The 55928-nt window shown below is 69.9% G+C and carries 52 protein-coding genes, 1 tRNA gene and 3 pseudogenes (1 of these 56 running past the window's edge); 29 read left to right on the plus strand and 27 right to left on the minus strand.

The window, feature by feature from the left end; all coding sequences use genetic code 11:
* The 4 genes and pseudogenes from cpsB to ASF41_RS05090 all read right to left on the minus strand — a co-directional run.
* Positions 1 to 513: pseudogene (gene cpsB / locus ASF41_RS25910) on the minus strand (mannose-1-phosphate guanylyltransferase/mannose-6-phosphate isomerase); the annotation flags it as partial.
* Position 514: 1 nt separating this feature from the next.
* Positions 515 to 1366 (minus strand): annotated as a pseudogene (locus ASF41_RS25915) (mannose-1-phosphate guanylyltransferase); the annotation flags it as partial.
* Positions 1367 to 1585: 219 nt separating this feature from the next.
* A complete protein-coding gene (locus ASF41_RS05085) occupies positions 1586 to 1873 on the minus strand; it encodes a hypothetical protein (RefSeq protein WP_056378659.1) in 288 nt (95 codons plus the stop codon).
* Between the two features lie 143 nt (positions 1874 to 2016).
* The gene (locus ASF41_RS05090; protein WP_156394074.1) at positions 2017 to 2244 is read right to left on the minus strand and encodes a hypothetical protein; all 228 of its coding nucleotides are present in this window, start codon (positions 2242 to 2244) and stop codon (positions 2017 to 2019) included.
* 302 nt (positions 2245 to 2546) lie between these two features.
* Here ASF41_RS05090 and ASF41_RS26415 point away from each other — a divergent pair.
* Positions 2547 to 2734 (plus strand): annotated as a pseudogene (locus tag ASF41_RS26415) (PQQ-dependent dehydrogenase, methanol/ethanol family); the annotation flags it as partial.
* 80 nt (positions 2735 to 2814) lie between these two features.
* Here ASF41_RS26415 and ASF41_RS05095 read toward each other — a convergent pair.
* Positions 2815 to 3915, minus strand: coding sequence for a catalase family protein (locus tag ASF41_RS05095; RefSeq protein ID WP_056491410.1), 1101 nt, complete (start codon positions 3913 to 3915; stop codon positions 2815 to 2817).
* Positions 3916 to 4176: 261 nt separating this feature from the next.
* On the opposite strand from ASF41_RS05095, the gene ASF41_RS05100 reads away from it, so the two are divergent.
* Positions 4177 to 4458 (plus strand): hypothetical protein, encoded by a 282-nt coding sequence (locus tag ASF41_RS05100; protein ID WP_056491412.1) that lies wholly within the window; start codon positions 4177 to 4179, stop codon positions 4456 to 4458.
* Positions 4459 to 4481: 23 nt separating this feature from the next.
* On the opposite strand, the gene ASF41_RS05105 is transcribed toward ASF41_RS05100, so the two are convergent.
* Positions 4482 to 5474, minus strand: a complete 993-nt coding sequence (locus ASF41_RS05105) for a catalase family peroxidase (protein WP_056491414.1) — start codon at positions 5472 to 5474, stop codon at positions 4482 to 4484.
* A 269-nt stretch (positions 5475 to 5743) separates the two neighbouring features.
* Here ASF41_RS05105 and ASF41_RS05110 point away from each other — a divergent pair, with 269 nt between their 5' ends.
* Positions 5744 to 6763, plus strand: coding sequence for an NAD(P)-dependent alcohol dehydrogenase (locus ASF41_RS05110; RefSeq protein WP_056491416.1), 1020 nt, complete (start codon positions 5744 to 5746; stop codon positions 6761 to 6763).
* Between the two features lie 16 nt (positions 6764 to 6779).
* Here the strand turns inward: ASF41_RS05110 and ASF41_RS05115 are convergent, their stop codons facing one another.
* From ASF41_RS05115 to ASF41_RS05130, 4 genes are all read right to left on the minus strand, one after another.
* Complete coding sequence (locus ASF41_RS05115) at positions 6780 to 7178, minus strand: MAPEG family protein (protein WP_056491419.1); 399 nt, start codon at positions 7176 to 7178, stop codon at positions 6780 to 6782.
* 73 nt (positions 7179 to 7251) lie between these two features.
* Complete coding sequence (locus tag ASF41_RS05120; RefSeq protein ID WP_056378668.1) at positions 7252 to 7758, minus strand: cupin domain-containing protein; 507 nt, start codon at positions 7756 to 7758, stop codon at positions 7252 to 7254.
* A gap of 58 nt (positions 7759 to 7816) precedes the next feature.
* Complete coding sequence (locus ASF41_RS05125) at positions 7817 to 8893, minus strand: catalase family protein (RefSeq protein WP_056491421.1); 1077 nt, start codon at positions 8891 to 8893, stop codon at positions 7817 to 7819.
* A 296-nt stretch (positions 8894 to 9189) separates the two neighbouring features.
* Positions 9190 to 9747 carry a hypothetical protein gene (locus ASF41_RS05130; protein ID WP_056491422.1) on the minus strand — a complete coding sequence of 186 codons (558 nt, stop codon included), beginning with the start codon at positions 9745 to 9747 and terminating at the stop codon, positions 9190 to 9192.
* Between the two features lie 286 nt (positions 9748 to 10033).
* Between ASF41_RS05130 and ASF41_RS05135 the strand changes: the two genes are divergently transcribed.
* On the plus strand, positions 10034 to 11104 hold the full coding sequence (locus ASF41_RS05135; protein ID WP_056491424.1) for a substrate-binding domain-containing protein: 1071 nt from the start codon (positions 10034 to 10036) through the stop codon (positions 11102 to 11104).
* On the opposite strand, the gene ASF41_RS05140 is transcribed toward ASF41_RS05135, so the two are convergent.
* The 5 genes from ASF41_RS05140 to ASF41_RS05160 all read right to left on the minus strand — a co-directional run bounded on the left by ASF41_RS05140 (position 11101) and on the right by ASF41_RS05160 (position 15611).
* Positions 11101 to 11877, minus strand: a complete 777-nt coding sequence (locus tag ASF41_RS05140; protein WP_056491528.1) for an ABC transporter ATP-binding protein — start codon at positions 11875 to 11877, stop codon at positions 11101 to 11103. The genes ASF41_RS05135 and ASF41_RS05140 overlap by 4 nt on opposite strands.
* The gene (locus tag ASF41_RS05145; RefSeq protein WP_244479570.1) at positions 11874 to 12851 is read right to left on the minus strand and encodes an iron ABC transporter permease; all 978 of its coding nucleotides are present in this window, start codon (positions 12849 to 12851) and stop codon (positions 11874 to 11876) included. Before ASF41_RS05145 ends, ASF41_RS05140 begins: the two co-directional genes overlap by 4 nt.
* A gap of 80 nt (positions 12852 to 12931) precedes the next feature.
* Positions 12932 to 13945: an ABC transporter substrate-binding protein gene (locus tag ASF41_RS05150; protein WP_156653208.1), complete on the minus strand. Its 1014-nt coding sequence runs from the start codon at positions 13943 to 13945 to the stop codon at positions 12932 to 12934.
* A gap of 206 nt (positions 13946 to 14151) precedes the next feature.
* The gene (locus ASF41_RS05155; protein ID WP_056272363.1) at positions 14152 to 14520 is read right to left on the minus strand and encodes an HU family DNA-binding protein; all 369 of its coding nucleotides are present in this window, start codon (positions 14518 to 14520) and stop codon (positions 14152 to 14154) included.
* A gap of 134 nt (positions 14521 to 14654) precedes the next feature.
* Positions 14655 to 15611, minus strand: a complete 957-nt coding sequence (locus ASF41_RS05160; RefSeq protein WP_056491429.1) for a LysR family transcriptional regulator — start codon at positions 15609 to 15611, stop codon at positions 14655 to 14657.
* Positions 15612 to 16003: 392 nt separating this feature from the next.
* On the opposite strand from ASF41_RS05160, the gene ASF41_RS05165 reads away from it, so the two are divergent.
* The 5 genes from ASF41_RS05165 to ASF41_RS05180 are packed head-to-tail and all read left to right on the plus strand — an operon-like array spanning position 16004 to position 18503.
* Positions 16004 to 16375: an antibiotic biosynthesis monooxygenase gene (locus tag ASF41_RS05165; protein ID WP_244479564.1), complete on the plus strand. Its 372-nt coding sequence runs from the start codon at positions 16004 to 16006 to the stop codon at positions 16373 to 16375.
* On the plus strand, positions 16372 to 16803 hold the full coding sequence (locus ASF41_RS24620) for a hypothetical protein (protein WP_156653204.1): 432 nt from the start codon (positions 16372 to 16374) through the stop codon (positions 16801 to 16803). Before ASF41_RS05165 ends, ASF41_RS24620 begins: the two co-directional genes overlap by 4 nt.
* A gap of 43 nt (positions 16804 to 16846) precedes the next feature.
* Positions 16847 to 17488 (plus strand): nitrile hydratase subunit alpha, encoded by a 642-nt coding sequence (nthA, locus tag ASF41_RS05170; RefSeq protein ID WP_056491430.1) that lies wholly within the window; start codon positions 16847 to 16849, stop codon positions 17486 to 17488.
* The gene (nthB, locus tag ASF41_RS05175; RefSeq protein WP_056491433.1) at positions 17485 to 18162 is read left to right on the plus strand and encodes a nitrile hydratase subunit beta; all 678 of its coding nucleotides are present in this window, start codon (positions 17485 to 17487) and stop codon (positions 18160 to 18162) included. The genes nthA and nthB overlap by 4 nt, the downstream gene beginning before the upstream one ends.
* A complete protein-coding gene (locus tag ASF41_RS05180) occupies positions 18159 to 18503 on the plus strand; it encodes a nitrile hydratase accessory protein (protein ID WP_056378685.1) in 345 nt (114 codons plus the stop codon). Before nthB ends, ASF41_RS05180 begins: the two co-directional genes overlap by 4 nt.
* A 237-nt stretch (positions 18504 to 18740) precedes the next feature.
* Here ASF41_RS05180 and ASF41_RS05185 read toward each other — a convergent pair.
* The 5 genes from ASF41_RS05185 to ASF41_RS05205 form a co-directional block, all read right to left on the minus strand.
* Positions 18741 to 18832: transfer RNA gene (locus ASF41_RS05185), tRNA-Ser, on the minus strand.
* 171 nt (positions 18833 to 19003) lie between these two features.
* Positions 19004 to 20545 (minus strand): class I adenylate-forming enzyme family protein, encoded by a 1542-nt coding sequence (locus ASF41_RS05190; protein ID WP_056491435.1) that lies wholly within the window; start codon positions 20543 to 20545, stop codon positions 19004 to 19006.
* 104 nt (positions 20546 to 20649) lie between these two features.
* Positions 20650 to 22023 carry a methyl-accepting chemotaxis protein gene (locus ASF41_RS05195; protein ID WP_056212848.1) on the minus strand — a complete coding sequence of 458 codons (1374 nt, stop codon included), beginning with the start codon at positions 22021 to 22023 and terminating at the stop codon, positions 20650 to 20652.
* Between the two features lie 577 nt (positions 22024 to 22600).
* Positions 22601 to 24838 carry a sensor histidine kinase gene (locus ASF41_RS05200; protein ID WP_082504061.1) on the minus strand — a complete coding sequence of 746 codons (2238 nt, stop codon included), beginning with the start codon at positions 24836 to 24838 and terminating at the stop codon, positions 22601 to 22603.
* A complete protein-coding gene (locus ASF41_RS05205) occupies positions 24835 to 25152 on the minus strand; it encodes a SelT/SelW/SelH family protein (protein WP_056212846.1) in 318 nt (105 codons plus the stop codon). Before ASF41_RS05205 ends, ASF41_RS05200 begins: the two co-directional genes overlap by 4 nt.
* Positions 25153 to 25371: 219 nt before the next feature.
* Here ASF41_RS05205 and ASF41_RS05210 point away from each other — a divergent pair, with 219 nt between their 5' ends.
* The 10 genes from ASF41_RS05210 (at position 25372) to gor (ending at position 37924) form a co-directional block, all read left to right on the plus strand.
* Positions 25372 to 26010: a LemA family protein gene (locus ASF41_RS05210; RefSeq protein WP_056212844.1), complete on the plus strand. Its 639-nt coding sequence runs from the start codon at positions 25372 to 25374 to the stop codon at positions 26008 to 26010.
* 6 nt (positions 26011 to 26016) lie between these two features.
* A complete protein-coding gene (locus ASF41_RS05215; RefSeq protein ID WP_056491438.1) occupies positions 26017 to 26826 on the plus strand; it encodes a YgcG family protein in 810 nt (269 codons plus the stop codon).
* Positions 26816 to 27448, plus strand: coding sequence for a TPM domain-containing protein (locus tag ASF41_RS05220; RefSeq protein WP_056491440.1), 633 nt, complete (start codon positions 26816 to 26818; stop codon positions 27446 to 27448). Before ASF41_RS05215 ends, ASF41_RS05220 begins: the two co-directional genes overlap by 11 nt.
* 158 nt (positions 27449 to 27606) lie before the next feature.
* Positions 27607 to 29673, plus strand: a complete 2067-nt coding sequence (locus ASF41_RS05225; RefSeq protein WP_056212837.1) for a carbon starvation CstA family protein — start codon at positions 27607 to 27609, stop codon at positions 29671 to 29673.
* Between the two features lie 5 nt (positions 29674 to 29678).
* Positions 29679 to 29903 (plus strand): YbdD/YjiX family protein, encoded by a 225-nt coding sequence (locus ASF41_RS05230; protein ID WP_056212834.1) that lies wholly within the window; start codon positions 29679 to 29681, stop codon positions 29901 to 29903.
* Positions 29904 to 30270: 367 nt separating this feature from the next.
* Positions 30271 to 33495: an efflux RND transporter permease subunit gene (locus ASF41_RS05235; protein ID WP_056491442.1), complete on the plus strand. Its 3225-nt coding sequence runs from the start codon at positions 30271 to 30273 to the stop codon at positions 33493 to 33495.
* Between the two features lie 64 nt (positions 33496 to 33559).
* Entirely contained in the window at positions 33560 to 34834 is a 1275-nt protein-coding gene (locus ASF41_RS05240) for an efflux RND transporter periplasmic adaptor subunit (RefSeq protein ID WP_056491443.1), read from the plus strand.
* 85 nt (positions 34835 to 34919) lie between these two features.
* The gene (locus ASF41_RS05245) at positions 34920 to 36101 is read left to right on the plus strand and encodes an MFS transporter (protein WP_056491445.1); all 1182 of its coding nucleotides are present in this window, start codon (positions 34920 to 34922) and stop codon (positions 36099 to 36101) included.
* Positions 36102 to 36208: 107 nt separating this feature from the next.
* A complete protein-coding gene (gene rpmG, locus ASF41_RS05250) occupies positions 36209 to 36376 on the plus strand; it encodes a 50S ribosomal protein L33 (RefSeq protein ID WP_018044575.1) in 168 nt (55 codons plus the stop codon).
* A gap of 150 nt (positions 36377 to 36526) precedes the next feature.
* Entirely contained in the window at positions 36527 to 37924 is a 1398-nt protein-coding gene (gene gor, locus ASF41_RS05255) for a glutathione-disulfide reductase (RefSeq protein ID WP_056491447.1), read from the plus strand.
* A 65-nt stretch (positions 37925 to 37989) separates the two neighbouring features.
* Here the strand turns inward: gor and ASF41_RS05260 are convergent, their stop codons facing one another.
* From ASF41_RS05260 to galE, 3 genes are all read right to left on the minus strand, one after another.
* Entirely contained in the window at positions 37990 to 39393 is a 1404-nt protein-coding gene (locus tag ASF41_RS05260; RefSeq protein ID WP_056491449.1) for an SGNH family hydrolase, read from the minus strand.
* A gap of 72 nt (positions 39394 to 39465) precedes the next feature.
* On the minus strand, positions 39466 to 40650 hold the full coding sequence (locus ASF41_RS05265) for a lytic murein transglycosylase (RefSeq protein WP_082504062.1): 1185 nt from the start codon (positions 40648 to 40650) through the stop codon (positions 39466 to 39468).
* A 29-nt stretch (positions 40651 to 40679) separates the two neighbouring features.
* Positions 40680 to 41669, minus strand: a complete 990-nt coding sequence (gene galE / locus ASF41_RS05270) for a UDP-glucose 4-epimerase GalE (protein ID WP_056378701.1) — start codon at positions 41667 to 41669, stop codon at positions 40680 to 40682.
* Positions 41670 to 41837: 168 nt separating this feature from the next.
* On the opposite strand from galE, the gene galU reads away from it, so the two are divergent.
* Positions 41838 to 42704 (plus strand): UTP--glucose-1-phosphate uridylyltransferase GalU, encoded by an 867-nt coding sequence (gene galU, locus ASF41_RS05275; RefSeq protein WP_056272316.1) that lies wholly within the window; start codon positions 41838 to 41840, stop codon positions 42702 to 42704.
* Positions 42705 to 43193: 489 nt separating this feature from the next.
* Here the strand turns inward: galU and ASF41_RS05280 are convergent, their stop codons facing one another.
* On the minus strand, positions 43194 to 43409 hold the full coding sequence (locus tag ASF41_RS05280; protein ID WP_055953370.1) for a hypothetical protein: 216 nt from the start codon (positions 43407 to 43409) through the stop codon (positions 43194 to 43196).
* Positions 43410 to 43845: 436 nt separating this feature from the next.
* On the opposite strand from ASF41_RS05280, the gene ASF41_RS05285 reads away from it, so the two are divergent.
* From ASF41_RS05285 to ASF41_RS05295, 3 genes are all read left to right on the plus strand, one after another.
* Complete coding sequence (locus tag ASF41_RS05285; RefSeq protein WP_056491451.1) at positions 43846 to 45003, plus strand: S1C family serine protease; 1158 nt, start codon at positions 43846 to 43848, stop codon at positions 45001 to 45003.
* A 65-nt stretch (positions 45004 to 45068) separates the two neighbouring features.
* The gene (locus ASF41_RS05290; RefSeq protein WP_056491453.1) at positions 45069 to 45323 is read left to right on the plus strand and encodes a hypothetical protein; all 255 of its coding nucleotides are present in this window, start codon (positions 45069 to 45071) and stop codon (positions 45321 to 45323) included.
* Positions 45320 to 45997: a DnaJ domain-containing protein gene (locus ASF41_RS05295; protein WP_056212815.1), complete on the plus strand. Its 678-nt coding sequence runs from the start codon at positions 45320 to 45322 to the stop codon at positions 45995 to 45997. The genes ASF41_RS05290 and ASF41_RS05295 overlap by 4 nt, the downstream gene beginning before the upstream one ends.
* Positions 45998 to 46126: 129 nt before the next feature.
* Here ASF41_RS05295 and ASF41_RS05300 read toward each other — a convergent pair whose 3' ends face one another.
* Entirely contained in the window at positions 46127 to 47614 is a 1488-nt protein-coding gene (locus ASF41_RS05300; RefSeq protein ID WP_056491455.1) for a D-alanyl-D-alanine carboxypeptidase, read from the minus strand.
* A 299-nt stretch (positions 47615 to 47913) separates the two neighbouring features.
* On the opposite strand from ASF41_RS05300, the gene ASF41_RS05305 reads away from it, so the two are divergent.
* The 4 genes from ASF41_RS05305 to ASF41_RS05320 all read left to right on the plus strand — a co-directional run bounded on the left by ASF41_RS05305 (position 47914) and on the right by ASF41_RS05320 (position 52093).
* Complete coding sequence (locus ASF41_RS05305; RefSeq protein WP_082504064.1) at positions 47914 to 48363, plus strand: phasin family protein; 450 nt, start codon at positions 47914 to 47916, stop codon at positions 48361 to 48363.
* Positions 48364 to 48665: 302 nt separating this feature from the next.
* On the plus strand, positions 48666 to 49094 hold the full coding sequence (gene clpS / locus ASF41_RS05310) for an ATP-dependent Clp protease adapter ClpS (protein ID WP_244479566.1): 429 nt from the start codon (positions 48666 to 48668) through the stop codon (positions 49092 to 49094).
* Positions 49095 to 49117: 23 nt separating this feature from the next.
* Positions 49118 to 51589, plus strand: coding sequence for an ATP-dependent Clp protease ATP-binding subunit ClpA (clpA, locus tag ASF41_RS05315; protein ID WP_056212811.1), 2472 nt, complete (start codon positions 49118 to 49120; stop codon positions 51587 to 51589).
* Positions 51590 to 51829: 240 nt separating this feature from the next.
* Entirely contained in the window at positions 51830 to 52093 is a 264-nt protein-coding gene (locus ASF41_RS05320; protein ID WP_056212809.1) for a hypothetical protein, read from the plus strand.
* Between the two features lie 112 nt (positions 52094 to 52205).
* Here the strand turns inward: ASF41_RS05320 and egtD are convergent, their stop codons facing one another.
* Both egtD and egtB read right to left on the minus strand, forming a co-directional pair.
* The gene (gene egtD, locus ASF41_RS05325; protein ID WP_056378713.1) at positions 52206 to 53180 is read right to left on the minus strand and encodes an L-histidine N(alpha)-methyltransferase; all 975 of its coding nucleotides are present in this window, start codon (positions 53178 to 53180) and stop codon (positions 52206 to 52208) included.
* A gap of 43 nt (positions 53181 to 53223) precedes the next feature.
* Complete coding sequence (gene egtB, locus ASF41_RS05330) at positions 53224 to 54495, minus strand: ergothioneine biosynthesis protein EgtB (protein ID WP_056491536.1); 1272 nt, start codon at positions 54493 to 54495, stop codon at positions 53224 to 53226.
* Between the two features lie 213 nt (positions 54496 to 54708).
* Between egtB and murI the strand changes: the two genes are divergently transcribed.
* A complete protein-coding gene (gene murI, locus ASF41_RS05335) occupies positions 54709 to 55587 on the plus strand; it encodes a glutamate racemase (RefSeq protein WP_056491457.1) in 879 nt (292 codons plus the stop codon).
* A 207-nt stretch (positions 55588 to 55794) separates the two neighbouring features.
* A protein-coding gene (gene rpsD / locus ASF41_RS05340; RefSeq protein WP_055953400.1) for a 30S ribosomal protein S4 crosses the window boundary here: on the plus strand, positions 55795 to 55928 show its 5' portion. It continues 484 nt past the right edge of the window; only the first 134 of its 618 coding nucleotides appear in the window; its start codon is at positions 55795 to 55797; its stop codon lies beyond the right edge, outside the window.

Below are 55928 nucleotides of genomic sequence, written 5' to 3' on the forward strand. Positions count from 1 at the left end.
TCTCCAGGTGCTCGGGGGCGAGGCGATCCACCCGACCCAGTGCTCGGCCCGGTGGAARTGCTTYTGCAGCGACAGCCGCCCGCCCGGCGTTACCATGATCCGCTTGACCTGGAAGCGCTCGCCCAGGTCGATCCGCTGGTACCAGCCCCAGGGCCGGTACATCCGCCGATGGGCGTCCGCCTCCGGGTRGCCCTGCGCGCGCAGGCGTGTGACGAGATCCTTCACCTCGCCCGATCGCGCCTTCGAGGTCACCAGCACGGCGTCGGGCGTCGTGACCACGACGACGTCGTCGAGCCCCACCACCGTCGTCAGGTGCTCGCCCTCGCTGTGGATCAGGCTGCCATGGGTGTCGATGGTCTCGACCCGGCCCCGGACGGCGTTGCCGTCGGCATCGTGCGCCAGCACCGCCCAGACCGCGTCCCAGGTGCCGACATCCGACCACGCGAAAGACACCGGACGGACGCCGGCATGCCGGGTCCGCTCCATCACGGCGTAGTCGATGGAGGTCTTGGGNCGCGTCCCAGGTGCCGACATCCGACCACGCGAAAGACACCGGACGGACGCCGGCATGCCGGGTCCGCTCCATCACGGCGTAGTCGATGGAGGTCTTGGGCGCCCGGCCGAAGGCCTCCGCGTCGAGGCGCACGAAGTCGAGGTCGGTCACGGCCGCATCGAGGGCCGCCCGGGTGGCCGCCAGGATCTCCGGGGCGTAGGCTTCGAGCTCGGCCAGCATCACGTCGGCGCGGAACAGGAAGTAGCCCGAGTTCCAGAGGGCGCCCTCCTCGATCAGCCGTAGGGCGCCGGCGTGATCTGGCTTCTCCACGAAGCGCTCGACCGCGTGGTTGCCCGCTCCGCCCGAAAGGGCGGCACCGACGCGGATGTAGCCGTAGCCGGTGGCGGGGGCGGTCGGCGTGATCCCGAGGGTCATGATCGCCCCGGCCCGGGCGCCGACCGCGGCGGCCCGGGCGGCGGCCACGAAGGCGGGGGTATCGCCGATGACGTGGTCGGCGGCCATGATCAGCACGACGCTCTCGGGGTCGCGCCGGGCCGCGTGCAGGGTGGCGACCGCCACCGCTGCGGCCGAGTCGCGCCGCTCGGGCTCGAGGATGATGTCGGCTTGGATGCCCGCCTGCTGGAGCTGCTCGGCGACGATGAAGCGCGCGTCGCTGCTGGTCAGCACGGTGGGGCGGGCGAACACGCCGGTATCGACCAGGCGCTGGGCGGTGGCCTGGAAGGTCGAGGTCTTGGGGTCCACGAGCGGCGTGAACTGCTTGGGCATGCTCTCGCGCGAGGCCGGCCAGAGCCGCGTGCCCGAACCGCCGCAGAGAATGATCGGATGGATCAAAGCGTCGGCAGACTCGGACATTCTCGCGTTCGCCTTGTCGGGAGCTAAGCGCATCGAGCCGGCCGCCCCGCCGCAATCCGCATTCCAACCTGATCGTCACCTAACAGGTTATACCACCCCCCGCCAGTCCGGACGCGCCGGCGACGATGGCCACCTATCCGGTAACCTTAAGGCAGACCTGGCTTTTTTGCTGTGGGGCGGACGCAAGCTAAAGCGTTGCGGAGACCCGGAAGCCGGGCTTCAGCGTCGCGGCTTCACCGGCTTGCGGGTCGCCGGCTGCGGTCGCCCGATCGGCTTGCGGGGCGTCTGCGCGGCCAGGGCCGCGCGTGCGATGTCCTGAGGACGCGGCGCTCCGCTCGCGATCCGCTTCAGGGCTTCCGCCATCTCTTCGATCATCTGGGCCGATTCACCCTCCAGGGTCTCCTCGGCCCTGATCCCGTTCAGTTCCGGGGCGATCTCCTCGGCCGCCTCACGCAATTCATCGACGAGTTCGGCGGGCGACCAGCGGGGGTAGGACGTTTGCGGCATGTCGCATCATGCCAGGGCGCCCTGGCTCCGACAACGGCCGACGCTGCCGGTCGGGTGTCGAAATCGCGTAGGTCGCCCGCCGATCGGCGACCGAACACCCCGCTGCAGCGGCGGCTGGACGCGGTCTCTGCCTGCCATGGACCTCAGCGGCCGCCCGGTCCCCCATTGGCGCTGCCGTTGGGGAAGGCTTGCTCCGGCCGGCTCGCATTGCCCCCCGCGGCTGAGTTCGTAGTCACGGTATCGGCGCCCGTGGCCCCGTACGAGATGACCAGGTCGCGGCTGTTGCCGGTGGTGTTGGGCTGGTTCTGGATAATGACGCCGCGACGGTCGTGCGGTGCCAGTACCCCCTGCGCCTGCACGGATGACGTCATTACGATCGCGAGCGCACCCGCGCTCAACAAGGGAGCGGACATCTTCATGGGAAAACCCCGAGGGTTAGGTCTGACGCGTCAACCTTCATGGGCAGGTGGCTGTTCCTGTGACGAAGCCGCGCCCCCGGGCGGGGATCCATGCAGTCCGATCGCTTTCCCGCCCGGCGTGGGCGCACGCCGTACGCCGTACGCTGGCACGGTTCGGAGGCGGCAAGACGTCTGAGAACAACCGACCACAGAGCCGATCCGCGCATTCCGTTCAGCCAACGGCGGCGTCCGGAAGCGCCGAGATGAAATCCGATGGGACCGGCCTCGTCTCCGCGCCGATCACCGGGGAGCCGGATGGCGAGCGGGGGGTCGGCATCACGGCGGGCTGGGGCTGGGCGGGGCGGTTCCGCTCTGGGGCGGCGAGGTGGCAAAACTCACCCCCGGCATCACCCAGGGCGGCAGCGTCCGGGCCTCCACGCTGCCGAAGACCATCGTCGCGCGTCGAACGATCGGATTTCGGGCGGGGAAGGCCTGCGCCCGCACCACGAGGCGGGCCGCCGGCCGGCGGCCCGAACGCCAACCTCAGTCCGGGATCTCGGCTGCGCGCGTCGGCTCGCGCTGCGGATTGCCGTTCTGTCGCTGCCGGAAGGCGTAGAGAGCGGGATAGGTCCGCAGGCGGGCCCGCATCAGTGAACCCAGCGGGCGGTGCGCCGCCAGACTGTGTCCGGGGCGAAACGACATCACGTCGTTCATGAAGGTCCTGCGCGCCGCGCCCATGGCCTCCTGCCGGGGGAGCACGAGGCGGGCCACCGGCCGATACGGGGCCTCCGCCTCCGGCCACGGCACGGAGGCATCCTCCACCGGCATCGTCGCGAGATCCGTACAGAGCTGAACCCGGATCTCGAAGGCGGCCTCCTGCTCATGGAAATACGCCACGGTGGCGTCCCGGAAGACGTCCGGATTGCGGGTATCCAACGGGTCCCGGCTCAAGCCGTCCTGCCCGGACGAAACCGGTACGGCGACGATCTTGGCGATGTAGTCGCCGTAGCGCAGGGCGGCCTGCGAATAGTAGCAGTCGGCCAGCGGATGGCGGGCCGAGTGGCCGAAGAAATCCAGGAGGGGACTGTCGCCGCCGGTCACGGCCTTCACCATACTGTTGAGGGCGCCTGCCGCCGCCGACACGGCCGCCTTCATCCCGTCTGGCACGCTTCCACCCGCGCCGGCCTCCAATCCCTTCATGGCACCGAGAAAGCTCGCGGCCGTGCCGTTGGGGAAGACCGGCCCCGTGGCGAGGACGAAATCCTGCGTGTCGGCGTCATGGTCCGGCAGTGTCTCGCCCTCCACACCGAACACCTTGATCGCCATGCCGCGGTGGGTGTGCACCTTGTCCGGCAGGTGTTCGCCCGGCCCCTGGGCGAGACGAACGGCAACCTCGTAGCCGCCCGGTTTCGCGAAGACGCCCTGACGCAACTCCGGTGGGAGATCGTCGCGCACCTGCAGCGTGCCCTTCAGGAAGGCCGACGCCTTGGCATGGGATGCCCGGACCGCACGGTGTTCGCGCGCCTGGACCTTCTCGCTCGCGTGAGTCATCGCCGCGATGATCTTGGCGATCGTCGCGTCCTCGTCAGGCGCCCTCACTTCGATGCTGTCGCTGTAGCGCAGGGGTGGGCGGGTCTCGGCCATACCGAAGTCCTATCTGGGTGCGTGTCCAAGCGAACCTCGGCGCTCGGCCCGGGTTTCCGGCCGTGACGCCGGGCCCGCCTCACAATCGCGGCACCCGATGTCTCCGGCACCCGCGGAAGGTCCGACGATGTCGAGCAGCCTGCCGGACGGGACCCCGACGCGGGGCCGGTCATGTCTTCCCGAGGAATCCCGGGAACACCCGAGGAGGCGCTGCGCTTCTCAGGTCGGAACGGTCCGACGGACGACGGAGGCTTCGAAGTCATGCCCAGGCACGCCCCCCTCATCGCAGGCGCGATCCTGATCGGCCTCGCGGGCTCCGCAGCGGCCGCGGACGGTTCGGGCAAGGCGGGTGAAAGGCCCCGGTCGGGGTCGGACGCCCCGGCGGGCTCCGAGACGACGAGCGTCGGAGCCGGCGGGCTGACCGGCTCCGGGGCGATCGAGGAGGGCAGCCACCGCGCCGGCCCAGATGCAGCCTCGAACAAGGAGCCCACGTCGTCGCGGCCCGGCGCCCCAGGGGCGCCGGCCGCCGGAACCACCCGATAGCGGGGATCCGGCGGCGAACGAGCCTACTGGCTCCGGCGTCCGAACGAGACGGCGTAGGCCTGGACCCGCGCGTCGATCAGGGGATCGTCCGAGACCTCGACGCCGTCCGTCAGCGCGTTCGGCATGAACAGCAGCGCCTTCTCGGCCTCTGCGCTGTCGGGCACGACCTTGGAGACGGTGAGGACGCCCAGGTCGACGATTCTCCGGTCCTCGGGCCAGGGCTTGGTGGCATCGTTGGTCGGGTCGCCCGGCCCGGCGAGCTGCGCCTGAACGGTGAAGCGCGCCGGCTCCTTCGCGATGCGAGGACCGATCTCCGCCATCAGGTAATCCGGTTCGCGCTTGGCCGCGTCCTCGGGCGAGAGGATGTCCTCGCCCTGAACCGGCACGAAGCGGAAGCGGAACGGTTGGCGCTTGCCGTCCTTGTCGACGAAGACGAAGGCGTTCACGCCGTTATAGGTCTGTCGCGCCAGGCTCGACGGGGTCTTGGCCGTGCCGCCGGCCGTGGCTGCGGCCGGATGGGCGGCGGTGAACCGCTCGAGCGCGGTCGGGTGCGCCGCGTCCGGGCCGCTGTCGGCGACGGCCTGGAGCAGGTCGCGGAACGCCTCGCCGGTCGCGACCGGGAAGTACTTGAGCGCGTTCAGGACGACGTCCATCTCCGAGCCGTCCACGAGCTTGAACTTCAGCGACATCCCGTGCGGGTTGGCGTTCTTCGAGCCGTCGGGGATCGTCGGCACGCCGGTCGCATCCGAGAACCGGATCGTCACCGGGACGGGCGGCCCCTGGAACAGCGACGCCTTGCTGATCCCCGCGGCCTCGGCCGAAGGGGTGAAGCTGCCTTCCGCCACCACGCCCTTGGCATGGTTGGCGCGCTTGCCCGGATGCGACCCGAACAGCTTGTTCATGACGTTGATGGTCTGCTCGGCTGTCGTCGCCTCCTCGGCGAAGACCGGCGTTACCGTGACGACAGCAAAGGCGACACCGGCCGCGAGGGTGTACTTGATGCTCGATGGACGCATGACGATCCTCAGGGGAGCGTCGACGCTGGACGCGTCGACCGGCTGGGCTTGGAGTCGTTCTTAAGCGCGAACGACGACGGTCGACAATGCCGGGATTGCTACGCGATCCGGACCCGGCCGGCCCATCACCATCGCGTCACGAAGACATGGTCTCGACAGGGGCCGAGCCCGCTGCCACCATCGGATTCCGGCCCGGGACCTCCGCCCTTGCGTGGATCCCGCCCCCTGCAGGGCCGGTTCATCGCGCCGGCGAGACGAACAGGTTCAGAATGCGTGTATCGGCCTCCCGCGCGGTGATCGTTCAACCCGGTGGCGGCTTCGACGCCGTCGGCTTCGGCGAGCGACCGGTTCCGGAACCCGGCCCCGGCAAGATCACCGTCCGCCTGCGGGCAAGTTCTCTCAACTATCACGACTACGCCGTGGTGAGCGGCATGTGGGGCCCGAGCGAACCGCGCGTGCCGATGTCGGATGGGGCCGGTGAGGTCGAAGCCGTGGGTCCGGGGGTCGACGCCTTCGCGGTCGGCGACCGCGTGGTCAGCACCTTCTTTCCGACCTGGACGGAAGGCAGCCCCCAGGTCGAGGGATTCGCGACCGTGCCGGGCGACGGTATCGACGGGTATGCCCGCGAGCGCGTCACGGCCTCCGCGATGGCGTTCACCCACGCGCCGCGGGGATGGGACCATGCCGAGGCGGCGACCCTGACGACGGCCGCGCTCACGGCCTGGCGGGCCCTGCACGGGGATGCGGGCCTGAAGAGCGGCGACGTCGTCCTGGTTCAGGGCACCGGAGGCGTCTCGCTCTTCGCCCTGCAATTCGCCAAGGCCGCCGGCGCCACCGTGGTCGCCACCTCGTCGAGCGCGGAGAAGCTCGAGCGCCTGCGCGCCCTGGGGGCGGACCACGTCCTGAATTACCGGTCCGACACCAGCTGGGGTGAAACGGCCCGACGCCTGACCGACGGGCGCGGAGTCGACCACGTCCTCGACATCGGGGGTCCGGCGACCCTGGAGCAGTCGATGGCCGCCGTGCGGGTGGGCGGGCACATCTCGGTGATCGGCATCCTGACCGGTGTCGCCGGCCCACTCCCCCTGGTGCCGGCCCTGCTTCGGCAGATCCGCCTCCAGGGCGTGCTCGTCGGCAGTCGACGCCAGCAGATCGAGATGGTCCGGGGCATCGAGGCCTGCGGGCTGCGTCCGATCGTCGACCGCCGCTATCCCCTGGCGGATCTCGTCGCGGCGTTCCGGCACCAGGAAAGCAACCGGCACTTCGGCAAGATCTGTATCGAGATCTGATCCGCCGCCGCGCGCCTCAGCCGACCCGGAACAGGAGGGCGACGGCCGCCACGGCTATGACCGCGAAGGTCGCGAGGATCCCGCCCCCGCGGCAGGCGAATTGGCGTGGCGAATTCTTCGGGGCGAACATCCCGAACGGGTGCAGCACCCGCGCCACCAGCAAAGCGATCAGGAGGCTGCGGACCAGGGTCGGGCTCCCCCCGCCCGCTTCCAGCAGAGCGACGAGGATCAGCGCCAGCGGCACGTACTCCCCGAAATTGCCCTGCGTGCGGATGCGCTTCTCCAGGTCCGGATTCCCACCGTCCCCATGCAGGACGTCCGCCGACAGGCGGCCCGCAACGACCCAGGACGAGAGGCCGACATAGAGAAGGGCGAACGCGGCCGCGTAGAAAGCCGTGAGGGCAGGATAGATCACGGGGTCACTCCGGTAGGGCGGATCTCGATGGCGTGCGCGGACAGGGTCGACGGCAGGACGTTTGAATCCAAGCTCAGCGGGGACCCTGGGCGGTGCGGCTCGGATCGTCGGCCGGGTCGATGTAGTTCAGACCGAAGGGGCCGGTCCCGTTGACCTGCAGTTCCACGGGCTCGCTCGTAGTCCAAAGGGCGTGCGGCATGTCCTGCGGCAGGTAGACGAAGCCGCCGGCGCGCAGCGGTTTGCCGGCGCTCTTGTCCAGCGTCGCACCGTGCTGATGGTAGATGGAGCCGGCCAGGATGGTCAGCGTTTCGGCCTGCGCATGCGTGTGCGGGGCGATCACGGTCTCGGCGGGAAACTTGATGCGAAGTACGAAGGGCCCGGGCTTGGCCGGATCACCCGCCACCCGGCTGATCTGCGTGCCCTTGGGCAGGTTCGCCGGACCGGCCTCGTAGACCACGCTGGCCGCGTCCGGAACGGTGACGCTGCCATGCTCCGCGTGGTCGCCCGCCGCCGCGACGGCCGTGCCCGCAACGGGGATCACCAGCAATGCGGCGGCGAGGGTTCGTGCGAGCGGGCTCATGGATGTCCTTGCTGCGAGAAGCGGGAGGAGGCGGTCTTGGGAAGACACCGGCCAATCCTCAGTGCCTGGCGCCGGGCTCATGGATGGGACATCCATTGAAGCGCTGGCGAAACTCGGCCGAGTGCTTGTAGGGGGCGTTGCGGGCGCGATTGATGTTGCCAAGGGGCTGATGGGCGGCGAGGCCCGTCCAGATGCTGAAGCGCATCCCTTCGTCGACCGCCTGGACGCGCGACGGATCCCAGCTGTCCTGCGGCCGGACGGTGATCAGCCCGACGCGCTGGAACGGAGCTTCCACCTCGTCCCACTCCACCGTCGGATCCTCGACGGGCTGGCGCGCGAGGTCGCGGCAGAGCTGGACGCGGAACTCCCAGACGCCCTCGATGCCGCGCATCTCGGACTGCACCGTCTCGCGGATCGCATTGGGACGACCGGACGCGTCGATCTCGTTCCCGGTCAGCGCGGTGAGCGCCGGGGCAACCGGAGCGACCGAGAACTTGGCGATGTAGTCGCCGTACCGGAACGGCGTGACGCTGTAGTAGGTCTCGCCGAGCGGGTCGACGTTGGGTGCGCCGCCGAGGGACGCCAGCGTCGTGCTCTCGACGCCCACGGCCTGAAGCGCCTTGTTGACGCCCCGCAGCACCGTCGAGGCCGCGACCTTCAGGCCCTCGGCCCGGTCGGTGGTGCCGGCCAACAGCTTCAGGCTGCCGAGAAACTTCTGGGCGCTCGGGGCCTGGAAGACCTTGCCGTTGACCATGATGAAGTTCTGGGTGGCGCCGTCGGCGCCGGCCAGGCGCTCGCCCTCGACGTCAAGCACCTTCAGCGCGAGACCCCGCGGCAGCGAGACGGCGTCGGGGAGGATATCGCCCGCGTTGGTGGACAGGCGCATGAAGACCTTGTGCGTCCCGGGGCGGGCGAACAGGCCCTGGGCGAGTTCTGCGGGCAGGGCGTCATCGATGCGGAGCTCGCCCTCCAGGATGCCGTGCGACTTCGCATGCACCGAACGCACCGCATGTCCGGAATCCTCGGCCACGGTCTGCAGGATCTTGTCGAAGGTCTGGTTGAGCTGCGCGATGGTCTCGTTCTCATCGGACGTCACCGTCTCAACATCGGGACTGTAGCGAACGGGGGCTTGCAAGGTCAGGAACTCCGGTCGGGATCGGTTTGCAGATGAACGGACCGATCCGGTCTCCGTTCCGGGTTGGTCCCCTTCAACGCTCCGTGAACGCGCCGCCGAGGCGGCGTCAGGCGCCGATCCCGCCGGTCTCACGCGGGATGGCGGTCGTCCCAGAACCCGAACCGCCCGCGGAAGCCGGATTCCTCCGGTTCGCGGTCTCGCGGAGGCTTCGGGGGAGACAGGCCCGGTCCAAATCGAGCGATCGCCGTTCTCGATCCCGGCTGCGGGTCCGACCCGGACGTCGTCCTGCCTCCGGCTCAGCGCGGCGCGTGGATGTCCTCACGGCTGCGGAGGAGACCGGGCGGAAGCCCGGGTCGCAGGTCGGCGGCCATCGCCCATTCCCAGAGTGCGCGGTCCAGATCCTGAAGGGTGACGCCGAAGCTTCGGGAGAGGTCACGGCAGAACGCGAGGTAGCGGAGATAGAGGTCGAGCGGCAGAAACGCCTTCGCACCGATCTCGAGCGGTCCGCAGCCGAGGGCCTTGAGGCCCCGAGGGTCGATGACGGCGTAATGGTCCGGACGGATCGCGGCCAGGATCGCCGACGCAACGGGTACGGCCACGCCGGAGAGACCGGTGAGGACCGACACGGCCACCCGCGGGGTCGTGGCGAGCAGCGCCGTCCGCAGGGCGTCGGCGACCTCCTCGTCGCTGTTCCTCTGTTGACGACTCCGGCCACGGTCGCTGACCTTCCAGGTCAGGATCGGGGCGAGGTTCTCACGCGTGCAGGCGCCGTGCCGGATGCGCGCGCCGGCGGCGAGGGCCGCCCGCTCCTTCGCGTCGATCCGATAGGCTGCCGCGAGGCGTGAAATCTCCAAGGGTGAGAATTGCAGGCGGAGCGGTCTTGCGGCGTCGCGCTCCGGGCGCGACCGTCCGACGGCACGCGTCGCTCGGAGGGCGAGGGCCAAGATCAGGTCTACGATCTGGAGGACACGGCGTCGCGGCGCCAAAGGGCCACCTCGCGAGCGGCTGAAACCGCCACGAGGGCAGCACCTGTCGGAGTTTCGTGGTCGCGCCTCATGCCATCGAATCCCGTCATCCGCGGCAGCCCTGAGCGCGGGCACCCGTCGCAAATACGTAGAAAGATGTTACGATCGACGCAATATGATGCACGCATCCGATAATTCACCTCTCGCCATCGACCTCGCCCTGGGCGGCACGATCACCGTCGGGTCGCACCGCATCTCGGTCGCCGAGGCCGTCACGGTGCTCGACGCGATCGCGGAGACGGGTTCCGTCCAGGGCATCGCGACCGCGCTCGGCCTCTCCTACCGGGCGGCCTGGGAGCGTCTTCGTGCCCTCGAAGCCGGCCTCGGGCACCAGCTCGTGCAGAAGACGCGCGGGCACGGCAGCGCGCTGACGCCCACGGGTGTGCTGCTGCGCGAGTCCCTGGGAGCGGCCGCGGCCAGTCTCGCGGCGCCGATGGCCCGGGAAGCACGCGCCATCGGTGCCCGCCTCGCGCCGGTCCTGACCGGGGCCCCGCGCCCCGTCACGCTGGTCGCCAGCCACGACCTGCTCATCATGGACGTCGCCGCGACCTGGCCGAAGCTCGCCCTGGCGATCGCCGGCAGCGAGGATGCCGTGGCGCGCCTGACCGAGGCCCGTGCCGATGCGGCCGGATTCCACTGCGGTGCCGTCGACTGGCCGACGGCTGGTCCCGCCTTCGCGGACCTCGCGGCCGATCCTGGGTTCCGGGTCAGGATCCTATTCGAGCGCGAGCAGGGATTGATGCTCGCGGCCGGCAATCCCCTCGGCATCCGCGGCGTGGACGACCTCGCCGCCGGAAATGCCCGGTACGTCAATCGCCAGAAGGGGTCGGGCACCCGGGTGTGGTTCGATCGCCTCCTGGCCCAGCACGACATTCCGGCCGACCGGATCCGGGGCTACGCCACCGAGGAATTCACCCATCAGGCGGTCGCCGCCGTGATTGCCTACGGCGCGGCCGATGCCGGGCTCGGTGCGCGGGCGGCGGCCGACCGGTTCGGACTCGATTTTCTCTCCGTGGGCTGGGAGCGCTACTACCTCGCGACCGCCCAATCCCGGATCGACGCGACCTTCGACGCCCTCGCGGAGGCCCTGGCCGAGCGCGCGTGCCGGACATCCGGCTATCGTCCGCCCGAGACCGTGCGGGGCATCGGGCAAGGGACTGCCGTTCCCGGGGCGCCGCTTCCCTAATCCGGCAGGATCGGCGCGCAGACGGCATGTCCATGGCCCGGCAGTGCGACCACCGCCACGGCGACGCCGTAGATCCGCGCCAGGGTCTCGGGCGTGATCGTCGCGGCCGGAGTCCCGAGGGCGAGGAGTCGGCCCTCGTGCAGCAGGGCCACCCGGTCGGCGCACAGGAAGGCGTGGTCCGGGTCGTGCGTCGAGAGGACGACCGCGATACCCGATCGCGACAGGCGCCGGATCTGGCCGAGCACCCGGGCCTGGTTGCCGAAATCGAGGCTGGCGGTGGGCTCGTCCATCACGACGATCCGGGGTTCGCCGGCGAGCGCGCGGGCGATCAGCACCATCTGGCGCTCCCCGCCGCTGATCTCGGTGTAGATTCGTTCCGCGAGGTGCCCGATCTCCAGGGTTTCGAGAACTCGCTCGGCCACGGCGTGGTCGGCCGGGCCGGGGCTCGCGAAGGCGCCGAGCCGGCTCGCGCGCCCCATCAGGACGACGTCGCGCACCCGGAACAGAAAGAACCCGCCCTGCGCCTGGGGGACGTAGCCGAGGCTCGCCGCCAGCCGGCGCCGGGACCAGCGGCCGATCTCCTCCCCGTCGAGGCGGATGCGGCCGCCGAGGGGCGGGAGCAGGCCCAGGAGCGTCTTGAACAGCGTGGTCTTGCCGCCGCCATTCGGGCCGAGCAGGCACAGCACCTCGCCGGGTTCCACGGTGAGGGCGAGGCCGGCGCCGATGCGACGGCGCCCGTAGCCGAAGGCGAGATCCTCGACGCTGAGCATCAGGCCCAGCCCCGCCGGCCGCTGGCCAGGAGCCAGAGGAAGAACGGCGCGCCGATGAGCGCGGTCAGGATGCCGAGCGGCACCTCGATGGGGGCGATGGTGCGGGCCACGAGGTCGACGGCGAGCAGGTAGCCCGCGCCGAGAACCAGGGAAGCCGGCAGCAGGTGGCGGAAATCCGGGCCCACCAGGAGCCGGGCCACGTGCGGCACCAGGAGGCCGATCCAGCCGATCACCCCCGTCACCGACACCGAGGCGGCGGTGACCAGGGTCGCGGCGGCGATCAGGACCGGGCGCAGGACCCAGGTCTCGATCCCGAGGGCGCGGGCTTCCTCCTCGCCGAGGCTCATCAAGTTCATGCGCCAGCGCAGCAGCACCAGGGGCGCGAGACCGAGGCCGATCGCCGGCAGGATCGCACCGACATCCCCCGACGTCACCGAAGCGAGGCTGCCGAGGAGCCAGTAGGTGATGGCCGGCAACTGGTTGTAGGGATCCGCCAGGACCTTCAGGAGCGCGATGGCCGAGCCCAGCACGGCCCCGATGGCGACGCCGGCCAGGACCAGCGTCAGCACCGGATCCTGACCGCGCACCGCCGCGCCCACCGCGTAGACGGCGGCGACCGCGGCGAGGCCGCCCCCGAAGGCGAGCCCCTGGATCGCCGCCACGGGCAGGGACAGGAAGATGCCGAGCACCGCCCCGAGGCTCGCCCCCGCCGAGACCCCGAGAATGTCCGGCGAGACCAGGGGATTCCGGAACAGGCCCTGGTAGGTCGCCCCGGCCGCCGCGAGACTCGCCCCCACCACCAGGGCGGCGAGGACACGGGGCAGGCGGACCTGGAGGATGACGGTCTGCATTGCCGGGTCGGCCCGCGCGGGCAGGCCGACGAGCCGGGCCCCCAGGATCTCGACCACGTCGCCGAGGGGAACGGCGAAGCGGCCGGTGGCCAGCGCCAGCACCACCAGGGCGAGGAGCCCCAGCATCGGCGCCAGGACGGGCCAGATCCGCGCCCATCGCCGGCGTTCCGCCTTCTCCGGCAGGGCGAGGGCCTCCGTCTCCGGCGTCATGGCTTCGGACCGGGCGCGGCGCCCGAGAGCAGCGCCGCCACCTGCCCGTCCTCGAGATCCACATGGTAGAAGCGCCGGTAGAAGTCCCGCGTCGCCGCCTCCAGGCCGGTCGGGAACAGGTCCGGGTAGAGCACCTGCGCCAGCCAGCGGATGCCGATCAGGCGATTGGCACCGGGCGGTGCATCGAACCAGCCGAAGGGCAGGGCCGGCACCGGGTAGACCCGGCCCGCGCGCACGGCCCGGAGGCCGGACCAGAGCGGGTCTTGCGCGATCCCACGCCGGAAGCCGGCATCCTGGGTGAGGATCACGTCCGGGTCCCAGGCCAGCACCTGTTCCGGCGAGACGGTGGCGATCCCGCCGGGGCCGGCCGCCGCCGCGACGTTCCGGGCTCCGACCACGCCGAGGAGCTCGACGTTGATCGACCCGCCGAGACCGGTCTCGAGCCCCTTCGGACCGCGGGCGTAGTAGACCCGCGGGCGCCGCGCCTCCGGCACCGTCGCGATCACCCGGGCCACATCCGCCACCGCGGCCTCGGCCGCGCCCGCCAGGTCCGCCGCCGCCGCGTCCAGGCCCAGCAGGGCGCCGAGGCGCCGATAGCTCTCCGCGGTCTTCTCGAAATGCCCGTCGAGGAGCACGTAGGGAATCCCGGTCTGTGCCTGGACCCGGTCGGCGAGGGACGCGTAGGTCGGCGCCGTGCTGCCGACATCGAGGATGAGATCGGGCTTGAGGCCGAGGACCGCCTCGACGTTCGCGGTCCCGCCGCGCCCGGTCAGGCGCCCCGTGACGGGCAGGACGCGGGTCGCGGGAGCGAGAAAGGGCTTCTCCTCCGGGGTCGGGCTGCGGATCCAGCCGACCATCCGGTCCGGCGCCAGGGTGTAGAGCAGGACGGAGGCCGGCGGGCCGGCCGCCAGGATTCGGGCGGGGCGCTCGGGCACCGCGACGGTCCGGCCGGCGGCATCGGTGAAGGGCCGTGCGTCGAGGGGGCCGCCGAGACCGAGCCCCGCCAGCAAGGGAACGAGGCGAAGGGTGGCGTGACGCGCGCGGCGCAGACCGCCATGCGGACGTGGAAACGGTGCCGTGTTCACAGGAGAACGATCCCCAGACGAGCGGGTGTCCGCGTCAGTGTAGTGGGTCCGGCAGCCGGCGCCTACGGACGGGATGTCCGGGCCGGTGCGGGCCGCAGAGCGCCGATGCGGCGCAGACGGGACGACAGGCGCTACGCCGCACGGGATCGCTCGGCGTTGCAGGAGGGCAGGAACGACAAGGTCACGACCGGGCCTCTCGTCCGCAGGGGAATCGGTGCCGCGGACCCACGCAGCTGCGCCGCGATCGTCCGGCTCGCCCGGAACGAGACGATGCGCTTCTCGCCCACCAGGACCGGCGCGCCGGACGCCAGGTTTCGCCCCGGGCGCGGCGCCCGGGCGACGGCCGAGAAGACGCCGAGCCCCCGCAATTCGACCCGGTCGTCCGCAGCCAGGGCTTCGGCGATCCGTGCCAGGATGGCGTTCACCACGGCGTCCACCTCCGCGGCTCCGAGATGCGGGTGTTGCTCGCACGTGCGGGCGATCAGACCGGACTTGATCATGGTGGGAACTCAGCACCTGCGAGTGATCGAGAGGAGGGAGAAGTTTCGCGACTTCTCGCATTGGACGCAGAGGCCGGTTTCCGCCGCAGCAGGGTCTTCCGGCTCGCTGAATTCGGGCGCCGCGCGCTCGCGTGTCATCGGAGACTGTTCTCACGAACGTCGACGGCGCAGGCCCGCGACGCATCCGCCTTCCCGATCCGCCCATCCAGGGTCCGCGCCAGCTGTCGCGCGATGCCCACCAGCGCGGCGACCATCGGCGTCGCCGGTTCGCGTTGCGGCACGACGAGGCCGATCGTGTGCTCGATCTCCGGCTCGACGATCGGGATCGTCCGCAGACCCGGCATCGGCCCGAGGGCGTCGGCCAGCGCGGCCGGCATGATGCTCGACCAGTGCAGGGTGCGCACATGGCTCATCAGGACGATCATCGAATTCGACTCGAGGGTCGGCGCAGGGTCGCTCCCCGAGGCCCGAAGCTGCTGATCGACGATGCGCCGGTTCTGCATGTCGGGCGTCAGCAGGCAGAGCGGCGTCCGGCTGACTTCGGACCAGGTGATGCTGGTGCGCCCGTCGTGCTGGCCGCCGGCCGCGGTGAGAAGCTGGTAGCGCTCCTTAAAGAGCGGGATCGTCGTGACCCGACTCAGCGGCTCACGGTCGAGATAGGTGAGACCGGCATCCGCCACGAGGTTCTCGATCAGGTCGAGGATGGTCGCCGACGTCGCCGACAGGACGCTGAGGCGGACGTCCGGATAGCGGAGATGATACGGGGTGGTCAGCGCGGAGATCATCGGAAGGACGGTCGGGATCGCGGCGATCCGCAGGTGTCCCGCCGGTCCCCGGCGCAGGGTCGCGACATCCTCGCGCATCGCGCGCGCATCGGCGACGATCCGCCGGGCCCAGGCCAGAACCCGTTCGCCCTCGGGCGTGAATCCCTGAAACCGGGAGCCGCGCTGCACCAGCCGGGTCCCGAGTTGGTTCTCCAGGCTCTTCACACCGGCCGACAGCGTCTGCTGCGTCACGCAGCACGCGTCCGCGGCGCGCCCGAAATGGTGCTCCCGCGACAGGGCGAGGAGAAGGTCGAGTTTGTCGATCACGGGTCCGGGAGAGGAAGCATGGCGCCGTCAGGCTCCGAGACGACCGGTGGTATACATCCGATGCGATCGGTTCAATAAGTCGCAGACTTCCATTGTCCGTGTGAGTTAGGGCCTGGCTCATGGCGGGATCGGACGTATGCGGCCCCGACCCGGAGGCGTGCCGCGAAGAACCCGCGACGGCTGGCGTTGGATGGGTCCAGATTCGGTGCTGACGGATTTGGCCAAGACGAGGGGTGACTGATCGGCGCCTCGAGAGGATCGGTCTCAGGACGCCACAGAGGTCTACGCGAGGCCCCGTCCAGCATCCCGGCCCTGGCATCGCGTCCAACGGACGAGAAATCGAACCGGCATTCCCGATCAGGCGCTGCGGGCGCCCCGATCGACGCCCATTCTTGCGACCGACGACGCATGACCGCTCGGCTGGGACCGATCGAGCGGGACCGACGCCCCGCTCGGCCCGGCGCGCCTGGACCAGTCTCGTTCTCGAAATCCCGCCCACGGATGCCGATGCCCTGCTCGCCGCCTGGACGGACGACACGGAGATCATGAAGCGCCAGCCCGGATTCGTCTCGGCACCGCGGCACCGCGGCATCGCGGGCAGGGGCGTCTTCCTGGACGACGCCGTCTGGGACAGCGTCGCGGCGTTCCGTACGGCCTTCACCGATCCCGAGTTCCGAGCCCGTCTCGCCGATGATCCGGCGACCGCCACCGCGAGCCCGCAGCTGTTCCACACGGTCGCCGTTCCGGGCCTCTGCGCAGCGTGAGCCCCAGCCTTCCTTCCGACGAGATCGCCCTGCGCGAGGACGCGACCGACAAGGCCGACGTCATCGGCGCCGGCGCCGTGGCGGATCCCGCACTCGGACTGGCGGCGGAGGCGGTCCCGAGCCTCGGAGCGCGGCTTCAGGGAACGGACGCCCTGCAACGGATGAGCGTGCGCGACCCGAGGCGTCCGCAGACCGAGGACCAATTTCTCGGACCGGTCGCAGCACGTGCTGACAGGTCCCGCCCCACCCCGACCTCAGGCGGCGCCGTCATGGCTGGCGAAAAGCCCTCGCTAGCCAACAGGTCGAGCGGACGATCAGGATCGGCCGAACCGTGCCGTTTTGCCCTGCACCGCATGACGTCCGATCCGTATCCTTCACGATTCGGGAAGGGCTTGCCCGGCGCGCGACAGGACCCGCTGCACGCATGACGGGCGTCGATTCAGCCCGTAAGGTGCGGCCTGGAGATTGAGCATGGCGCACCCTCACGATCATGATGACCATTCCCATGGGAGGCACTCGGCAAGCGAACTCTCGCCGATGGAATTGCGGGTGCGCGCCCTGGAATCCATCCTCGTGGACAAGGGCTACGTCGACCCGGCCGCCCTCGATGCGCTGATCGAGACCTACGAGATCAAGGTCGGCCCGCATAACGGGGCCCGGGTGGTGGCGCGGGCCTGGGTCGATCCCGGCTTTCGCGCCCGCCTGCTCGCGGATGCCACTCCGGCCATGCGCGAGCTCGGCGTCGGCGGGCGGGGTGGTGAGCACATGGTCGTCGTCGCCAACACCCCCGAGGAACACAACCTCGTGGTCTGCACGCTCTGCTCCTGCTACCCGTGGCCGGTGCTCGGCCTGCCACCGATCTGGTACAAGTCGCCCCCCTACCGCTCGCGCGCCGTGATCGAGCCGCGCGCGGTGCTGGCCGAGTTCGGCGTGACGCTGCCGGTCGAACAGCGCATCCGGGTCTGGGATTCCACCGCCGAGCTGCGCTACATGGTGTTGCCGATGCGTCCCGCCGGAACGGAAGAACTGGACGAGGCAGCCCTCGCGGCCCTCGTCACCCGGGATGCGATGATCGGCACCGGCCTTCCGCGCGCCCCGGCAACGACCGCATGAACGGGGGGCAGGACCTCGGCGGCATGCACGGCTTCGGCCCTGTCGCGCCCGAAGCCGACGAGCCGCGCTTCCATGCGGCCTGGGAGAAGCGCGTCTTCGGCCTCGCGATGGCCATGGGCCTCTCCGGCGCCTGGAACCTCGATGCCAGCCGGTCGGCCCGCGAGGCGCTGCCGCCGGGCGAGTACCTCGCTTCCAGCTATTACGCGATCTGGCTCAAGGCGCTGGAACGCCAGGTGCAGCACCACGGCCTCGTCACGCCCGAGGAGCTGTCCACCGGCATCGCGTCGGCTCCCGCCGCTCCGGTCAAGCGCGTCCTTCGGGGGGAAGAGGTGGCGCCGCTCTTCGCGCGGGGCTTCCCGAGCGACCGGCCCGTCCCCGACCCGGCGCGCTTCTCGCCGGGCGACCGCGTCCGCGCCCGGATCATCCATCCGGCGGGACACACGCGCCTGCCGCGCTACGTGCGGGGCCAGATCGGAACCATCGAGGCGGTGCATGGCGGCTTCGTCTTTCCCGACACGAACGCGCAGCTCGCCGGCGAGGCGCCGCAATGGCTCTACACCGTCCGGTTCTCGGGCCGCGACCTCTGGGGGGACCAGGCCGAACCCGGCCACACCGTCTCGGTGAACGCCTTCGAGAGCTACCTGGAACCCGTCGAACCGGTACGCTCCGCATGAGCGCCGATCAGATTCCCCGGGACGACGGGGCCGATCCGGTCTTTGCCGAGCCCTGGGAGGCCCAGGCCTTCGCCCTGGTGGTGGCGCTCCACGACCGCGGCCTGTTCGACTGGAGCGAATGGGCGGAGGCGCTCGGGGCGCAGACGCGGCGCACCGGGCAGGCGGCGGACTATGCCGCCTGGCTCGCGACCCTCGAAGGCCTGCTCGCGGCACGCGGCATCGCGGCGCCCGAACGCCTCGCCGCGCGCCGGGCCGCCTTCGCACGGGCCGCCGCGGCCACACCGCACGGCGAGCCGATCCTCCTGGCGAACGATCCGCTCGCGGGCACCCGTCCGGGGTGAGGGGCCGAGACGCCGCGAGAGCCGGGCGGATGCGTGAGCCGTCGCTCCGCAAACGTGGGGCCGGATCGGAGCAGGCGATCTCGGGTCGAACGGTCGAGCGTCCTGAACCCGGCCCGAGGCGATGACGGCGCTTGTCGATCCGACAGGACGAGGCGACACGATCGGCGATGCCTCCGTCGCGCGCACGGGCCTGACACGGATCAGCGTCGGGAGCGACTGGGAGAACACCGAAAGGAATGGCGGAGACGGAGGGATTCGAACCCTCGATACCCCTTTCGGGGTATGCTCATTTAGCAAACGAGTGCCTTCAGCCGCTCGGCCACGTCTCCGCAGGCGGTCGATCTAGAATTTCGCATTCGGCGGGTCAAGCAGCGATTGGCGCGGCCGCAGGGAAATCGATGCCTTCCGGGCGGGCGTGCCGTCGGGGCCACAGGCCCGGTCGATGCCCCGGGGCCGCCGGACGGGCCGGGCAGGGCGGCTCTTACGGCCGCCGTGCCGTCTCAGGCGCCGACGCTGGCGGCGAGGCGCTTGCGCTGGATCTTGCCGTTCGCCGTGCGCGGCAGCGCATCCAGGAAGCGCACTTCGCGGGGGCACTTGTAGGTCGCGAGGCGATCGAGACACCAGGCCATGATGTCGTCGGCGTCCAGCACGGCATCGGGTTTCGGCACGACGAAGGCGGTGATGACGCTGAGGTCGGCCCGGACCGCCATCTCCGCGACGCCGACCTCGGCGACGTCGGGATGCTCGATCACGACTCCCTCGATCTCGTTCGGCGAGACCCGGTAGCCGAAGGCGTTCATGAGGTCGTCGTCGCGGCCGTGGAAGGTCAGGTAGCCGTCCGCATCGAGGCTCGCGCGGTCGCCACCGACGAACCAGTCGCCGCGCATCACCGCGGCCTCCTCCTCGGGCCGGTTCCAGTAGCCCAGCATCAGGCCGGGCTCGGAGCGGTGGATGGCGAGGAGGCCGACCTCTCCGGGCGGCAGCGGCTCGGCCGGGCCCTCGGCCGGCAGGATCGCAACGCGGCGCCCGGGCTGCGGTTTGCCGGGGGAGCCGGGGCGCACGGGGATCGTCGGGCCGCTCGAGACGTAGGTCGAGCACTCGCTCATCCCGAGGGCCTCGTAGAGGGGCTTGCCGGTCGCCTGCGTCCAGGCCGCGAGGAGCTCGGGCGACAGGGCCTCTCCCGCCGTCACCCCGTGGCGCAGGGTGCCGAGATCGACGGCCCCGAGATCGGCATATTTCAGGATCTGGCGGTAGACGCTCGGCACGGCGGCGAAGAGCGTTGCCCGATGGCGGGCGATGAGGGCCGGCCAGATCGCCGGATCGCGCGGGCCGTCGTAGAGCACCGCCGTGGCGCCGCAGGCCCAGGGATCGGTGATCCCGACGCCCAGCGTGTAGGTCCAGTTCATCGTACCGGCATGGAGCATGACGTCGTGCTCCGACAGGCCGAGCCAGTGCGCGTGCATCGGCCGGCGCCCGCGGATGGCGCGATGCGCGTGCAGGACGCCCTTGGGCCGGCTGGTCGTGCCGGAGGTGTAGACCAGGGTCGCGGGGTCCTCGGCCCGGGTGTCCGCGTAATCGGGCAGCGCCGGCCCGGCCTTCATCGCGGCGATGTCGTCGGGCCGGAGCAGGATTCGCCCCCCGAGCCCGGCCGGATCGACGGCATGGCCCGCCCCCACGACCACGACGGACGCGCCCGCATTCTCCATCAGGAACGCGGCCTCGGGCTCGGTCAGCTGCGGCGAGGCGGGCAGGGCCACGAGGCCGGCGGCCAGGGCTCCGAAGTAGACCAGCACGTAGTCCGCCTCGTTGCCCATGCGGATCATCACGCGCGCGCCGGGCGCGAGGCCGAGGGACCGAAGCCCGGCCCCGATGGCCCGGACCGCCCGATCGACCTCGCCGAAGGTCAGGACGCGAACGTCGTCGCCGGCTCCCGCCATGATGAGCGCCGTCTTGTGGGCGCGCAGGCGGGCATTCTCGGCAAGGCAGAAGCGCGCGCCGTTGAACGGCGGGGCCTCGGCGGCGGTGGCAAGGGATGAGGTCAAGCGAGGGCTCCGTGGCGACCCGCGCAAGGAAGCCGAAAGCGGGCGCCTCGACAAGGGCACCCGCTCCCCGTTTCCGACGCGCCGCCCCGCGGCGCGGCCGGCCCTCAGCCGGCGATTTCCTTGGCGGCGACGAGCATCTCCTTCATCGCTTCCGCGGCGGCCTGGTAGGCGGGGGTTCCGACATCCCAGTTGCTGGCCTTGAGGGCTTCCAGCATCTTGCCGGCTTCCGCGAAGGCCTTGCTCTCCGCAGCCACCAGCCGGGCGAAGGCGGGGTGGGCGGCCGGTGCCGTCCCGGCCAGGTCCGTCTTCAGGCTCCGGCCGGGCTGGCCCGACGGGGTGGCCAGGATCGGATCCGGCTGCGCCATGCCGACGAGAACCCGGGCGAGCTTGCGCTTCCACGCGCCGAGATCGGCTGGCAGGCGCACCAGGGCGTAGACCGGCACGTCGCGGGCATTCGCGTTCAGCGCCGTCTGGCCGGTGGCCTCGGCGCGCACGAGTCGGCTCGTGATCTTCTCGATCTCCTCGTGGGTCTTCGAGGCCTTCGCGGCGATGTTCTGCACGCTGGTCGAGATTTCCGAGGTCGCAGCCCGCTGTTGTCCCAGCATGTGCGAGATCGCCTGGTTCAGGTCGCTCGCCTGCGCGATGCGGGCATTGGTCTCGACGATCCGGTGCTCGAGGTGATCGACGATGGTGCGGCCCGTGGTGACGGCGCTGCGGCTCTCGTGAACCGCCTCCGAGATCGCGCCCATCTCGGCGGTGAGGGTGCTCAGCAGCCCGCGGATCTCCCCGGTGGACTTGGCTGTCTGGGCGGAGAGCGACTTCACCTCGGCGGCCACCACGGAGAACCCGCGGCCGGCCTCGCCCGCCCGGGCGGCCTCGATGGTGGCGTTGAGGGCCAGGAGATTGGTCTGCGCCGAAATCGCCGCGATGGTGGTGGCCATCACCTCGATCTGCGCGATGGCGCGCTCGAGGACGACGACGCGATCGGAGATCTGCGAGGTCCGGACATCGATCTCGTGCATCGCCGTGCGCGCCTTCTGCGCGTCCTGGATGCAGGCCTGGGTCTCCGCGAGGGCATCCCGCGCGACGGTCACCACGGTCTCGGAGGTCTGCGCCACCTCCGCCACGGAGGCCGCCATCTCCTCGGCGGCGCCCGCGATCGTCTGGGTGGCGCTCGCCACCTCACCGACGTCGTAGGTCATCCAACCCGTGTTCGTCGCAGCTTCCGAGGCCTCGCGGGCGACGGAGGCGGTGGTGGCCAGGCTGCGCAGGAGATCGGCTTCGCGATTCGCATGCAACCGCTCGATCGCGGCGCGGAGCGGCCCCTCGGGCAGATCGACCGATGCGAGATTTTGGCTCACCATCAGGGATTCCACCGCCTGTACCAGACGGGCTTCGTCGCGGATCCCAGCGGCATCCGGCGCCGTCTCGGTGACGGGCGACTTCGGGGTGGAACGAGCGAAGGGAAGGCCGAGCATCGCGGTTGGTCCTGTAAGGCGTAGCGATGTGATCTACCAATCTTCCATTAATGTATCCTTATGGCCTGAAACACCCGCTCAAAATCGAGAAGCGTTCCGTCTCGCACCGCGATGCGCTGTTGTGCAACGCGAACGATTAACGGGTGGCTCGCCACAATCAGTGCTTATTGTCTACCACCAGTTTTGGCTCGATAAGCTTTAGCGTTTCATTATAATTTAGTTAAATTGCCATATTGATTGTTAATATCTATGACGAATTCAGAACCCTCGCGGAGGCCGGAGGGCTCATCCGTCCGGTCCAGCCCAGGTGGGACACCCGGCCGAACGCGACGTCCACTTCGACACAGGCCGGCGATGCCGGGAGGCCCGCGCGCGGCCCGGGGGATCGCCGCCCGCAACCTCCGGCGAGACCGAGGGGCGTCCGCCTGGACCAAATCTGTTCAGGCGCTGAACCATCCCGCGAGGCCCGGCACGGCACGGCCCATCCAATTCAGGATGGCGCCCGGGCAGGCGCGGAGGAAGACGGGCGGCGCGTCGGATCGACGCCGCTCGGCCGCCGGCCCGGATCGAGTCCGGCTCAGGCCGAGCGGGAGAGCGGCATCTCGCGCGGGCCGATGAGGTCCGCCTTGCGCTCCAGCAGAGTCGGCGGGGGGACCGGGGCTTCGATGGTGCAGACGACACCGCTGGCCGCGAACAGCAACTGGACCTCGCCATCGAGTTCCCGGGCCAGGCTGCGCTCGATCAGGCGTGAGCCGAAGCCGGTCCGGGTCGGCGGGACGACGGGGGGGCCGCCCTCCTCGCTCCAGCGCAGGATCAGGCGGGTCTCCGCCTGGCGCTCCACCGACCAGGCGATCGTCACCGTGCCCCCCTCCTGCGAGAGCGCCCCGTACTTCACCGCATTGGTGCCGAGTTCGTGGAGCGCCATGGCGATCGACAGGGCCAGGCGCGGCGGCAGCCGCAGGGCGGGACCGGAGACGAAGAACCGGGAGCGCTGCCCCTCCGCCGCATCCAGCGGTGCGATGGCGTCGGCCACGACGTTTCCGAGTTCGGCGCCGTCCCAGCTCTCCCGGGTGAGGACGTTGTGCACCCGGGCCAGGGCCAGCAGGCGGGCCTCGAACGCGGCTCGGGCCGCGGTGGCCTCCGGCCCCTCGAGCCGGCGCAGGGACTGTCCCGCGATCGACTGCACGGTGGCCAGGGTGTTCTTCACGCGATGGTTCAGTTCGTGAATCAGCAATTGCTGGTGCTCGGCGGCGCGCTTGGCGTCGGTGATGTCGACGTTGCAGCCCGTGTAGCCGAGGAAATTACCGGTATCGTCCGTCCGCGGCACCCCCTCGCAGCGCAGCCAGCGCACGACGCCGTCCTGGTCCACCACCCGGACGTCGGCCTGGAAGGGCACCCGCGCCGCGAAGGCGTCCCGAAAGCGGGTCGCGAAGGCCTCGTAGTCCTCCGCGAAGATGATCCGGCGCCAATCCTCGCCGGCCAGCACGGCGGCCGTATGCAGCCCGAACATGTGGTCGAAATGCATGTTGGCGAAGCTGATCCGGGCGTTCTCGTCGGTCATCCAGATCAGGGCCGGAGCGGAATCGGCCATGTGGCGGAAGCGGGCTTCGCTCTCGCGCAGGGCACTCAGGCCGCGCTGGGTCTCCGCCAGCGCCCGGTCGCGCTCGTCGCTGCGCAGGCGCAGGCGCTGGGAGGCCTCCGCGAGCACGTCTCCCAGGCGCCGGATCTCGTGGATCGGCGAGGTGATCCGCGGGATGACCTCGCCGCGGGAGAGGGCCGGCCCCGTCGCGGCGAGCCGGCGCAGGGGTTGCGAGACCCGCGACCACAGGTGAACCGCCAGGATGGACGAGGTCGCCAGCACCAGGAGGCCGAAGCCGCAGAAGGCCCAGATCCAGTTGCGCAGGCGCGCTTCCACCAGGGCCTGCGGGATGATCGCGGCCGCGGTCCAGCCCGTGAGGCGGGAGCGGGCCTCGACGACCGTCACGGCCTTGAGGCGCCGATCCTTGCCCTCCCAGACATTCGGCGTCGCGGTCTGGTACTGACGCAGGGTCGCGAGGCGCTGCGAGCCGATATTGGTCTCCGGATCGGGCACCCGCGCCAGGATGACCCCGTCCCGGTCGGAGAGGCCGGTGGTCCAGCCCTCGACGGCTTCCCGGGCGACCAGGCCGTCCAGCCGGCCGATCGGGACCGTGAAGCTGAGGATATGGGTGACGCCGCCCTCGCCGAACACCGGCACCGCGACCGCATAGGTCGCGTCCGCGGGCTTCATGCCCTTGACGTAGCCCGAGACGACGGCGCGCTGGCTGCCCGTGGCGATCTCGCGATCGAAGGGCAGCCCGCTGCGCGGCAGCGGGGCCCGGCGCGGCACCGCCGTGTTCACGACCTGCTGTCCGTCCGGTCGCCGAAGCAGGATGTCGAGGCCGACCGCGTCCCGCACGAGGCGCGCCTGGGCGTCGAAATTGTCGAACTCGCCGTCCTTCAGTCGCGGCGATGTGGCGAGGGTCTGCAGCACCGAGACGAGGCCCGCCGTGTCGCGGTCGACGGAGAGGGCGATGCTCCGCACGTTCTCGCGGGCATCCTGCTCGAAGCGGGCCCGCTCGGTTCCCGCGTAGCGCGCGAGGAGGATCGCCGTGAACAGCAATCCCGGTCCGATCAGCGCGATCACCAGGGCGACCAGGTAGACCTGGGTCGAGAAACCGCGCTGTCGGACACGCGCGAAGGCGGAGGCGAGCGACCCCCACCCCCGGCGCCAAGTGCGGCGCCCGGTCGGGGTCTCTCCGGGAGGCGGTGTCTCTCCGGGAGGCGGATGGCTCATGAGCGCGCGACGCCCGCGCGATCGATGTGTCCGAGGTCGCGATCCGGCGCGAGGTGATCCCGAACGCGCTGCTTGAGGACCTTGACGTCGGGGAAGCCGCCGTCGCGCGTCCGATCCCAGATCAGGTGCGGTCCGCACAGGATCACGAAGACGCCGCCGGTGCCGGGAATCAGCGCCACCTCCCCGAGGTCGTCGCGAAACGTGGAGAGGAGTTCCTGCGCCATCCATCCCGCCCGCAGCAGCCACTGGCACTGCGTGCAGTAGGTGATCGAAACCCGCGGCTTCTCGGGCGATGGGCGGGGCGTTTCGTCCATGGCGGGTAAAGCGACCGATCGGCCCCGGCTTGTCAACCGAAACGCGCGCCCGGGCACCGCACGGCGATGGTCGTCGGTAGGGTTCGGCGACGTTTTCCCGTCACCCGGCCAAGTTTTTCCCTGTGCGCCTTTATCGCAGCGCCGATGCGCCTATGTGTGTTCACGGGCCGGTGAGGGACCGATCTTCGCGCGGCGCGCCGATGGCCAAGGAGTTTAAGCATGCGTTCAGGTGTCGTCACCCCGACGACGGGTCCCGTCCGGGCCTGGCTCGGCAGGGTTCGGATCGCTGTCGCGGCTCTCGCCCTGGGCACGACCCTGACCGGCTGCGGAGCGATCAATCGGGTCCCGACCCTCGAGGAGCGGGCGAAATCCTCGTGGAGCGAGGTGCAGAACCAGTACCAGCGCCGGGCCGACCTGATCCCGAACCTCGTCGAGACGGTGAAGGGCTACGCGCAGCAGGAGAAGGACGTGCTGATCGGCGTGACCGAGGCGCGGGCCAAGGCGTCGAGCGTCAAGGTCGATGCCTCGACCGTGAGCGATCCGCAGAAGTTCAAGGAATTCCAGGACGCGCAGAACCAGCTCTCGGGCGCCCTCGGCCGCCTCCTCGTCACCGTCGAGCGCTACCCCGACATCAAGTCGAACCAGAACTTCCTCGCCCTGCAGTCGCAGCTCGAAGGCACCGAGAACCGGATCGCCGTCGCCCGCCGCGACTACATCGCCGCGGTCCAGGACTACAACACGGAGGTCCGCACCATTCCGGGCCGGTGGATCGCCGCCATCTTCTACCCGGACGCGAAGCCGATGGAGACCTTCACGGCGACGCCTAACGCCGAGCGCCCGCCGAACGTGAAGTTCTAGCCCGCCATGGACCGTCCGCGCCCGGGCAGCGCCGGGACAGACGCCATCCGGTCGATCGCCACGCGGCTGATCCTCGGGCTCTGGCTCGTCGTCGGCGCCACCGGCCTCGCGCACGCGCAGGCCGGTGGCGCCGAACCGACCTTCCCCGCCCTGACCGGGCGGGTGGTCGACGGCGCCGGCCTCCTCAAGCCCGAGGACCGGACGGCCCTCGAGACCAAGCTGAAGGCCTACGAGGACAAGACCTCCGATCAGGTGGTGGTCGCCACGGTCCCCAGCCTGCAGGGCCGGACGGTGGAGGACTACGCCAACCGCCTATTCCGCGCCTGGAAGCTCGGGCAGGCCAAGACCGACAACGGGGCGCTGCTCCTCGTCGCCCCCAACGAGCGCAAGGTCCGGATCGAAGTCGGCTACGGCCTCGAGGGGGCCCTGACCGATGCCCTCTCGAAGGTCATCATCACCACCGCGATCACGCCACGCTTCAAGGCCGGCGACTACGCCGGCGGCATCAACGCGGGCGTCGACGCGGTGCTGTCGATCCTCGCGGGCGACGCCGAGGAGTGGCAACGCAAGGCGCAGGTACGCAGCGACGAGGCCAATCCCGGACAGGTGGTGATCTTCATCATCCTGTTCTTCGTCGTCCTGTTCGTCGTCTACCGGATGAACCGCGGGCGGCGGGGCGGTGGGGGCGGCTTCATCATCCTGCCGGGGCCATCCTCGGGGGGCTGGAGCGGCGGCGTCTCGGGCGGCTTCGATGGGGGCGGTTTTTCCGGCGGGGGCGGCTCGTCGGGTGGGGGAGGGGCCTCCGGTGACTGGTAAGCGACCGCCCTTTCTCGATGCGCCGGCGCGGGCGCGGATCGCGGAGGCGATCCGCCGGGCCGAGACCGCGACGTCTGGCGAGATCGTCGTGCTGGTGGCCGCCCGTGCCGGACTCTACCGTTCCGCGCCGCTGCTGCTCGCCCTGGCCGTCGGCCTCGTCCTGCCCTGGCCGCTGATCGTCCTGACGCCGTGGAGCGCGGCCACGATCGCGCTGGCGCAGGTCGCCGTGGTCCTGCTGGCGCTCCTGGCGGGTCTCCATCCCCGGGTGCGGATGGCCCTGGTCCCACGGGCGATCCGCCACGATCGCGCCCACGAACAGGCCCTGCGCGAATTCACGACCCGCGGCCTCAGCCGGACGGCAGGGCGGACCGGGGTGCTGATCTACGTCGCCCGGGCCGAGGGCCATGCCGAGATCGTGGCCGATCACGGCGTTGCCGCGCGCGTCCCGCCCGGCGCCTGGTCCGGCGCGATCGAGGCGCTCCTGGCCGCCCTGCGCCGCGGCGAGGCCGAGGCGGGCCTGACCGAAGCCGTCGGGCAGGTCGGCACCATCCTGGCCGGGCCACTTCCGCCGGAAGCCAGACCCCTCGACGCCCTGCCGAACCGCGTCATCGAACTCGATTGAGGATCGCGGACCTTTCGCAACCCGCGGTGACAAACGGGGGATGGGTTATTCAATCCCTACCGATTGAAATCGCGGGCCTCTGGCCCTGCGGAAGAATTTGCGCAAGAAGAGCCCTTGACGACCGGCCACGAAGGACAGGTCGCAGGAGCGAGACGTCTATGAGTGCGGTAACGAAGCACGGGCCCTGGGCCCTCGTGGGAGCGCTGGGGGCGGCCGCCCTCGCCATCGTCGCGACGACGCGCGGGGAAACGGTCAACGCCCTCTGGATCGTCGTGGCGGCGGTCTGCGTCTATCTCATCGCCTATCGCTACTACTCGCTCTTCATCTCCTCCAAGGTCATGCGGCTCGACGACAGCCGCCGGACGCCGGCCCACGTCCACAACGACGGGCTCGACTACGTCCCCACCAACCGCAACGTGCTGTTCGGACACCACTTCGCCGCCATCGCCGGCGCCGGGCCGCTGGTCGGCCCCGTGCTCGCCGCGCAGATGGGCTACCTCCCGGGCCTGCTCTGGATCCTGGCCGGCGTGGTGCTGGCCGGCGCCGTGCAGGACTTCATGGTCCTCTTCATCTCGATGCGCCGGGACGGCCGCTCGCTGGGTGAGCTGATCCGGTCCGAACTCGGCACCATTCCGGGCGTCATCGCCCTGTTCGGCACCTTCATGATCATGGTCATCCTGCTGGCGGTGCTGGCGATGATCGTCGTGAAGGCCCTGGCCGAGAGCCCCTGGGGCACCTTCACGGTCGCGGCGACGATCCCGATCGCGATGCTGATGGGCCTCTACGCCCGCTACATCCGGCCCGGAAAGGTCGGCGAGGTCTCGATCATCGGCTTCGTGCTGCTGATGCTGGCCATCGTCTACGGCGGCAACGTGGCGGCCGATCCTTACTGGGGCCCGGTCTTCACCTTCACGGGCACGCAGCTCTGCTGGCTGCTGATCGGCTACGGCTTCATCGCCTCGATCCTGCCGGTCTGGCTCCTGCTCGCCCCGCGCGACTACCTCTCGACCTTCCTCAAGATCGGCACGATCATCGGCTTGGCGCTGGGCATCGCCTACGTCGCCCCGCACATGCAGATGCCGGCCGTGACCAAGTTCGTCGACGGCAGCGGACCGGTCTGGGCCGGGTCGCTGTTCCCGTTCCTGTTCATCACCATCGCCTGCGGCGCGGTCTCGGGCTTCCACGCGCTGATCTCCTCAGGCACCACGCCCAAGCTCATCGACCGCGAGTCCGATGCCCGCTTCATCGGCTACGGCGGCATGCTCATGGAGAGCTTCGTGGCCGTGATGGCGCTGGTTTCCGCCAGCGTGATCGAGCCGGGCATCTACTTCACCATGAACTCGCCCGCCGGCCTCGTCGGCACGACGCCGGAGAGCGCGGCGGCCGCGGTGACGAAGCTCGATCCCGCCTTCGCCATCACGCCGGAGCAGATCGCCCAGACGGCCAAGGACGTCGGCGAGCACTCGATCATCTCCCGCGCCGGCGGCGCGCCGACCCTCGCGGTCGGCATGGCGCACATCATCTCCTCGGCCATCGGCGGCAAGGCGATGATGGCGTTCTGGTACCACTTCGCCATCCTGTTCGAGGCGCTGTTCATCCTGACCGCGGTGGATGCCGGCACGCGCGCCGGGCGCTTCATGCTGCAGGACCTGCTCGGCCTCGTCTCGCCGCGCTTCAAGGACACGACGGCCTGGGCGCCCAGCATCCTGGCCACCGCCCTCTGCGTCGGCGCCTGGGGCTACTTCCTCTACCAGGGCGTCACCGATCCCCTCGGCGGCATCTACACCCTGTGGCCGCTGTTCGGCATCTCCAACCAGATGCTGGCCGCCGTGGCCCTGACGCTCGCCACCGTGGTGATCTTCAAGATGAAGCGCGAGCGCTACGCCTTCGTCACGATCATCCCCACCGTCTGGCTCTGCGTCTGCACCCTCACGGCCGGCTGGCAGAAGATCTTCTCGGCCGACCCCAAGATCGGCTTCCTGTCCCACGCCGATCGCTTCTCGGCGGCCATCGCCGAGAACAAGGTGCTGGCGCCCGCCAAGAGCATGGCCGACATGCACAAGATCGTCTTCAACGACCGGATCGACGCCGCCCTCGCGGTGCTGTTCGTCGGCCTCGTGCTCGCCATCGCCACCTTCGGCATCATGGCCTGCGTGAAGGCCTATCGGGCCGATCGCTGGACCGCCCTGGAGAGCGGCGGCCCGGCCGCCGTTCCCGCGGAGTAAAGCCCATGGCGCTGTCGTCGACCGAATTGCGGGACCGTCTCAAGACCTTCTCGAAATGCGTCTGCGACGGCGCCCGACTGATGGTGGGGCAGGGCGATTACGAGGCCTATGCCGCCCATATCCGCAGGACGCATGCGGACCAGGAGCCCATGAGCGAGCGGGAGTTCTTCCGGAACCGGGAGAACGCCCGCTTCGGCGTCGGCAACCGCAGCGGCTTCCGCTGCTGCTGAACGCGTCCGCCTGCCGTACCGGCGGGTCTTCACCGGACGGACGGCCTCGCGCGCGTCCTCCGCAGCCATCCGATCACACGCAGACGCGCCCGGCGGATGCCGCCCCATGGCCCGGCCCCGAGCCCGCCGCGTGGGCCATCCCCACGGGCTCGGGTGACGCGGTGCCGAGGGGCCTCGGCCGCGACGTCCCGACGAAGCCTGCCCAGGTCTCGGGCCGCGGCGCCGGCGATGCGGCCCCCGGTTTACACGCGGAAACAAAAATCCCGGCTTGAAACCTCGATTGCGTCGCGGCGTCACGGCTACAGAGGAACCGGTGGCGTGCGACCACCGTGGTACACCAGCCTGAACGCGATCGCGCGGGAGCCGCATGGGCCTCGTCCAGTATGCTCTGAAGTTCCGCATCACGATCTACGTGCTGGCCGTGCTGATGATGCTCGGCGGCGCGGCGGCGGTCGTGGTCGCGCCCAAGGATGTGCTGCCCACCGTGGATATCCCGGTGGTCGTGGTGGTGTGGACCTACAACGGCCTGTCGACCTCCGAGATGGAGCGTCGCATCACGACCTACGCGGAGTTCTCGCTCTCCAACAACGTCAACAACATCGCCCGGATGGAATCGACGACCCTGCAGGGCACGGCGATCCAGAAGATCTACTTCGACGGCGCGGTGAGCATCGATCTCGCCATCGCCCAGGTCGTCTCGGCGATGAACTCGATCCGCGCGACGATGCCGCCCGGGGTGCAGCCCCCCATCGTCCTGCGCTTCTCGGCCTCCTCGGTGCCGGTGATCCAGCTCGCGCTCTCGTCCGACCGGGAGAGCCTGACCAAGGTCTTCGACTACGCCCAGTATCGCATCCGCCAGCGCCTGACCCAGGTGCCGGGCTCGACCCTGCCCTCGCCCTTCGGCGGCACCCCGCGCCAGATCATGGTCGATCTCGACCTGCACGCCCTCCAGGCCCTCGGGCTCACGGCGCTGGACGTCACCAACGCGGTGACGGCCCAGAACCTGACGATCCCCTCCGGCCTCGCCAAGATCGGCGAGCAGCAATACCCGGTGCAGCTCAATGCCTCGCCCGAGGCGATCGAGGCCCTGAACCAGATCCCCATCAAGGTGGTGGGCGGCCAGCCGATCCTGGTGCGCGACGTCGCCAATGTGCGCGACGGCGGCCCGCCGCAGGTCAACATCGTGCGCGCGGACGGCCTGCACTCGGTGCTGATGCGCATCTTCAAGAACGGCACCGCTTCGACGCTAGATGTCGTCAACAACGTGAAGAAGGCGCTGCCCGACATCCAGGCCGCCGCCCCCGAGGGCATGAGCCTGAAGCCGCTGTTCGACCAGTCGGTCTTCGTCTCCGCCGCCATCGAGGGCGTGATCCACGAGGCAATCATCGCGGCGGGCCTGACGGGCCTCACCATCCTGCTGTTCCTCGGGTCGTGGCGCTCCACCATCGTGGTGCTGGTCTCGATCCCGCTCTCGATCCTGACCTCCCTGGCGATCCTGGCGGCGCTCGGCGAGACCATCAACGTGATGACGCTGGGCGGCCTCGCCCTGGCGGTCGGCATCCTGGTCGACGATGCGACGGTGGCGATCGAGAACACCTACCGGCTGTTCGAGGAGGGCGAGCCCTTCCGCAAGTCGGTGGTGGAGGGCGCGGCCGGCATCGCCAAGCCGGCGCTGATCTCGACCCTGTCGATCTGCGCCGCCTTCGTCTCGGTCTTCGCCCTCACGGACACGCCGAAATACCTGTTCACGCCCCAGGCCCTGGCGGTCGTGTTCGCCATGCTGACCTCCTACGTCCTGTCGCGCACCCTGGTCCCGGTGCTGATCGACGTGCTGGTGGCGCGGGAATACGACGCCAAGCACGGGGCGGGCACCACGCCGCGGCGGGGACGCGTCGCCCGCGCCCTCGCGTGGATCGGCGGCCCGGTCTTTCGGCTGGCCGGCTGGGTCCGCCACGGCTTCGAGGCGCGGTTCGCGCGCTTCCAGCGCGGCTATCTCGGCCTGCTCCACGTCGTCGTCGCCCGCCGCGCCGCGACGCTGACCCTGGTGGCCGTCGTCTTCGCCACCACCGCCGGGCTCTTCGTCTTCGTGGGGCAGGACTACTTCCCGCAGGTCGCCTCGAGCCAGATGACCCTGCACCTGCGGACCCGGCCGGGGATGCGCATCGAGACGGCCGAGCAGGTCTTCGCCCAGGTCGAGAACGTGGTCCGCGAGGTGATCCCCGAGGGCGAGATCGACCAGATCCTCGACAATATCGGCCTGCCGGCGAACAACTACAATTTCGCGTTCTCGGACGGTTCGTTCGTCGCCTACAACGACGGCCAGATGCTCATCAACCTCAAGGAGGGCCACGGTTCGGTGGCGGATTACACCAAGCGCCTGCGCGAGGTCTTGCGCGAGCGTTTCCCCGACGTGGTGTTCTACTTCCAGCCCTCGGACATCATCACCCAGATCCTGAACTTCGGCACCCTGGCGCAGATCGACATCCAGGTCTCGGGCCGCAACACCGCCAAGGACCTCGAGGTGGCCCAGAGCATCGTCCGCCGCCTGAAGGCGGTGCGCGGGGCGGTCGACGTGCACCTGCACCAGATCGTCGGCACGCCGCAATTCTTCGTCGACGTCGACCGGCGGCTCGCCTCGGAGCTCGGGCTGACCCAGCAGCAGATCGCCCAGGGGCTGAACGTCTCGCTGTCGGGCTCGTTTCAGGTGACGCCGAACTTCTGGACCGACCCGAAGACCGGCATCCCCTACCAGCTCTGGGTGCAGACTCCGGAATACCGCAACGACTCGCTCACCGCGCTCCAGAACACGCCGCTCCTCGTCAACGGCAATGCGGATGCGCCGGGCGTGCTGACGCTCCTCTCCAGCGTCTCGACCCTGCGCCGCGAGGGGTCGCAGACGGTGATCAATCACGTCAACACCCAGCCGACCTTCAACGTCTACGCGGCGGTGCAGGACAGCGATCTCGGCTCGGTGTCGAAGGAGATCCGCCGGATCATCGCCGAGGAGCAGAAGGCCCTGCCGGCGCCGGACAAGATCATCGTGCGCGGCCAGATCGAGAACATGGAATCGGCCTTCTTTCGGCTTCAGGTCGGCCTCGCGATCGCGCTGGTGGCGGTCTACCTGCTGATGGCGGTGAACTTCCAGAGCTGGGGCGATCCCTTCGTGGTGCTGGCCGCCCTGCCGCTGGCCTTCTGCGGCATCGTCGCGAGCCTGTTCATCACCGGGACGACGTTCTCGATTCCCTCGCTCTTCGGGGCGATCATGTCGGTGGGCATCGCCTCCGCGAACTCGATCCTGCTGGTGACCTTCGCCAAGGAGCATCGCGAGGCCACGGGATGCGGTGCCGTCGAGGCGGCCCTGCTCGCCGGCGAGACCCGCCTGCGGCCGGTGCTGATGACCGCGAGCGCGATGTTCCTCGGCCTGATCCCGATGGCCCTCGGCACGGGCGAGGGCGGCGAGCAGAACGCGGCTTTGGCCCGGGCCGTCATGGGCGGCATCGCCATCGGCACGCCGGCGACGCTGCTCTTCGTGCCGTTCCTGTACACGCTCCTACGCCGGGGCGCGGTCAAGCCGCTGGAGGATTACGCGTGAGCCGTTGGCGGGTCTGGAACAGGGATGGCAGGATGAGGCCCGGTTCGGCGATGGGACAGGCGTGATGCATCAGACCCACGATCCGTCCGCCATCCCGCCGCCACCCGGCAAGGCGCCCTTCCTGATCGCGGCCCTGGCCGCCCTCGGCCTGCTCGCCTGGGGCGGCTACGGCCAGATGCAGCGGCGCGCCGCCGCCTCCGAGACCCAGCGCAAGGTGAACAGCTTCGTGCCGGTGGTGCGCACCGCCACCGCGGAGCGGGCCGACAAGCCCATCGACATCACCCTGCCGGGGCAGACCGACGCCTTCGCCAAGGCGGCCCTCTACGCCCGCGCCACCGGCTACATCGCCGAGCGCCGGGTCGATATCGGCAGCCGTGTCCGCCAGGGCGACATCCTGATGCGCATCGCGGCGCCCGACCTCGACCAGCAGCTGGCCCAGGCGGAGGCGCAGACGGGACAGCTCGAGGCCGCGCTCCTGCAGGCCCGGTCCATGGTCGACCAGGCCAAGGCCAACGTGAACCTCGCCAACGTCACCAACAGCCGCACCTCCACCCTGGCGGGGCAGGGCTGGGCCTCGAAGCAGAACGCGGACAATTCCCAGGCCAGCGTGCTCAGTCAGGCCGCGACCCTCGCCTCGGCGGAAGCCGGCGTGAAGGTGGCCCAGGCCAACATCAAGGCCCAGGCGGCCACGGTGGAGCGCCTGCGGGCGCTCACCGGCTTCAAGGACATCATCGCGCCCTTCGACGGCGTGGTGACCCAGCGCGGCGTCGATGTCGGCGACCTCGTGCACGCCGACGGCACCGGGACCGCCCTGCTTTCCATGGACCGCGACGACATCCTGCGCGTCTCGGTCAACGTACCCCAGAACGTCGCCGTCGGGGTGAAGCCGGGGGTGGATGCGTCCATCAAGGTGCCGCAGATCGCCGACCGGACCTTCTCGGGCAAGGTCGAGCGCAGCTCGGTGGCGCTGCTGACCTCGTCGCGCACCCTGACGGCGCAGGTCGACGTCCCGAACACCGACGGCGCCCTGCGGGCCGGGCTCTACGTCTACGTCACCCTGAAGGTGCCGCGCACCGAACCGAACGTGCGGGTGCCGGCCGAGACCCTCGTCTTCAACCAGCGCGGCACCCAGGTGGCGGTGGCCCGCGACGACGGCACGGCACAGTGGCGCACGGTGACGATCCGGCGCGACCTCGGTACCACGGTGGAGCTCGGCCAGGGCCTGGAGGGCGGCGAGGAGATCGTACTCAGCCCCCCCGCCGACCTGCAGGACGGCCAGAAGATCGAGCGCAAGCCGCCGACCGCCGACGGCAAGCCGCTGAAATCGGCCGCGCGCTGAGGGCAGGCCCCCGGTTGCGCCGGCCCGCCCCGGCGTAGACAAGGCGGTCCCGGCGTCGCGCCAGCGACCCGCAGCGGACCCCTTCATGCCGGCCCCTCCCCACGCCGAGTCGCGCGACGGCTCCCGCTTCGCCTCGATCGCCGCGGCCATCACCTGCGTGGCGGTGGTCGGCATCGGCCTCAGCCTGACGATCCCGCTGCTCTCCATCGAGATGGCGCGTATGGGCGCGTCGAGCACCCTGATCGGGGTGAACACCGCCGTGGCGGGCCTCGCGGCCATCCTGACGGTGCCGTTCGTGCCGCGCCTGGCGGCCCGGCTCGGCGTGCTGCCGCTCCTCGTGGGCGCCATCGTCCTCGGCGCCCTCTGCCTCGTCGCCTTCAAGCTCCTCCAGGGCATCGCCTGGTGGTTCGTGCTGCGCTTCGTGTTTTCCACGAGCCTCGGCGCCCTGTTCGTGCTCTCGGAGTTCTGGATCAACGCGGCGGCCCCGCCGGAGCGGCGCGGCCTGGTGATGGGCGTCTACGCCACGGTCCTGGCGCTGGGCTTCGCGGTGGGACCGACCCTGCTCACCGTCCTGGGGACGCAGGGCTACGCGCCCTATCTCGGCGGGGCCGGCCTGTTCCTCGTCGCCCTGGTCCCCCTCCTGCTGGCCCGGGGCCTGTCCCCGGTGATCGGGCACGGCGCGTCGCGCCCCTTCCACGCCTATCTGCGCCTCGCGCCCGCCGCCACCGCCGCGGCCCTGGTCTACGGGGCGGTGGAGACCGGCGGCTTCGCGATCCTGCCCCTCTACGGCCTGCGCCTCGGCTACGACGCCGAGACGGCGGCCGGCCTCGTCAGTGCGCTGGCGCTGGGCAACGTCCTCTTCCAGATCCCCTTCGGCTGGCTCGCCGACCGGGTCGACCGGCGCCTCGTCCTGCTCATGGCCGGGCTCGGCGGGGCCCTCGGGTCGATGCTGATACCCCTGGCGTCGACCTGGTTTCCGGCCCTCCTCGGATTGCTGTTCCTGTGGGGCGGCATCGCCGGGACGCTCTACACCGTGGGCCTCGCCCATCTCGGCGCCACCGTGCAGGGGCCGGAACTGGCGGGGGCCAACGCCGCCTTCGTGGTCCTCTACAATGTCGGTCTGATGCTCGGTCCGCCGCTCATCGGCGGGGGCATGGACCTGATCCCGCCCCAGGGGTTCGCCTACAGCCTCTGCCTGCTGTTCCTGGGCTACGCGATGGTCGTCGCCCTGGGCATCGTCCGGCATCCGACGTATGAGGCGCCTTGACGAATCCCGGCCGATGGGGCAATCACCCGCCGGTATTCAGCCGGCCACCGCCGGCCCTTTTGCGTTTCGCTGATGCGGAATGCCGCGATCACAGGAGCGCCGCGTCCATGGCCAAGGCCGTCACCGTTAAAGTCAAGCTGATCTCGACCGCCGACACGGGTTACTTCTACGTCACCAAGAAGAACTCCCGTACGCAGACCGAGAAGCTGTCGATGAAGAAGTACGACCCCGTCGTGCGCAAGCATGTCGACTTCAAGGAAACCAAGATCAAGTAAGCCCGCCGGCGCCTCGCGCCGCATCGGTGTCTTCGAGGCCGTTTCTCCGGGTGGGGAAGCGGCCTTTTCGTTTGCGCCGCGGGACGGTTGATGTGCCGCCCCGTTCGGGCGATGGAGAGCCCTCGGCGCTCCCACCCGCAGGATGAGTTCATGGCAGACGATCTGGACCGCACCTTCGACGTCGATCTGTTCGTCATCGGCGGCGGTTCCGGCGGCGTCCGGGCGGCCCGCATCGCGGCCGGCTACGGCGCCCGGGTCCAGCTCGCCGAGGAGTACCGGGTCGGCGGCACCTGCGTGATCCGCGGCTGCGTGCCGAAGAAGCTCATGGTCTATGCCGGGCGCTTCGCCGACGAATTCGAGGATGCCGCCGGCTTCGGCTGGTCGGTGCCCGAGCCGCGCTTCGACTGGCGCATCCTGAAGGCCCGGCGCGATGCCGAGGTGACGCGCCTGGAGGGCATCTACGACGCCAATCTCGGCCGGGCCGGCGTCACCGTCATCCCCGAACGGGCGGTGATCGAGAATGCGCACACCGTGCGCCTCGTCGGATCGGACCGCCGCGTCACCGCCCGCTTCATCCTCGTCGCGGTCGGGGCCCATCCGGTCAAGGAGCCGCTGATCCCGGGCGCCGAGCTCGCCATCACCTCCAACGAGGTCTTCGAACTGGAAACGCTGCCCGAGCGCATCCTCGTGGTGGGCGGCGGCTACATCGCCGTCGAGTTCGCCGGCGTCTTCGCCCATCTGGGCAGCCGCACCACCCTGCTGCACCGGGGCGACCGGCTCCTGCGGGGCTTCGACGACGAGCTCCGCGACGCCCTCGGCGAAGCCTATGCCAAGCGCATGGACCTGCGCCTCAACCGCACGGTGGAGCGCCTCAACCAGGCCGGGAGCGGCATCCGCGTCACCCTCGACGACGGCAGCACCCTGGAGGTCGATCAGGTCCTGACCGCCACGGGCCGGCGCCCGAACATTGCCGGCCTCGGTCTCGAGGCGGTCGGAATCGCCCCCGATGCCCGCGGCGCGATCCCGGTCGACGCCTTCTCGCAGACCCGCGTGCCGTCGATCTACGCGGTCGGCGACGTCACCGACCGGGCCGCGCTGACCCCGATCGCGATTCGCGAGGGCCACGCCTTCGCCGACACGGTGTTCGGCGACAAGCCGTGGTGCGTCGACCACGGCCTCATCCCCACGGCCGTCTTCTCGACCCCGGAGATCGGGGTCGTTGGCCACAACGAGGATGTGGCCCGTGACCTCTACGGCATCATCGACGTATACCGCTCGCATTTTCGCCCGATGAAGGCGACCCTGTCCGGCCGCGACGAGCGCGTGCTGATGAAGGTCGTGGTGGACCGCGCCAGCGACCGGGTCGTCGGCGTCCACGTCCTCGGCCACGATGCCGGCGAGATCATCCAGGCCGTGGGCATCGCCGTGACCATGGGCGCCACCAAGGCGGATTTCGACCGCACCATCGCGGTGCATCCCACGGCCGGCGAGGAGCTCGTCACCATGCGCAGCCCCGTGGTGACGAAGCATCCGGTGGGCGTCGGCTAGCGCCCCGGGGCCGAGATCCCCGCGTCCGATCCGCCACCTGGACAGGCTCGAGGATCGACCGCCGGTCAGCCCGGCGGCCACTTGAAGTCGTCGGCCCGGCCGGGCTGGGGCAGGGGGGCGGCGCCCCGCACCAGGGCGCGCTCGACGGTGCCCGAGGGATCGGCGTCGCGGGGGCGTCCGCTGATCAGCGTCCCCCCCGGCGTCACCTCGGCGCGGCCGAGGGGCACCACCGGGCCGGCGAGGGGCTTGACCGGCAGGGCCGGGATGCCGGGCGGCTCCGGCAGGCTCGGGAGCATCGCGGTGATCTGCCGGTCGATGGCGGCGGCATCGTCGAGCTTGGCCGCCTCGCCTTCCAGCGGCGGCTGCGGCGCCACCGCCACGGGGGCGGCGAGCGCCGGCTGGGCCGGCGGCGCACCCGTGCCCATCATCCGCTTCAGCTCGACGTCGGCGAAATGCGCCATCTTGCGCGCGCCCGCCTTGGTGAAGTGGACACCGTCGGCCGTGCGCAGCTTGGCTTCCTGACCTTCCAGGTCGGGCCCCGTCGCGGTGTAGCGGTTGCGGTCGTCGACGAAGCCGGGCCAGATATCGACGTAGGTCTGGCCGGCCTTGGCCACGCGCTCGCGGTAGATGTCGTTGATCGCGGCGATGTCCTTCGTCAGGGATTCGCTGCGCATGGGCGGAGCCCCGACCCAGATCAGCGGGATCTTCGCGTCCGTGAACACCTTGATCAGGGCGTCGACGCGCTCGGCATAGAGGGTGCGCCAGCGGTCGCTCAAGGGATCGAGGGTCTGGTCTCCCTCCCGGATGGGTTGGCGATCGTTCGATCCCATCATGACGAGGGCATAGGTGGTCTTCGGGTTGGCCTTCAGGAACTCCTCGGCGGCCTTCGGCCAGTCGACCACGTCCTTCCGCACGAGGCCGCTATCGGCCTTCGAGCGATCCACCACGCCGATCTCCGTATTGTCCTCGAAGACGTTCGACAGGCCGCCGCCGAGGTGGCCGGCCAGGGTATCGCCGAAGACCGCGATCCGCGTCGTCGGCTCGGCCTTGGGCGCGACCGGCTTCGGCTGGGCCACGACCGGGGCCGGGCGGGGACGGCGCCGGACGGCGCGCCCGTCATCGTGGCTTGAGCGCCCGTCATCGGCATAGCCCCGATTGCGCGGCGGCGCCGGGCGGGCGCTCGGCACGGGGGCGGCCTGGGGCGGGGCGGGGCGATCCTCCCAGGGCCAGTAGAACTGGCGCGGCGCCTCCTGGGGCGGAGGCGCGTAGCGCCGGTTCGCCTGGCGGGCGGCGTAGCCGTCGTCGTCCCGGTAATAGTCCCGGGCCCGGCGGCGGGGGGATTGGTAGTCGCCGCCCCGGGGCGCGTCGTAGGAATCGCCCCATTGCGCACAGGCCGGCCCGGCGCCGGCGAGGAGCAGGGACAGACCGGAGAGGAAACACCAGGCCGCGCGCGATGCCGGCAAGGTCATGGGACGCCTCGATCAATCGGACCGGAGGACCGGTCGGGTGGCCGACACCTTAGAGGAGGATGCCGCCGAGGTCTAAGGGCGTCCCCGCAGGTGTTCCAGCAACCGCGGCGTCGCGTAGCCGTCCGCCGGCAGGCCCTCGGCGATCTGGTACTGCCGCACCGCCTCCCGCAGCTTTGGTCCGGCGCGCCCGTCCGCCTCGCCCGCGTAGAGGCCGCGCTCCGTGAGGCCCGCCTGGAGGGCTTGCAGCCCCGCCTTGTCGAGGCGGGCGTCGCGGACCGGCCAGGGCGCGGCGAGGACCGGCCCGCCGGCCAGTCGGTCGGCGAGATGCCCCACCGCCAACGCGTAGGAATCCGAGGTGTTGTAGGCGCGGACCACCTCGAAATTGTCGGTGATCAGGAAGACCGGCCCCCCGAGGCCGCCCGGCAGGAACAGGCTGGCGGTGCCCCCATCCGGCAGGGCCTGACCGTCGGTGCGTCGAACCCCGCGCCGGGCGAAGTCCGCGAGCCCGCCGCGGTAGCGGGCGAGATCGAACCCCGGCGGCAGGGTGACCGCGTAGCCCCAGGAGAAGGCCGGGTTCCAGCCCAGGGTCTTGAGGTAGGCGGCGATGGAGGCCAGGGCGTCCGCTTCCGATCCCCAGATGTCGCGGTGCCCGTCGCCGTCGAAATCCACCGCGTGGACCAGGAAGCTGGACGGCAGGAACTGCACCTGCCCCATGGCCCCGGCCCAGGAACCCTTCATGTGCTCCGGCGTGACGTCGCCCCGCTCCAGGATGGTGAGGGCGGCCAGGAGTTCATCGCGGAACAGCGTGCCGCGGAACCGCGCCTCCGCCAGGGTCGCGAGAGCCCGGATCGTCGGGACGCTGCCGCCGCTTGCGCCGAAATCCGACTCGACGCCCCAGAACGCCAGCACGATCCAAAGCGGCACGCCGTAGCGCGCCTCGATCCGCGCGAGGACGGACGCGAGCCGCTTGGCGTGGGCCTGCCCCCGGGCGATCCGGCCGGGCGAGACTGCGCCGACAAGGTAGTCCCAGACCGGACGCCCGAACTCGCCCTGCTTGCGCGTGCGGGCGAGGATGTCGGGATCGGGTCCGGACATCCCCGCGAAGGCCGCCGAGAAGGTCCGGGCCGAGACGCCCCGCGCCTCGGCCTCCGGTCGCAGCGCGGCGATGAAGGCGGCGAAGCGGGACTGTGCTTCCGCCGTCGTTGCGGGCGGTACAGGCTGACCGCCCGCCGCCAGCACCGTTCCGGCCCCGAGCATGCCCGCAAGGGCGAGCGGCGCCCAGCCCCTCACAGACGGTTGCGCCGGGTCAGGGTCTCTTCCCAGGCGAAAGCCTGGGCGACGATCCGGTCGAGGTCGTCGTTCTGCGGCGTCCAGCCGAGATCGCGGATCCGCTGGGCCTCGGCGACGATCTGGGCCGGATCGCCGGGACGGCGCGGCGAGAGCCGGACCTCGAAGTCGCGCCCCGAGACCCGCTTGACCACGTCGATCACCTCGAGGACCGAGTAGCCGCGACCGTAGCCGCAGTTCAGGGTCAGGCTTTCGCCGCCGGACCGCAGGTGGTTCAGGGCGACGCGATGGGCCTCGGCGAGGTCGGAAACTTGGATGTAATCCCGCAGGCACGAACCGTCCCGCGTCGGGTAATCGGTGCCGAAGACCTCGAGATGTGTCCGCTGCCCGAGGGCGGCCTGGGTCGCGACCTTGATGAGGTGGGTGGCGTTGGGCGTCGATTGCCCCGTGCGGCCGCGCGGGTCGGCTCCGGCCACGTTGAAGTAGCGCAGGATGACGTAGGAGAAGCCGTGGGCCTTGGCCGCATCGGCGATCATCCACTCGCTCATCAGCTTGGAGCGTCCGTACGGATTGATCGGCGACGGCCGCAGATCCTCCGGCACCGGCACGACCTCAGGCTCGCCGTAGACCGCAGCCGTCGAGGAGAAGATCACGTGCTTGACCCCGCAGCGAACCGCCGTTTCGATCAAGGCCCGGGTCTTGACGGTATTGGCCAAGTAATACTGCAGGGGATCCGCGACCGAATCCGGCACGACGATGCGCGCGGCGAAGTGCGCGATGGCGTCGATACGATGCTGGAGGATGACTTCCGTAAGGAGCGACTGGTCGGCGACATCGCCGATGACGAGCTTCACCTCAGGTGGAAGCGCCCAGTCGAACCCGGTTGAAAGGTCGTCGAGGACCACAACCTCCTCGTGCCCGGCGTCGAGCAGTGCCAGCACCATGTGGCTGCCGATATAGCCCGCACCGCCCGTCACAAGAACCGCCATGACACCTTCTCCCCAAACGTTTCACTGACGATATATCGGAAAACGAGCTTGTCGGTTATGCCCGTTACGTCGATGGCTCTATCGCCTTCCCTGGGCGGAGGCTGTACCGAGGCAACGTCAATCCACTCGGGGTCTTCCTCACCTCCCCTCGCTACCGGGTCTCGCTTGATGAAACCGATTCGCAAAGCCGTCCTGCCCGTCGCCGGCTTGGGCACCCGCTTCCTTCCGGCCACCAAGGCCGTTCCGAAGGAGATGCTCACCGTCGTCGACCGGCCGGTCGTTCAGCACGTCGTCGACGAGGCCCGCGAAGCGGGGATCGAGCACTTCATCTTCGTCACGGGACGCGGCAAGGCGGTCATCGAAGACCACTTCGACGTTGCCTTCGAGCTCGACCGCATGCTGCAGGAGCGGGGCAAGACCGAGGCCTACGAGGCCCTGAAGCGCGACCTCCCGGCCGCGGGCCAGACCAGCTTCACGCGCCAGCAATCGCCGCTCGGCCTCGGGCACGCCGTCTGGTGCGCCCGCGAGATCGTCGGCGACGAGCCCTTCGCGGTGCTGCTGCCCGACATGCTGAGCCGCGGCTGCATGCAGCAGATGCTCTCCGCCTACGAGCGCCACGGCGGCAACGTCATCGCGGTCGAGGAGGTGAAGCCCGAGGAGACGCACCAGTACGGCATCGTCGGCGTCGGCCAGACCTTCGGCCAGACCTTCGAGATCAACGGCATGGTGGAGAAGCCGAAGGCCGGCACCGCGCCCTCGAACTTCATCATCTCCGGCCGCTACATCCTCCAGCCCGAGATCTTCGACATCCTGTCGGCAGGGGAGACGGGCGCCGGTGGCGAGATCCAGCTCACCGACGCCATGATCAAGCTCGCCAAGGACCAGGCCTTCTTCGGCATGCACTACCAGGGCCGGACCTACGATACCGGCTCGAAGCTCGGATTCCTCACTGCGAACATCGCCTACGCCCTCGAGCGCAAGGACCTCTCGGAGGCCCTCAAGGCCGAGATCGCGCAGCTTCTGAGCGAGCACTGAGATCGCGCCCCGGCGCGGCCTGCTCGGTGCCTCAGGGAACGCCGAGCCCAAGCTCCAGAAAACGGGTTGAACGACGTGCAAAGGCCTTGATTTTTGTGCGTCGCACTTTAGATTGTGCGTTGCGGGACCGCGATGGCGTCGCGGTTCGGCAGCCCTTCTTGGGCGTTTCCTCCCTAGACTTCGGGCCGCTCTTCGGAGCGGCCTTTTTTTGTACCCGCTCCGGACGGTGCAGACGGACGCCCCAGGCACGACGCGCCTAGGGCTCCGCGCGCGACCCGGGGTTCGGGCGCGCGATCACGCGCGCACGCATGCCTGTGAAAGGGGTGGAAGGATTTGCACGCGATCCGGCATTCGGGATCGCGGAGCGAGGGCTCGGCCTCAGGCCGCAGGATATCGGTGGAGGCGCCTCTGGGAGGCGCGCGGGCCGGCCGCGCCTAGGGCTGCGGTCGGCTCGCGGGACGACGGACGCGACGGCGCCGGCGGGTCGGTTCAGTTCAGGTAGGTCCGGATCCAGTTCGGCGACAGCACCTCGCCATCCTCCGTGATGATCCAGGGCTGCTTGGCCGGATCGGACAGGGCGCCGGCGGCAGCCTCGATGGCCTCACGCAGGGTCCGGTAGCGCGCGGGCTGAGCGAGGGGAGCCGGAACCGGAGCGGTACGCCAGATCGTCAGATCGGCGGGACGTTCCAGGGCTTGGGTTTCCATGTGTGTGTTCCTTTGATCGTGAGGGTCGTTCCCCGCGATGCCGGCTGCCCGGCGAAAGGTCTGTACGACCTCGAACCTGAACATTTGCTGCGGGACGTCTATCCGGGTGAATGGAAGCATCTCTAAGGCGGCTTTGAGGTCATTTCAGACAGGGATGAAATGCTCATCCGCACCTGAACGCTCTCTCCCTCATACAAAGCGCGCCGTTGCTGATCAGCGCGCAGAATATGGCTGCTTTTGGACGCCCTCTCGTTCTGTTTGTCGCCTCGGCTGACAATGTCGCGCCGTTGTTTATCTTTCGCCACAACCGGTTTCGGTGTGCTGACGCACCCTGGCCCGTCACGGTACCGAGCCAGTTGAAGGCCATTGCGTCACCGCCCAGTTAATGGCGATGCGACGCGATGCGGTTTTCGCAGCATGGTGAAGAGGATGACACATGCCCGATCGGTCTCCCCCGCGGCCGGCGGATCGCTTCCTGCGCTGGGCCGCGGCTGCAGCCCTCGGCCTGCTCGCGCTCTTCGTGGCGCAGCCCTACCTGACCGGCTTCCTGTTTTCGGCGGACACCGCGCGGGCGATCACCGCCCGCGGCGATCTGGCGCCCGCCGAGACGGCGACGGTGGAGCTTTTCGCCCGAGCCAGCCCGTCCGTGGTTCATGTCTTCGTGCAGGCCGCGGCCCAGGGGCGGGCCCTGATGGGGGTCGACAACGAGGGCGGTGAGCCGGGCGGGGGCTCGCAGACCGGGACCGGTTTCATCTGGGATGCGGCCGGGCACATCGTCACCAACAACCACGTGGTCGCGGCGGCTGCGCAGGGTGGGGGTGCCATCGCGGTCCGCCTGTCCTCCGGCGAGGTCGTGTCGGCGAGCCTGGTCGGCGCCGCCCCGAGCTACGATCTCGCCGTCATTCGCCTGGGGCGCACCACCGCGGCCCTGCAGCCCCTGGCCATCGGCACTTCGGCCGACCTCAAGGTCGGCCAGTCGGTCTTCGCCATCGGCAACCCGTTCGGCCTCGATCACACCCTGACCACCGGCGTGATCAGCGCCCTGCAGCGTCGCCTGCCCACCAGCGCGGGACGCGAGCTTTCCGGCGTCATCCAGACCGATGCGGCGATCAACCCGGGCAATTCCGGCGGTCCGCTCCTCGACTCCGCCGGGCGCCTCATCGGCGTGAACACCGCCATCTTCTCGCCCTCCGGGGCGAGCGCCGGCATCGGCTTTGCCATCCCGGTCGATGTCGTGAACCGGGTCGTGCCCGAGCTCATCCGCAACGGACGGACGCGCAATCCCGGCATCGGCATCATCGCGGGGCAGGAGGCGACCGCGGCCCGCCTCGGAATCGACGGGGTGGTGGTCCTGCGCGTGCTGCGCGGCTCTCCGGCCGCCGCGGCCGGTCTGCAGGGCGTCGACGCGCAGACGGGCGAGATCGGCGACATCATCGTGGGGGCCGGCAACCGGCCGGTCCACCGCCTCGCCGATCTCACCGCCGCCATGGAGGCGGCCGGTCTCGGCGCCTCGGTCGACCTGATCGTGGAGCGGGACGGGCGCACGCGCCGGGTCCGCGTCACCACCACGGACGTGGCGGAGAGCCGGCTCTGAGGCCGGGCCCTCGTCACGCCGCGCAGCGCTCGCTAAAGCGACCCATCGCCCAGTGAAAGTGACCCATGGTCAGCCACCGCCCCTCCTGCGCCGTCCTGCTCTGGCTGGCCGGTGTCCTCGCCGCCGGTGCCGCCGAGCGCACAAAGCCCCATCTCTGCCCGGAGAATGCCCCCGAGGGCGTCCGCCTGCCGCCCCAGCCCGGCTGCGCCGCGGCGGGCCCGAAGCCGGCAGCGCCAGACAGCCAGGGGTCCCGTGACGTCGGCGGGGTGAAGCTGCGCGTCGGCGGCCGGATCGGTGCCGAGTACGGGTCCGCCCGGTGACGTTCCTTGCCGGAGCGGTCGCGCTCCTTCTCCTGTGGTGGTTCGGGCGGAACCTGAAGATCCGCCATCCGGCCCTGACGGCGCGCGTCCTGCGGCAGGTGGGGGGCTACGCCGCCCTCGCGCTGGCGGCCCTCTTCCTGGTGCGGGGCCGGCTCGAGTTCGCCATCCTGCTCGGGGGCGGTGCCATCTGGCTGCTGGAGGGGTCGGCGGGCTTGAACCGCCGGGTCCGGGGCCTTGCCGCCCGCTACGATCCGCGCCGGCTCTCGGGGGCCACCATCCGCTTCGATGCAGCGGGGGAGGGGATCGCCCTGGCAGGTCCCTATGCCGGCCAACCCCTGTCGGCGATTCCGCTGCCCGCCCTCGTCGCCCTGTTCGGACGCGATGCCGACACCGCCCGTCGGCTAGAGGCGTATCTCGACCGCCGGCATCCCGGTTGGCGTGTAGACGCTCAGGGCAATCCCGACCCGGGGCCGCGCCGCGCGGCGTATCCAGGGGCGATGACGGAGCAGGAGGCCTATGAGATCCTGGGGCTTGAGCGCGGGGCGTCCCTGGAGCAGGTCCGCGCGGCTCACCGGACGCTGATGAAGCGGCTGCACCCCGACCAAGGAGGCACGGCCGAGCAGGCGGCCCGCGTCAACGCGGCCCGTGACAGGCTTAACAACCGACATCGCTGATACTCCACGCGCGTTGTCAGACAGGGAATGTCGAGAGTACGGACGTCCGGCGATACGAACCGGGCGCCCGTGTCCTGAGCCGGAACGCCCGAAGGGGCGCCGGTCCCTTGCGAACCCGTCAGCGCGAACTCAGCTGCGGGTGGCGAAGCAATTGAAGCCGTTGCGCTTCAGCGCGTTGCAGGCATCCTGTGCGCTGTCCTGCTCGGCGAAGCCCGAGAACCGGGCGCGGAACAGGGTCGCGCCGCCATGCTCGACCTTCACCGTATAGGGCGAAGCCTTCGAGAGCGCGCCGCCGGCCCGGCTGCGGGCCTCGGACAGCATGGATTTCGCCTTGTCCTCGTCGTCCATGGCGCCGAGCTGGATGACCCAGGCCGTGGGGGTGATCCGCGCGCCGGAAACCGGTTTCGCCGCCTCGGCGCGAGGACCGTCGATGGACGCCAAGCGGGCATCGCTCTTGCCGCCGGCCGGGAAGGCGGCCTGGCCGCCCGCCGGCGCATAGGCCTGCGCCGAGGCCGGTAGCGCGCCGGAGCGCCACTTCATGCCGGCGCTGCCGGGCGTCGTGGTGGCGGTGCGGGCGGGGCTGATATCGAGAGGCTGGCCAGCGCGCAGGGTCGACGCCGTGGTCTCAACATCCTCGTCGTCGGCGGAAGCCACCTGCGTCCGGGTGCGCGAGGCGCCGTCGGCGACCACGGCCGGGCGGGCGCGCTCCGCGACCTCGATGGTCGAGGGAGCCTGGCGGGCACCGGCATAGGCGCGGGGCAGGGACTGGCGGACGAGGTCGGCCATGATCCGGTCGCGACTGGCGCCGGATTTGCCGCCCAGCACGATCGCCACGATCTGACGGTCGTCGAGCTTGGCCGCCGTCATCAGGTTGAAGCCAGAATCGCGGGTGTAGCCGGTCTTGATCCCGTCCACGCCCTGGACATTGCCGAGGAGGCGGTTGTGATTGCCGATGACCCGGCCGCGGAAGGCGAACGAGCGGGTCTGGAAGTACTTGTAATAGCGCGGGAAGCGATCCTGGATCGCCCGAGCGAGGATCGTGAGATCGCGCGCCGTGGTGATCTGGTCGGCATCCGGCAGACCGGAGGCATTGGCGTAGTGGGTGCGGCTCATGCCGAGGGCCTTGGCCTTCTGCGTCATCATCTCGGCGAAGCGGGGTTCCGAGCCGGCGATGTTCTCGCCGATGGCACAGGCCACATCGTTGGCCGACTTCGTCACGATCGCCTTGATCGCGTCCTCGACCTCGATGGTGGAACCAGGCCGCAGGCCGAGCTTCGAGGGGGCCTGGGAGGCCGCGAAGGACGAGATGGTGAGCGGCGACTCGAGGGTGTAGCGTCCGCGCTCCAGCTGTTCGAACAGCATGTAGAGCGTCATCACCTTGGTGATGGAGGCCGGGTGGCGCAGCGAATCCTCGTTGATCGCGTGCAGCGTCTTGCCGGTCTTCACGTCCACCACCATGGCGGCGTAGGGCGGATTGTAGCCGCCACCGCCGCCACCGCGGTGATGATGGCCACGTCGCGCCTCGGCCGGGGAGGCGAGGGCGGCCAGGACGGCGGCTGCGGCGATCGCGGCCGAGAGGGCAGGCACCCGGCCGACGCGGGGAGTATGGCTACGCATCACGACTCACTGCCTCGACATGCACGACCCGCGGGCCGGCTTGCACCGCAACATCTCGGCGGGGGTGCGGCCGTGCCGCCGTAACCCCGCAACATCTGTCAATCAGGCTAGGTGGACGCAGTTACGGCCCGGTTAATGCAGCGAGACCAATTCGCCGGATCCGACTGCCATATTGCGGTGCAATATATCGCTTGACGTTTTATGTTGCATCGCACACAAAAGGCCCCGGCCGGTCTCGGCCTCGCGGGCAATGGCCCGACACATCAGGGTAAGCCCCGCGGGGGCGGAAGGATCGTCAGATGACGCAGATGTACGAGAAGGCCGCCGAGATGAACAAGGCCGGCCTCGCCACTGTGATGAAGAGCGTCTCCTCGCTCGCCAAGACCCATCAGACCGCCAGCATCGAGATGGCCGATTTCGCCAAGGAGTCCTACAGCGCCGGGGCCGCGGCGATGAAGAAGCTCGCCACCGCGCGCACGCTCCAGTCCGCCCTGGAGATCCAGGCCGAGTACCTCAAGGCGTCCTACGAGCGCCTCCAGAACCAGGCCAAGGTGATGACCGACCTGTACCAGGGCCTCGCCCAGGAGGTCGGCGCGCCGCTCCAGACCAAGGCGCCGTTCGACCTCAAGATTTTCTTCGATCCGAAGACCTTGTTCGATCCGAAGACGTTCTTCAATCCGAAGGCCTTCGATCTCAAGGCTTTCCCAAAGCTTCCCGGCTTCTCCACGGCCGACCAGAAGGCAGCCTGACACACGGCTTTCCCGCGTCGGGCGAACGGTCCCGCCGCGAGCCCAGACGTTTTGCCAGTCCGGCCCCGTGCGATCGATCGCACGGGGCCATTTTCGTGTTCGGGACCGGGCGATCGCGGAGCACCGTCCGGGCGGTTCGGAACGCCGGTTCGCGGCCGTCTCGGACAAGTGCGCGCAGCCGACTGGCGAAGCAGCCGATGGCCCTATAGATTACCAGCGATGCGAGCGCGCCTCGCCGGCGCGACCCGCGGATGAAGCAGCCACCGAGCAGCATGCCGCACCAAGGGGTCGATGCGATTCAGATGACCGACGTCCTGATACGGGGCAGCGAATCCTCACGCGCGGACGGCCCCGAGACCTTCACGTTCCAGCGTCGCGTCACCGATGTGCGGGCGACGGACGAGCCACGCGAACCGGGTGGTACGGATGACGGCCGGTCCGGAACCGCCATCATCACCCGCACCAAGCCGAAGACCAAGCGACCGAGCCTCTACCGGGTTCTCTTGCTGAACGACGACTACACTCCTCAGGAGTTCGTCGTCCACGTCGTCGAGAAATTCTTCAATAAGTCGCAGGAAGTCGCGTTTCAAATCATGATGCACGTACACCACAACGGTGTCGGCGAGTGCGGGATCTTCACGTACGAAGTTGCGGAGACCAAGGTGACGCAGGTCATGGACTTCGCCCGCAAACACCAACATCCTCTCCAGTGCGTTATGGAAAAGAAATAGGCACCCCACACAGAGGCCACGCTTTGCCCAGCTTCTCTCGCAGCCTAGAACAAGCTCTCCACCGCGCCCTGGCGCTCGCCGGCGAGCGCCGGCACGAATATGCGACGCTGGAGCATCTCCTGCTCGCCCTCGTGGACGATCAGGACGCGGCCGCGGTCATGCGGGCCTGCAACGTCGAGGTCGACACCCTCAAGCGCAGCCTTGTCGAGTACGTCGACACCGAGTTGTCGAACCTCATCGGGGACGGCCGCCAGGATGCCAAGCCGACGGCCGGCTTCCAGCGCGTGATCCAGCGTGCTGTGATCCACGTGCAGTCCTCCGGGCGCGAGGAGGTCACCGGCGCGAACGTGCTGGTGGCGATCTTCGCCGAGCGCGAGAGCCATGCCGCGTACTTCCTGCAGGAGCAGGACATGACGCGCTACGACGCGGTCAACTACATCAGCCACGGCATCGCCAAGCGCCCGGGCGCCTCCGAGGCCAAGCCCGTGCGCGGCGCGGACGAGGAATCCGCTTCCGAGCGTCCGAGCGGCGACGAGGGCGAGGGCCGCGCGAAGAAGAAGGGCGATGCCCTCGAGGCCTACTGCGTCAACCTGAACAAGAAGGCCCGCGACGGGCGGATCGACCCGCTGATCGGCCGCGAGGCGGAGGTGCAGCGCACGATCCAGATCCTGTGCCGCCGCCAGAAGAACAACCCGCTCCTCGTGGGCGAGCCCGGCGTCGGCAAGACCGCCATCGCCGAGGGCCTGGCGCGAAAGATCATCAACAAGGAGGTGCCCGAGGTCCTCATTGAGGCCACGGTCTTCTCCCTCGACATGGGCACCCTGCTGGCGGGCACCCGCTACCGGGGCGATTTCGAGGAGCGCCTGAAGCAGGTGATGAAGGAGATCGAGGCGCACCCGAACGCGGTGCTCTTCATCGACGAGATCCACACGGTGATCGGCGCCGGGGCGACCTCCGGCGGGGCGATGGACGCCTCGAACCTCCTGAAGCCCGCCCTGGCCAACGGCTCCCTGCGCTGCATCGGCTCGACCACCTACAAGGAGTACCGCCAGTACTTCGAGAAGGACCGCGCCCTGGTGCGCCGCTTCCAGAAGATCGACGTCAACGAGCCGTCGATCCCCGACGCGATCGAGATCGTGAAGGGTCTGAAGCCGTATTTCGAGGAGTTCCACAAGCTCAAGTACACCACCGAGGCCGTGAAGGCCGCAGTCGAGCTGTCGGCGCGCTACATCAACGACCGCAAGCTGCCGGACAAGGCGATCGACGTCATCGACGAGACCGGCGCCTCGCAGATGCTGGTGCCGGAGGCGCGCCGCAAGCGCACCATCGGCGTCAAGGAGATCGAGGCGACCATCGCCACGATGGCCCGCATCCCGCCGAAGACCGTCTCGAAGGACGACGCGGTGGTTCTCAAGAACCTCACGGAGAACCTCAAGCGCGTGGTCTACGGCCAGCCCAACGCCATCGACGCGCTGACCTCGGCGATCAAGCTGGCCCGTGCCGGCCTGCGCGATCCCGACAAGCCGATCGGCTCCTACCTGTTCGCGGGACCGACCGGCGTCGGCAAGACCGAGGCAGCCAAGCAGCTCGCCGCGTCCCTCGGCGTCGAGATGCTGCGCTTCGACATGTCGGAGTACATGGAGCGGCACACGGTCAGCCGCCTCATCGGCGCGCCTCCCGGCTATGTCGGGTTCGACCAGGGCGGCCTGCTCACCGACGGCATCGATCAGCATCCGCATTGTGTGCTGCTGCTCGACGAGATCGAGAAGGCGCATCCGGACCTGTTCAACATCCTGTTGCAGGTCATGGACCACGGCAAGCTCACCGACCACAACGGCAAGCAGGTCGATTTCCGCAACGTGATCATCATCATGACCACGAATGCGGGCGCCTCCGACCTCGCGCGCTCGGCCTACGGTTTCACCCAGGCCAAGCGCACGGGCGACGATGTCGAGGCGATCAACAAGCTGTTCGCGCCGGAATTCCGCAATCGTCTCGACGCGATCATCTCCTTCGGGCACCTGCCGAAGGATGTGGTGGCGAAGGTGGTCGACAAGTTCGTCCTCCAGCTCGAGGCCCAGCTCGCCGACCGCAACGTCACCATCGAGCTCTCCGACGAGGCGCGGGAGTGGCTGACCGAGAACGGCTACGACGACGCGATGGGCGCCCGTCCGATGGCCCGACTCATCCAGTCGACCATCAAGACCCCGCTGGCCGACGAGGTGCTGTTCGGGCGCCTGAAGGACGGCGGCGCGGTGCAGGTCGTCCTGCGCAAGGGCGAGGGCGCGGAGAAGGACGGGCTCGCCTTCGAGTTTCCGGCCGGTCCGGTCACGCCGAAGCCCGAGAAGGACGTGGCCAACGCAGCCAAGAAGCACAAGCGCACCAAGGCCAAGGCCTCGGCGCGCAAGACGAACGACAAGCGCGACGACAAGGGCGGCCCGAGCGGCGGCTCCGGCGTCCGCACCGTTCCGAAGGTGCCGCTGGTCAAGGCCTGAAAGGTCGGGGCCTGAGATCCGCCAAGTCTGTTGGCTCGGCTAACAAGCCCAGTCGAAGCGGCCCCTCCCCGACGGGAGGGGCCGTTCTTTCACGTCCTCAGGGCGGCGGAAAACCGCATCCGGCGGTCGACACGCGGGCGCCGGATGGTTAGCAAGCGCGGGAATGGCGAGCGGGCACTGCGAGAGACTGGCCGGATACGCTTCCCCATCGCTGAGATCGGTTGAGGAGGGGCGTCCCCGATGAACGACTTGCATGAGGGTCCCCTCACGCCCATCGCGACCAAGCAGGCCCCCTCACCGAAACTCACGGCTCGGGAGCAACGCCGGCTGCGGCGCCGGCGCCGGCGCCGCGGCGAAGAGATCCTAGGCTGGATCCTGGTTCCGCTGATCGTCTTCGGGATCTACTGGGGCGTGACCGCGAGCCTCGATTTCCTTGGGACTTCGCCGGGCCAGCTCTGGGACCAGCTGATGCAGGTCAAGGCGATGATGGAGAAGCGAAGCTGATACGGACGCCGGTCGATCGAACCGGCGCCGGTATCCTCTTGACCTGCGCGGCGCTCGTGCGAAGCACCGACGCCGGCTTCCCGAGGGAATCGCCGGCATCGAGCTCGGGCGATCAGCTCCGCCGCAGGGCGTGGATCGAGAACAGCCGGCCGGGATCGGTCCAGACCGCCTCGGCGCGCCAGCCGGCCTCGGCCGCCAGGGCCCGGAAGCGCTCGACCGTATACTTGTAGCTGTTCTCGGTGTGGATCGTCTCACCCTCGGCGAAGGCGATGTCGCGGTCCGCGATGCGGATGGTCTGCGCCTTCAGACTGACGAGGTGCATCTCGATGCGGGAGGCCTCGGGGTTGAAGAAGGCGCGGTGGGCGAAGGCGTCGAGATCGACCTCGGCACCGAGTTCGCTGCGCATCCGCACGAGCAGGTTTCGGTTGAAGGCCGCGGTCACGCCGGCCGCATCGTCATAAGCGGCATCCAGCACCGCCTTCTCCTTCACGAGGTCGACGCCGATGATCAGGGTGGCGCCGGCCCCGAGCACTCGCCCGAAATGCGCGAGCAGCCGGGTCGCCTGCGGCGGCTCGAAATTGCCGATGGTGGAGCCGGGGAAGAACCCGGCCACGGGGCCGTCCGACAGGCCGGCCGGCAGGGTGAAGGCGCGGGTGAAATCGGCCGCCACGGGGGTGATCGTCAGGTTCGGGAAGTCCCGGGCCAGGGCCTCGGCCTCACTCCGGAGAAAGCTCTCCGAGACATCGACCGGAACGTATGCGGCGAGATCCGGCCGGTGCACCATCAGGCGCCGGACCTTCACGGTCGAGCCGCTGCCGAGCTCGACGAGGTTCGCCCGGGCCGGGAGGGTCGCGGCGATGGCCGCCCCCTGGGCGTCGAGGATGCCGAGCTCCGTGCGGGTCGGATAATATTCCGGCTGCCGGGTGATGGCCTCGAACAGATCAGAGCCCGCCGCGTCGTAGAAATACTTCGCCGACAGGAATTTCTGGGGTGCCGAGAGACCAGCCAGGACATCGTCCAGGAACTGACGCTCGGCATCGATGGCCGCGATCGGGGTCGCGTCCGTGAAGACGGGGTTGATGGTCAAGGAACGTCTCCGGTTACGCGACGATTCAGGGACGGGTCTTGGATCAGGACCGGGCGTCCGACAGGCGCAGGCCCGTGAACTGCCAGCGCTGATGGGGATAGAAGAAGTTGCGGTAGCCGACCCGCGCATGGCCCTGCGGGGTCGCCACCGAGGAGCCGCGCAGGACGAACTGGTTCGACATGAACTTGCCGTTGTACTCGCCGAGCGCGCCGTCCACCGGGCGGTAGCCCGGGTAGGCGGTGTAGGCGCTGCGGGTCCATTGCCAGACCAGCCCGAAGGCGTCGGGCAGCAGGTCCTCACGGGCCGCCACCTCCCAATCGAACTCAGTGGGCAGGTCACGCCCGGCCCAGCGGGCATAGGCATCGGCCTCGTAGTAGCTGATATGGGTGACGGGCAGGTCGGGATCGACCGGCCGAATGCCGGCGAGCGTCATGCTCGCCCACCCGCCCTCGGCGTCGCGCCAGTAGCCCGGCGCCTCCCACCCTTCGGCCTGGGCGGCGATCCAGCCATCCGAGAGCCAGAGCTCCGGCCGCGCGTAGCCGCCATCGGCCATGAAGTCGCGCCACTGCCCGTTGGTGACCAGGGCCCGGTCGATGGTGCCGCCCTGGATCAGCGCATCGTGGCGCGGCGACTCGTTGTCGAAGGAGAAGCCCTCACCGGCATGACCGATGGGCACGATGCCCCGGCGCAGCTCCGCCCGCCCCCCTGCGCTCTGGGGCCGGGGAAAGCGCCAATCCGTGTCGTAGGCCGGTCCGAGGGGATTCTGGGCGAAGGCGTGCAGGATGTCGGTGACCAGCAATTCCTGGTGCTGCTGCTCGTGATAGAGCCCGATCTCGAGAACCGGAAGCACCGCCTCGAGGGCGCTGGCGGACGCCTGACTCAGGAGGGCGTCGACCGAGCGGTCGACATGCGCCCGGTAGGCGGCGACCTCGTCCGCCGTCGGGCGGGTGATCAGCCCGCGCATGATCCGCGGCTGACGGGGGCCGGCAGCGACGTAGTACGAGTTGAACAGGTAGTGCAGCCGCTCGTCGTAGATGGCGTAGCCCGGCAGGTGCTCGCGCAACAGGAACTGCTCGAAGAACCATGTCGTGTGCGCGCGATGCCACTTCGTCGGGCTGGCATCCGCCATCGACTGGACCTGCTGGTCCTCGGGTGAAAGCGGTGCCGCCCGGCGCTCGGTCTCGTCGCGGACATGGTGGAAGGCCGCGATCCAGGCCGCGCGATCCACCGGCGTCGCCGAGAGGGGCGGGGGCGGGAAGGCCGATCGAACGGCCTCGGCCGCAGAGGTCTCGCGAAACGCTGCCGTCGCTGCCATGGCGGCCACTCCCATATCCGAACCCGCAAACCTGAACGTGAGAGGGGAGATATGGCCGCGGCGGCATTCGGCAACGGAGGCCGAGCGGGGTCCTTCGTCGCGGCCACGCTCGCACCGCCAGATCGATCGCCTTTTTCCGGCCACGGTGACCTCCCCTTAACCCTCCGGAGCCGACACTTCGCCGTTCACGCGGGACAGTCGGGCCGGACTCGGATGCGGATCGATCTCATGGCAGGAGCGACCACGGCGGCCGTGGCACGGAGCGTGGCGCCGGCGCCCACCATCCTGGTGTTCGACTCCGGGCTGGGCGGGCTGACGGTGCTGGAGCAGGTCCGGCGCGCCCGACCGGATGCCGCCTACGTCTACGCCGCCGACGATGCCGCCTTCCCGTATGGCCGCCTGTCCGAGCCGGTGCTGGTCGAGCGGGTGCTCAGCGTCATGGAGCGCCTGATCGGCCTGCACGCGCCGGACCTCGTGGTGGTGGCCTGCAACACCGCCTCGACCCTGGTGCTGCCCGCCCTGCGCCAGCGCTTCGCCACCCCCTTCGTCGGCGTCGTACCGCCGATCAAGCCGGCCGCGGAGGCGACTCGCTCGCGGGTGGTCAGCCTCCTGGCGACCCCCGGCACCGTGGCGCGCGCCTACACCCACGAACTCGTCGAGACCTACGCGAATGCTTGCGCCGTCACCCTGGTGGGCGCCCCGAATCTCGCTGGTTTCGCGGAAGCGGAGCTGGCCGGCCAGCCCGTGGACGACGCGGCCCTGGCCCGCGAGATCGCACCCTGCTTCGTCACCCTGGAGGACGGCCGGCGCACCGACGTGGTCTGCCTCGCCTGCACCCACTACCCCCTGCTCCTCGCCCGGTTCCAGGCCCTCGCCCCCTGGCCCGTGACCTGGATCGACCCGGCCCCGGCCATCGCCCGGCGGGTGACGCAGCTGATCGGGCCGAGCCCCCGCGCCCTGGGCCGGGATGATGCGCCGGTGCTCGGGGCCTTCACGAGCGGCGCCGGCCTCACGGCGCCCCTGCGCCGCTCCCTCGAATCGCGCGGGATCGGACGCGTGGCGGTGGAGGCGATGCCGCTCGGCCTGCAATAGGCGATCGGCAGCCGGCTCGGCATTGACGACGGCGGCCTCGTGCTCTAACGAGACGCCGGTAACGGGGCTCCGACGAGGGGCCCCGATGCTTTTCAAGCGCACCCGTGGGCGGCCATGTCCGTCCTGTCGCTCCGCTCCAGGCTCCCGGGCCCGGCGGAGAGAGGAGGGCGCGTTCCTCGATAGATCTCCATTGCGAGAGGAACCGCGATGTCAAAACGCATTCAGGCGAAGCACAAGCTCGATCGCCGCATGGGCCAGAACATCTGGGGCCGCCCGAAGAGCCCCGTTAATCGCCGCGAGTACGGCCCCGGCCAGCACGGCCAGCGCCGCAAGGGCAAGAT

It is taken from the genome of Methylobacterium sp. Leaf111 (genome assembly GCF_001423285.1).
In the GTDB taxonomy this organism is placed as follows: domain Bacteria; phylum Pseudomonadota; class Alphaproteobacteria; order Rhizobiales; family Beijerinckiaceae; genus Methylobacterium.

Coding starts and splice junctions, on each gene's coding strand:
- ASF41_RS05210 (WP_056212844.1), top strand. CDS start 25,372: ATGCGTTCAGGTGTCGTCACCCCGACGACGGGTCCCGTCCGGGCCTGG.
- egtB (WP_056491536.1), bottom strand. CDS start 54,495: ATGGCAGCGACGGCAGCGTTTCGCGAGACCTCTGCGGCCGAGGCCGTT.
- ASF41_RS05240 (WP_056491443.1), top strand. CDS start 33,560: ATGCATCAGACCCACGATCCGTCCGCCATCCCGCCGCCACCCGGCAAG.
- ASF41_RS05110 (WP_056491416.1), top strand. CDS start 5,744: ATGCGTGTATCGGCCTCCCGCGCGGTGATCGTTCAACCCGGTGGCGGC.
- ASF41_RS05205 (WP_056212846.1), bottom strand. CDS start 25,152: ATGGACGAAACGCCCCGCCCATCGCCCGAGAAGCCGCGGGTTTCGATC.
- ASF41_RS05280 (WP_055953370.1), bottom strand. CDS start 43,409: ATGGAAACCCAAGCCCTGGAACGTCCCGCCGATCTGACGATCTGGCGT.
- ASF41_RS05305 (WP_082504064.1), top strand. CDS start 47,914: ATGACGCAGATGTACGAGAAGGCCGCCGAGATGAACAAGGCCGGCCTC.
- ASF41_RS05260 (WP_056491449.1), bottom strand. CDS start 39,393: ATGACCTTGCCGGCATCGCGCGCGGCCTGGTGTTTCCTCTCCGGTCTG.
- ASF41_RS05180 (WP_056378685.1), top strand. CDS start 18,159: ATGAGCGCCGATCAGATTCCCCGGGACGACGGGGCCGATCCGGTCTTT.
- galE (WP_056378701.1), bottom strand. CDS start 41,669: ATGGCGGTTCTTGTGACGGGCGGTGCGGGCTATATCGGCAGCCACATG.
- ASF41_RS05290 (WP_056491453.1), top strand. CDS start 45,069: ATGGTCAGCCACCGCCCCTCCTGCGCCGTCCTGCTCTGGCTGGCCGGT.
- ASF41_RS05200 (WP_082504061.1), bottom strand. CDS start 24,838: ATGAGCCATCCGCCTCCCGGAGAGACACCGCCTCCCGGAGAGACCCCG.
- rpmG (WP_018044575.1), top strand. CDS start 36,209: ATGGCCAAGGCCGTCACCGTTAAAGTCAAGCTGATCTCGACCGCCGAC.
- ASF41_RS05285 (WP_056491451.1), top strand. CDS start 43,846: ATGCCCGATCGGTCTCCCCCGCGGCCGGCGGATCGCTTCCTGCGCTGG.
- gor (WP_056491447.1), top strand. CDS start 36,527: ATGGCAGACGATCTGGACCGCACCTTCGACGTCGATCTGTTCGTCATC.
- ASF41_RS05195 (WP_056212848.1), bottom strand. CDS start 22,023: ATGCTCGGCCTTCCCTTCGCTCGTTCCACCCCGAAGTCGCCCGTCACC.
- galU (WP_056272316.1), top strand. CDS start 41,838: ATGAAACCGATTCGCAAAGCCGTCCTGCCCGTCGCCGGCTTGGGCACC.
- ASF41_RS05095 (WP_056491410.1), bottom strand. CDS start 3,915: ATGGCCGAGACCCGCCCACCCCTGCGCTACAGCGACAGCATCGAAGTG.
- ASF41_RS05320 (WP_056212809.1), top strand. CDS start 51,830: ATGAACGACTTGCATGAGGGTCCCCTCACGCCCATCGCGACCAAGCAG.
- ASF41_RS05090 (WP_156394074.1), bottom strand. CDS start 2,244: ATGACGTCATCCGTGCAGGCGCAGGGGGTACTGGCACCGCACGACCGT.
- nthA (WP_056491430.1), top strand. CDS start 16,847: ATGGCGCACCCTCACGATCATGATGACCATTCCCATGGGAGGCACTCG.
- ASF41_RS05145 (WP_244479570.1), bottom strand. CDS start 12,851: ATGCTGGGGCTCCTCGCCCTGGTGGTGCTGGCGCTGGCCACCGGCCGC.
- ASF41_RS05265 (WP_082504062.1), bottom strand. CDS start 40,650: ATGCTCGGGGCCGGAACGGTGCTGGCGGCGGGCGGTCAGCCTGTACCG.
- ASF41_RS05155 (WP_056272363.1), bottom strand. CDS start 14,520: ATGATCAAGTCCGGTCTGATCGCCCGCACGTGCGAGCAACACCCGCAT.
- ASF41_RS05225 (WP_056212837.1), top strand. CDS start 27,607: ATGAGTGCGGTAACGAAGCACGGGCCCTGGGCCCTCGTGGGAGCGCTG.
- ASF41_RS05300 (WP_056491455.1), bottom strand. CDS start 47,614: ATGCGTAGCCATACTCCCCGCGTCGGCCGGGTGCCTGCCCTCTCGGCC.
- murI (WP_056491457.1), top strand. CDS start 54,709: ATGCGGATCGATCTCATGGCAGGAGCGACCACGGCGGCCGTGGCACGG.
- ASF41_RS05100 (WP_056491412.1), top strand. CDS start 4,177: ATGCCCAGGCACGCCCCCCTCATCGCAGGCGCGATCCTGATCGGCCTC.
- clpS (WP_244479566.1), top strand. CDS start 48,666: ATGACCGACGTCCTGATACGGGGCAGCGAATCCTCACGCGCGGACGGC.
- ASF41_RS05215 (WP_056491438.1), top strand. CDS start 26,017: ATGGACCGTCCGCGCCCGGGCAGCGCCGGGACAGACGCCATCCGGTCG.
- ASF41_RS05105 (WP_056491414.1), bottom strand. CDS start 5,474: ATGCGTCCATCGAGCATCAAGTACACCCTCGCGGCCGGTGTCGCCTTT.
- ASF41_RS05245 (WP_056491445.1), top strand. CDS start 34,920: ATGCCGGCCCCTCCCCACGCCGAGTCGCGCGACGGCTCCCGCTTCGCC.
- ASF41_RS05120 (WP_056378668.1), bottom strand. CDS start 7,758: ATGAGCCCGCTCGCACGAACCCTCGCCGCCGCATTGCTGGTGATCCCC.
- ASF41_RS05135 (WP_056491424.1), top strand. CDS start 10,034: ATGATGCACGCATCCGATAATTCACCTCTCGCCATCGACCTCGCCCTG.
- ASF41_RS05085 (WP_056378659.1), bottom strand. CDS start 1,873: ATGCCGCAAACGTCCTACCCCCGCTGGTCGCCCGCCGAACTCGTCGAT.
- nthB (WP_056491433.1), top strand. CDS start 17,485: ATGAACGGGGGGCAGGACCTCGGCGGCATGCACGGCTTCGGCCCTGTC.
- ASF41_RS05235 (WP_056491442.1), top strand. CDS start 30,271: ATGGGCCTCGTCCAGTATGCTCTGAAGTTCCGCATCACGATCTACGTG.
- ASF41_RS05230 (WP_056212834.1), top strand. CDS start 29,679: ATGGCGCTGTCGTCGACCGAATTGCGGGACCGTCTCAAGACCTTCTCG.